Here is a 54,941-nt window from a genome sequence, read left to right on the forward strand (position 1 = left end):
GTCGAGTCGCCGCGGCCGCTGGTCCTTCGGGCCGACGCCGTCCTCCCAGTCGTAGTTCGAGACGAAGTTCCCGCCCGGGTAGCGGATCGCGGTCACGCCGAGCTCCCGCACCAACTCCAGCACGTCCTCCCGGAACCCGTCCGCATCGGCGCGCGGATGCCCCGGCTCGTAGATCCCGGTGTAGACGCACCGCCCCATGTGCTCGACGAACGAACCGAACAGCCGCCGGTCAAGCGCGCCGACGACGAAGGCGGGGTCCACCACGAGCCGAGCCACAGGGCCTCCCCAGAGTCGTTTACAACGTTTAACGTGGTTGTCTACAACGATTGACAATCGCTGTAAAGAGTTCGCGGTGGCAGACTCGGGCGACAGGCCGGTGACTGGAGGTTCTCGGGATGGCGACCAGGCTGAGTGATGTGGCCGCACGGGCCGGCGTTTCGGTGAAGACCGTCTCGAACGTGATCAACGACTACCCGCACATCACCGCGCGGACCCGAGCCAAGGTCGAGGCCGCGATCGCCGCTCTCGACTACCGGCCGAACGTCAGCGCGCGCTCCCTGCGCAAGGGCCGCTCGGACTTCATCGCGCTGGCGATCCCGGAGATGGCCTCGCCGTACTTCGCCGAGCTGGGTGCCGAGATCAGCCGGGCCGCCAAGCGCCGCGGGATCACCGTGCTGATCGACCAGACCGAGGGCGAGGCCGCGGCCGAGAAGTTCGTGCTGGACGGGATGCGCGGGCAACTGATCGACGGCATCATCTTCTCCCCGATCACCACCGTGCCGGCCAAGCTGACCGTCGCCGACACCGGGAAGCCGCTGGTCCTGCTCGGCGAGCGCCCGGCCGGCGGCCAGTTCGACCGTGTCGCGGTCGACTCGGTGCAGGCGTCCTGCGACGCCACCACGCATCTGATCGCGATCGGACGACGGCGGATCGCGGCCATTGGCGTCGGCGGGACGAGCACCGGAGCGGTACGACGGAAGGGGTACCGGAAGGCGCTCAAGGCGGCCGGTCTGCCGCACGACCCCGCGCTCGAGCTCGCCGGGACCGGGTACCACCGCGAGGACGGCGCGGCATCGATGCGCGAACTATTGGCGCTACCGGAGCCACCCGACGCGGTCTTCTGCTTCAACGACCTACTGGCGCTCGGCGCACTGCGGACGCTGGCCGACGCCGGGCTGCGCGTACCGCAGGACGTCGCCGTGGTCGGCTTCGACGACATCGAGGACGGCCGCTACCACTCGCCGACGTTGACCACGGTCTCGCCGGACAAGGAGTGGCTGGCCGACAACGCGGTCGCCCTGCTCCTGGACCGCATCGCCGGAAACGGTGAGGCCACCCACCGCGACCTCACCGTCCCGTACACCCTGCAGATCCGCGAATCGACTGCCGGCTAGCGCTCCGGGATGCCGGCGAGCTGCTTGGCCAGTCCGGTCTGTGCCTTGCCGACCCGACCAGCCAGACCGAGTACGGCGTTCCGCACCGGACGGATCGCCCGTGGGACGTTGGCCAGCCGAGTCAGGCGGTGCGCGAGGCCGATGACCCGGACCGCCTCCGCACGGCTGTTCTTGGCGTAGGTATCGAGACCGGAGTCGTCACCGGCCAGTGCCGCCGACAGTGCGTCTGCCAGTACGACGGCGTCGCGGAGGCCGAGGTTCATGCCCTGACCGCCTGCCGGGCTGTGCGTGTGCGCAGCGTCGCCTGCGAGCAGCACGCGACCGGACCGGTACTCGTCCGCCACCCGCTCGTGGATCCGGAAGCGTGAACCCCAGACCAGCTCGGTCACCTTCGGGTGCCCGCCGCGCGGACCGCGGTCGTCCACCAGGTCCTGCGCGAACGCGATGTCCGGGTGCTCCGGCGCATCGTGCACCTCAGCGACCAGGCGGAAGCTCCCGTCCGGCAACGGCGCAACGACGAGCAGTCCGGCCGCAGCGAAGTACAGTCCGACCTCGTCGGTCGGCAGGCCGCGGTCGACGCGGATGTCGACCAGGCTCAGCGACAGCTCCAGCGTGTTGCCCGGCATCCGCAGTCCGGCCAGCTCGCGGATCGTGCTGTTCATGCCGTCGGCGGCCACGACGTACTGCGCCTGGATCACGTCGCCGTTGTCGAGCGTGACCTCTGCACCGTCGGGGGTCTGCAGCAGCCCGGTCGCGGCGTACGGGCGGAGGACCGAACCGCCGAGCTCCTCGAGCCGATCGAGCAGCACCTGCTCGGTGACCGGCTGCGGGATCATCGTGACAAACGGGTACTGCGTCGGCAGGTCCTCGAAGCCGACCGGGATCAGCTTGCGGTCGCCGGCCCGGATCGAGAAGTCTTCCAGCTCCAGCCCGCGATCCACGAGCTGCTTGGTCACACCGAGCGGCTCCAGCACCTCCAGCGTCCTCGGGTGGATCACGCACGCCCGGGAGGTGTTGGTGCCCTCGGCCTGCTTGTCGATCACCACCACGTTGTGCCCGTGCAGCCGGAGTCCGACCGCCACCGCGAGCCCGACCGGACCCGCTCCCACCACTACGACCTCTGCATTCCGCGGAGTCATCGTCGCTCCTTCCAACCCTTTATCAACGCTTGTTGACTTTTACGGTAGAACGGCGGTTGGCAAAAGTCAACAACCGTTGGCATATGCTGGGGGTATGGCGGAGAAGAAGTCGGACCGGACCCGGGCGTCGATCCTGGCCGCGGCGCGGGAGCGGTTCGGCGCGGACGGGTACGAGCGCGCCACGATCCGGGCGATCGCGGCCGACGCGGCGATCGATCCGGCGATGGTGATGCGGTACTACGGCAGCAAGGAGAAGCTGTTCGCGGCGGCAGCGGAGTTCGACGTTCGGCTGCCGGATCTGACCGACGTACCGGTGGAGCAGGCCGGTGAGGTGCTCGTCCGCCATCTGGTCGAGCGGTGGGAGGAGGACGACACGCTCAAGGTCCTGCTGCGGAACGCGGTCACCAACGAGGCCGCGGCCGAGCGGATGCGGCAGGTGTTCAGCGCGCAGCTCGCGCCGGCGATCCAGCGGGCGTCAGTGGACCAGCCGGCCGTGCGAGCGGGGTTGATCTCGACGCAGGCACTCGGCTTCGCGCTCTGCCGCTACATCCTGGAACTACGGCCGGTCGTGGCCATGTCCGTCGACGAGGTGGTGGCCTGGCTCGGCCCGACCATCACGCGCTACTTGACGTCGCCGTCGCCCAGCCAGGTGTGAACGGCGGGGAGTGTCTCCGCCAGCGACGGCAGCTGCGGGTGCCACTTGAGCTCCCACTCCAGTGAGAGCGGGTAGTCGGTCCCGTCGAGGACCTGCAGCAGCTCCTGGATCGGGAAGTCGCCGGCGTCGATCGCCACCGGGCGGTAGTCCTGCTGCGAGTCGGCCTGCTTGAACTGCACGACGTCGACCCACGGCTTCAGCAACGCGAACGACTCGGCCAGCGTCTCGCCGTGCGACCAGGTGTGCGAGCTGTCCCAGATCGCCTTCACGTTGTGGCCGGGTGCGTCGGCGTCGAGCAGCGCGCAGAACGCGGCGACCTGCCGGGCGGTCGAGTGCGAGTCGTGCGTCTCCAGCAGGATCGGGACATCCCGAGGTGCGCGCGTGACCCGGTCGAGGGCGCGGATCTCGCCGGCGCTCGGGGATTCCGTCGTACCGGGGTCATCTCCGGGGAAGACGCGGACGCCGCGGGCGCCGAGGTCTCCGGCCAGCTCGAGATGGGCTTCGAGGGGCTGTTCCTCGACCGCGCAGAGCTTCACGTAGCTGCTGACCGCGAAGATCTCCAGGCCGGCGTCCTCGATCCGGGTCCGCAGCTCACGCCGCTCGGCCGCGGTCAGGCCGGTGTGGGTGAACTCGTCCGGCGCGGCCCGCAGTTCGAGGCCGGTGAACTTGTTGCCCTGGGCAAGCTTCAGGACGTCGTCGAGCGGAGCTCCGGGACAACCGAGAGTGGCGAAACCTAAGCGCATACAGCTATCAGATCAGACCCAGCGGCCACGGCGCGGCTGCGTGCGTGGCGGGGTCGGCTGCTCGGGGTCCTCGGTCGGCTGCTGCTGCTGCTCGTACGAGTACGGCGTCTGCTGCTGGTACTCGGTCTGCTCCGGCTCCGGCGAGTACTGCGAACCGTACGACTCCGACGCGTAGTTCGGGCTGTACGTCTCGTAGGACTCGGTGCTCGTGTACTCCGACCCGGTGTTGTTGCTGTAGGCGTCGTACTCGTAGTTGGTCGAGCTGTAGCTGTTGCTGCTGTACTCCGTGCTGTACGGCGAGTAGTCCGAGCTGTACGACGACGGCTCGTAGCTCGTGTACTCGTCGTTGTTGGACGAGTACGTCGGCTCCGGACCGTACGACGGGACCGGCGGGAGCGGCTTCGACGGGGTCAGGAAGTCGTCCTGCTCCTCCTGGTAGCTGGGAGCCGGGGCCGGCTCGTAGTACCCGGAGGACGCCGACACGTGCGACGACGGCTGCGTGTGCTCGGACTGGCCGTAGACGCTGTGGTCGGAGTACGACGAGTAGCTGGTGTGCTCGGACTCCACAGGGTGCGCGGAGTGGCTCCCGACGGCCGGCTGGATCGCCGACGGGCTGTCGACCGCGACCCGAGCGGCCCGGCGTCCGGCGCGCGCAACTGGCGCGGGCTCAGGCTCGGGTGCGGTCTGCGCCTCCACGGGGGAGGACGTGTAGTCGGTCTCGTACGAGTACGGCTCGGAGTAGCGCGCGGCCCACGGCTCCTCCGCGGCGGGCTGCTGGGGCTGCTGCGGCTGGTACGCGTACGGGTCGGGCTGGACGACGGTCATCGGCGCGGCCTCGTCGAGCCAGCTGCTCGTCGTACTCGTCGTACCCAGCACGTCGTCATTGCTGCTGTAGTCGCTCCAGGACGGCGACTCGTACGTCGTCTCCGCGGCCGGCTTCTCGTCCCGCCAGGACTCGATCGGGCTGAACTGCTCGGTCGCCGGACCGGCGTCGTTGTCCTGCCAGTTCTCGACGACCGGAGCGAACGGGCTCCACTTCGGCGGCTCCTCGACGACCGGGTCACCGGCGAACGCGGCCGGTGCGGCGGCACCGTCGCCCGGGAAGCCCTGCGGCGCGGGCTGTGCCGGCGCGGTCGGGGCGAACGGGCTCGGCGCGGGCGCCTGCGGAGCGAACGGGCTGCCGACCTGGGCCTGGGGACCGCCGGCCATCTGCAGCTGCGGCTGCGGCTCGCGGACCAGACCCATCGACGGCGACGCGGCGATCGGCTCGGAGATCGCGGGCTGCTCGTCGGTGTCGTCGTTGGCGTACGACGGAACCTGGGTCACCTCGTACGACGGGACGGCGCTCAGCTTCGGCGCCTGGTCCCACCACGGCACCCAGCTGCGGGTGGTCTGCATGTGGTTGATCTTGCGGATCACCATCGTCGCGGCCACCGCGGAGACAGCGGTCAGCACGAGCGACGCCGTACCGGCCAGGGCGATCCCGCGGAGCGAGCCGACGGTCGCTTCCATCCACATCAGGAACCGGCGTACCACCACGTCGAACGCGAGAGCGCCGATCCAGGCCACCCACCACACCGAGGTGAGGCCGGGAGTTCTGAACCGGCGCAGGTCGTCCGCGTACACAGGGGTCTTCGGGTCGCTGGCGAGCCAGACGTCGTCGACGATCTGCTTCGGATACCAGAGGTTCGGGCCGGGGCAGAACCAGCTCGCCAGCACCCAGCCGTGGCTGCGGCGGTGGTCGGCCTGGCAGAACACCTCGGAGTTCACCCGGGCCCGCCAGAGCCAGATGACGAAGACGACCGCGGCGGCGACCGAGATGACCACGTTCGGGATCGCGGTGACCTTGGCGATGGCGTCGGCGCGGTTGAGATCCGCGTCGTCGACGTTCGGCATCCCGCCGAGGTAGCGGTGGACGACGGAGTACGTGTTCCAGTCCGACCAGGTGGACAGCAGGTGAGTGACCGTCGATGCGCCGAGCAGTCCGATGGCGATCTTCCCGACCGTCCCGACCTGCTGGAACTCTTCAGCCGCGTGCGGCTGCCACTCTTCCTGATCGTCGACAGCAGTCAATAATGCCTGCGGGTGGCTCACGTCTCGCGTCCCTCGCGTCGCTGGAACTCCGTCGTCTGTTCGGCGCTTCGGCCAGGTCCTGCCCCCGCATGACCGAGCCACATTGATACCACGAAGTAGGTACGCCAAGGGAGTCGGCCCCAGCACGGAGGGTGTCGACTTAACGTGTTCTTTTCGTACGCCCATCACCATTGGTAACGAGGCATTGGACAGGGCGTGACGGTTTGGTTTACCGCGCAGGAGGTTGGTAGCCGTTGTGCGGTGTCCCGACCGCCCACCACGGCACCCATGGCCGCACGCTCTGCAGTTCGTCGATCCGCTGGATCAGGATCACCGCGAGCACGGCCGCGCCGGTGGTGAACAGCGCTGAGACGGAGGACAGTATGACGTTCGTCCGCAGGTCCCCGAGCTGCGACGCGCCGGCAAGAACACCTCTTTGCACGATGTTTCCGGTGACCAGTCCGATCACCCAGGTGATCCACCAGGCCCAGACCAGCTGCGTGCCCGGGATCTCCTTCAGCGTCGGGGTGTGCGGGTCGGTCCGCGGGTCGCTGGCCGCGACGATGTCGTCGACGACCTGCTTGGGGTACCAGAGGTTCACCACCGGGACGAGCCAGCAGCCGAGCACCCAGCCGCGGGTGAAGCGGTGCTGGCCGCGGCAGAACATCTCCGCGTTCCACCGGACCCGCCAGAGCCAGATGATGAAGACCGCCGCGGCCGCGAACAGCGCGAGCGCGGAGATGATGCCGAGCGAGCCGGAGATCAGGTCGGCCTCGTCCAGTTTGTCCGGGTCCGCGCCGTACGTCTTGAGGGTGCGGTACGAGTACCAATCCGACCATGCGGTCGCCCACGCGGTGACCGTGACCAGTCCGATCAGGATCGACGCGCTGACGCCCATCGGCCGCTCCGAACTGAACCACCGGTCCAGCGGTACTTGTGACGCCTGGCTCGGCATGGATCACACATAGCACAACACCGCGTGACCGGGCGAGAACATCACGTTGTCATCGGTCGGTGGCGCATTTCCGCCAGAAACTGTCGGTGGCCGGCGGGAGGATGGTGGCATGCGCTGGTCCGTGATCGATTCGCCCATCGGCGAGCTGACCCTCGCGGTCGACGACACCGGGCTGTGCCGGCTGCATTTCGGTGGGGCCGACCGCCCGGTCGACACCGACCCGCTGCTGACCGAGGCCGCCGAGCAACTGAAGGCGTACTTCGCCGGCGAGCTGCAGGAGTTCACGCTGCCGCTGTCCGTCCGCGGCGGCTCCGACTTCGAGCGCGCGGTCTGGACCCAGCTGACCCGAATTCCGTACGGCGAGATGCAGACGTACGGCGACGTCGCGAAGATCGTCGGTGATGTCGGCGCGGCCCGCGCGGTCGGGACGGCCTGCAACCGGAACCCGATCGCGATCGTGGTGCCCTGCCACCGGGTCGTCGGCGCCGGCGGCAAGATGGTCGGCTTCGGCGGCGGGATCCCGACCAAGCGTCATCTGCTCGAGCTCGAGGCGCGGGTCACGCTCGAGACGCTGTGGACCTGAGACCTGACGAAGATCTGACACTCGTTCGGGGCCGATCGGGGCGCGGTGGGAGTGCTGGGGCACTAACGTTTGAAGCGACTGATTTAAGGCGTCCTCCCACCTGCCTTGGAAGACATACAAATGAACAAAGACCGCACCACTGACCACCTCCACCCCGACCTCAGTGCCCTGATGGACAAGAGCGCCGAGGATTGGTCGGCCCCCGAGATCCAGGACGCTGCTCGCGCGGCGCTGAAGATGCATGCTCCGGACCGGGAGCCGATGACCTGGATCAGGCGCTTCAAGGTCGTTCCCTGGCTGCACCGCAACGACGCGGTCTGCCTGAGCTGCGGCGGCACGTACCCGTGCATCACCCATCGGTACGCCACCCAGCTGCTGTCCGCCGGCCGCTACACGATCGCGAAGACCGACGCGGAACCGCAGCCGAACTGACTGCTGACAGACGAAGGTCCCGCACCCTGCCGGGTGCGGGACCTTCGCCGTTGCGGTGGAGTCAGGACTCGGTGGGCTTGGACTCGGTCGAGCCCGTCGACTTCCTGGTGGTGGTCTTCTTCACGGCGCCGTTCGACGCGGCCTTCACCTCGTCCTTGGCCTCGTCGGCCTTGGCGTCCGGCTTCGTGTCCGGCTTGGTCTCCGGCTTCGTCTCGGCCTTCGGGGCTTCCGGCTTCGCGGCTTCCGGCTTGGTGTCGGTCTTGCCGTTGGAGTCGGTCTTGCCGTTCGACGACGTGGCCGACATGGACGTGTCGGCCGGGCGGGACGTCGTACCGGCCGGGGCGGAGCTGTAGTCGCGACCGCTGGTCGGCGTGGACTGCCAGGCCGGCTCCGGCGGGGTCAGCAGCTTCTTGACGGCTGCTGCCGCGAGCGCACCGAGGCCCAGGAACAGCACCACGTTGCGGAGCTTGTGGCTCTTCTTCGGCACCTCGAGCTCGCCCTTGAGCGCGGCCTTGGTGGCCTTGCCCCGGCGGGCGGTCTCCTCGACGACCGGCTCGGCGGCGGCCGCGAGGGTCGCCAGCGCTGCGGTCACCTTCGGCAGTACGTCGTCGTTCAGCCTGCCGCGGGCCTTCTCGGCCGCGTGCTCGGTGGCCGGGCCGACCTTGGCGAGGGCGTCGTCGAGCACCGGACCGGCCTTCTCGACCGCCTGGTGGGCAAGGTGTGCGCCCCGCTCGACGGCCTTCTCGGCGTACGGCGACACCTTCTCCCGTGCGGTGCCCACAGCCGGTCCGAGGTGATCCCGGACCTGGCCGACGGCCGGTCCGAGCTTCTCCGACGCCGACTCGGCGAGTGGCCGGACCCGGTCCTTCGCGACCTCGACCCGGCCCTTGGACTTCCTCAAACCCACGGTTCCCTCCTCGGTGCCACCCGCCCCAGCGGACAGCTCTCCCGCCCATCGGCGACATGGGCAATTTCCGGTTACGGCTCTGGACAAATCCGGCTGCATCTGCATCGTACGACGTCACAACCCGATAACCCTGTGCCCCACCCCACCTTTCCCACACATCAACCGCCCGATGGGAGCGAGGGGCGGGTTGTTTCCTCTGTTCTTGAACCGGCATGACAGGATCGAGTGTGTAATCCGCATTTTCCGACTAGGAGTGACTCCCGTGGCCGAAGAGCTCTACGCAACCCTGCAGACGAACAAGGGCGACGTCGTCATCAGGTTGTTCCCGAACCACGCGCCGGCGACGGTGAGCAACTTCGTCGGCCTGGCCGACGGCAGCAAGGAGTGGACCGACCCGCAGACCGGTCAGCCGACCAACAAGCCGTTCTACGACGGCCTCACCTTCCACCGGGTGATCGACGGGTTCATGATCCAGGGCGGCTGCCCGCTCGGCACCGGCACCGGCACGCCGGGGTACCAGTTCGACGACGAGATCCACCCGGAGCTCCAGTTCGACCGTCCGTACCTGCTCGCGATGGCCAACGCCGGCATCCAGTACGGTCACGGCACCAACGGCTCGCAGTTCTTCGTCACGGTCGTGCCGACCCCGCACCTGAACCGCAAGCACACGATCTTCGGTGAGGTCGCCGACGACGAGTCGAAGAAGGTCGTCGACGCGATCGCCACCGCCGACACCGCCCCCGGCGACCGGCCGCTCGAGCCGATCGTCATCAACAAGGTCGTCATCGAGCGCAAGAACGCCTAGTGTCCAGCAAGCGCTCCAGCTCGAGTGATAGCGGTGTCCGGGTGCGTGCATCGCGGTGCTTGGTCAGTGGCCTCGATGCGGAGCATCGTGGGCGCTGGCCAAGTGCCGCGAGGTGCGTGGCCGGGCGCCGCTAGCGCCGAGCTGGGGCGCTTGCTGGACACTCAACTTTCCCGCGGGGCCGCCGGTACGCCGTCGGCCCCGCAGCTTCCTGGGGAGGACGCACCCGCGTGACCGACACCGTCTGCTACCGGCACCCGGATCGGCCCGCCGGGGTGCGCTGCCAGCGCTGCGACCGGCCGATCTGCCCGTCCTGCATGAACAGCGCCGCCGTCGGCTTCCAGTGCCCGAACTGCTTCAACGAGGGAGTCCGCTCGGTCCCACGGACCAGGACCTCGCTCGGCGGCATCCAGCGCGCCAACCAGAGCATCGTCACGTACACGATCATGGCGCTGAACGTGCTGGTGTTCATCGCCGTACACGTCGGCAGCCCGCGGATCCTGCAGGACCTGGTGATGGTGCCGGTGCTGACGGAGAGCGAGCCGTGGCGGCTGCTCACGTCGGCGTTCACCCACGTGCAGATCTTCCACATCTTCTCGAACCTGTTCATGCTCTGGCAGCTCGGTCCGCCGCTCGAGCACATGCTGGGCCGGCTCCGCTTCACGGTCCTGTACCTGTTGTCCGCGCTCGGCGGCAGCATCGCGGTGTGGCTCCTCGCCGCTCCCGGTTCGGCAACCCTCGGCGCATCCGGTGCCGTCCTCGGCCTGGTCGGCGCCCTGCTGGTGATCAGCCGCGCCCGCGGGCTCGATATCACCTGGATCATCGCGTACGTCGCGATCACCGCCGTACTGTCCTTCGCCATCCCCAACGTCTCCTGGCAAGGCCACCTCGGCGGCTTCATCGTCGGCGCCGCACTGGCGTGGATCTTCCTCCAACTCTCCAACCACAAACGCCGCAACAAACAAGCGGCCTAGGCCACAAAATCTGTTCGGTTGGGTTAAAGGGGATGACAGGTGGGGGGAAGTACTCGTCTAATCAGGTGACGTCCCGACGGGGGACCGAAATGGTTAGGACAGTTCATGAGCCCACGTGCGGTGGACAAGCGAGCGCGGCCCGGTAACGAACGACATCCGTTCGTGCGGCCGGCGGAGTCGCAGAGTTGGATCAGTTCGCTCGAGCGTGAGCCCGGCCGGAAAGCCCCGGAACGCCGGGCCAACGAGGCGGTTGCCGTAACCCGATCGCGCTGAGCCGGGTACGAATTCGCGCCGCCGGTGGAATCATGGACGGTATGGACGCCATGTCGACCGGACCGGCGCTGTCGGCCGATCGGCTGAGCAAGCGCTTCGGCGGGCGGGTGGCGTTCGAGGACGTCTCGTTCGAGATCGGGTACGGCGAGGTGTTCGGCTTTCTCGGACCGAACGGCGCCGGCAAGACCACGACCGTACGCACCCTGGGCACGCTCCTCGCGCCGACGTCCGGCACGGCTACCGTCGCCGGACTTCCACTCACCCCGGACAACGGCGTCGAGATCCGCCGGCGCATCTCGATCATGCCGGAGTCACCCGGCCTGTACCTCCGCCTGACCGTCCTCGAGAACCTGCGCTGTTTCGCCGACCTGTACCAGGTGCCCGAGGCAACCAACCGCATCGACCAAGTGCTCGGCGCCGTACGCCTCACCGACCGGGCCAACGATCCGTGCGGCGCCCTCTCGAAGGGCCTTCGGCAGCGGGTCGCGCTGGCACGCGCCCTGCTCAACGACCCGCAAGTGCTCTTCCTCGACGAACCGACCTCCGGACTCGACCCGGTCGCGGCCCGCGGCGTACACGATCTGATCGACGAACTCCGTCAGCGCGGCGTCACGATCTTCCTCACCACCCACCGACTGGACGAAGCCGAACGCCTCTGCGACCGCGTAGCCATCCTCAACACGACCCTCCGCACCATCGGCCGCCCAGACCAGTTACGCGACGAGCTCTTCGCCCGCACCCTCACCGTCCGTACGGCGTCCCGCCTCGCCGCACCCGACCGCGTCTTCCTCGACATCGCCGGCGTCACCAACTGGCACGAAGACACGCCCTCGACGTACGTGCTGACAGTGGCGGATCCGGCGCTGGCGGCGCCGGCCGTCACCCGCGCGCTGGTCAAGGCCGACGCGGACGTGCTGTCGATCAGCCCCTCGCACCATTCGCTCGAAGACGTCTACCTCGAGCTCGTCGCGAACGACGTACCGGCATGAGCGTCAACACCAGGCTGGTCCGCGCGATCGTCACCAAGGAACTCCGCGAGTTCCGGCGGAACCGATCCATGGTCGTTGGGATGGCCATCATTCCGATCGTCTTCTCGATCCAGCCCCTGGTCGCCGTCTTCACGCTGACGTCATCGGCCTCGGAGCCACTACGTCACGAACACGTTCTGCTCTACATGCTCGGCATCCCGGCCCTCGTGCCGTCCCTGGTCGCCTCGTACTCCGTGGTCGGCGAACGCGAGCAGGGAACGCTCGAGCCGCTGCTCACCACCCCGATCCGCCGCGAGGAGCTGCTGCTCGGCAAGGCCCTCGCCACGTTCGTCCCCGCCGGCATCGTCGCGTACGCCGTCTTCGCCCTGTTCCTGATCTGCGTCGAACTCTTCGCTCAGCCCGGTGTAGCTGCGGCGCTGATCCATCCGTCCGACGTGGTCGCCCAAGTGGTCTTCACACCACTGCTGGCCGGGTGGTCGATCTGGGTCGCCATAGTGATCTCCACCCGCTCGAACGACATCCGAGTGGCTCAGCAGCTCTCCACCGTCGCCAGCCTGCCGTCCGTAGCGGTAGCTGTCCTGATCGCGCTCAACGTCATCGAGGTATCCCTGCTGACAGCCGTCATCGCCGCAGCTGTTCTGATCGTGTTGAACCGCATCGGCTGGCGCGCCGCCTCGGCCCTCTTCGATCGCGAACGCCTGATCACCGGAACGAAGGCCTAACCCCTCAGCAACAGACAGCTGTCGCCGAACTCGTGCCAGAGATAGTTCTCCTGTACGGCGGCGTCGTACGCGCGCTGCACCAACTCCGTGCCGACAACCGACTCCAGCAGAAGCAGATGCGACGCCTCAGGCGCATGCCAGCCCGTAATCAGCCCGTCGACGACGCGCGGCGGCCGGTCCGGGCTGAGGACCAGGTCGGTCCACCCCTGCGACGCGTCTACTGCCCCGTCCGCCGCCGACTCGATCGCTCTGACAGCAGTGGTACCCACGGCGATGACCCGTCCGCCGTTTGCCTTGACCCAGTTGACCAAACGGGCCGTGTGCGCAGGTACGTCGTACCGCTCAGGTTGTGGCGGCTCGTGGCTCTCCAGCGAGGAGACGCCGCAGTGCAAGAGGATCGGCGCGATCAGTACGCCCTGCGACGCCAGATGGCTCACCAGCTCGAAGCTGAACGGCCTGGCCGCGCTAGGCATCTCCGCACTGCCCGGCTCGCGCGCAAAGACAGTCTGGTACGCCGCCAGCGGCCACCGCTTGCCGACGTAGTCATAGGTGATCGGACGCCCGTGCCACTGCAGATAGCCGAGTACGTCGGGCACCGGCGGCCTAGCGATCCACAGCCGATTGCTCTCCGACTGGTACGGCGCCAGCAGCGTCAGCACGCCCTCCGGCAACTCGACCTGCTGTCCAGCAGCACCGTCGAACTTCGGTGAGCCACCGTCGCGCAGCTCGACCACCCAGGTGCCGTCGTCGAGTGCGGAGGAGAAGTGCACGGTGACCGACGTACCGTCGACGGCCGCGGGCAGTGTGCCGGAAGTGTTGACCAGCAACAGGTCTCCGGGCCGGAGGTGCTCGCCGATCCGGTCGAAGCGGCTGTGCGTGATGGTCGATCCCTCCGCGACCAGCAGCTTCACCTGGTCCCGCCGCAGGCCGCGGGCCTCCGGTGGTTCGCCGGCGTTCAGCGCGTCCGGTAGGACGAACCTCGTGTGTGGGTGCACTTTCACGGCGTCACCGCCGGCGCGAACTCGGCCGCTCGGTACCGCCCGCTCTCCGGTCGGGTGTCCAGCAACTTCAGGAACGCCGGTACGACGGTCGCCGGCTCCGGCCGATCCGAGATGTCCTCGCCCGGGAACGCAGCCTGGTGCATCGCAGTACGCAGATCGCCTGGATCGACGGCGTACACGGACAGCGTGGGGTGCTCGGCCGCCAGTACTCGCGTCGTGTGGTCCAGTGCGGCCTTGGCCGAGCCATAGCCGCCCCAGGTCTCGTAGGCCTCCACTGCGGCGTCGGAGCTGATGTTGATCAGCACTCCGGACGCTGCGGTGAGTGCGGGCAGCAATGCCTGTGTCAGCGCGATCGGTGCGAGTACGTCGACCTCGTACACGCGACGCAGTTCGTCGAGGTCGGCTGCCGCGATTGCCTGCAGCGGGCTGGGGCCGAGGTAGCTGGCGTTGTTGATGAGGAGGTCCAGCCGGCCGAGCTGGTTCGCCACGTCGACCAGGTCGAAGCGGTGCTCGGGGTCGGTGACGTCGCCGGCCAGCGGTACGACGTCGGTGCGGTCGGCGAGGGCATCGGCCGCGTCCTTCAGCGGACCGGCGCCGCGGGCGTCGATGACCAGCGTCCAGCCACGGTCGGCAAGCCCATGTGCGAGCGCGAGTCCGAGCCCGGCGGATGCCCCGGTGATCAGCGCGACAGGACGGTTCGAGGATTCAGGAGTCATGCCGACACCGTCATACTTCAAGGAAGCTTGAAGTCAAGGGTGGTGTTAGATGAGGATGCCCGGGTTGAGGACGCCGTCCGGGTCGAAGGTGTGCTTGACGGCCCGCAGGGCTTCGACCGCAAGCGATCCGATCTCCGCGTGGTACGCCGCACGGTGATCGGTGCCGACGCCGTGATGGTGGGAGATCGTGCCGCCGGCGTCGGCGATCGCCTGGTTGGCGGCGTACTTCGCGGTGCGCCATTGCTCGACCGGGTCGTCGGACTGGGCGCAGACGACGGTGAAGTAGAGGGAGGCGCCGGTCTCGTACACGTGGGAGATGTGGCAGAGGACCAGCGGCGGGGTTGCGCTCAGTGCGCCAACGAGAGCTTCGGTGACTGCGGTCTTCAGCGCGGGGATACGGGACCAGAAGGCGGCGGTCTCGAGGGTTTCCACGAGGGCGCCTTCGTCGAGGAGTGGGTCGCGGAGGTACGGCGCGCGGTAGCGGCCGGTGCGCCAGGTTTCACCGGGTCCTTCGCCGAGGTTCTCGCCGCCGGCTGCGGTCAGGACGTCTGCGGTCGCCTGGTTGTACGGGCCGTCGAAGCCGATGATCGCGAGCACTCCGCCGGATCCGCCGCCGAGTACGTCGGGGTCGGCGAGGTTCACCGCGGTTTCTATCTCGTCTGACAAGCGGAGGACTGTGGGCAGCGGACCGTCCTGCGCGAGACGTCGTACGGCGGTGAGGCCGGCGTCGAAGCTCTCGAACCGCCAGCCTTCGAAGTGGCGCTCGGTCGGTCGCGGGCGGATGCGGACGACGACCGAGGTGATGATGCCGAAGGCGCCTTCGGAGCCGAGGATCAGTTGACGGAGGTCCGGGCCTGCGGCGGACATGGGTGCTCGGCCGAGCTCGACGGTGCCGCGGGGGGTGGCGAGGGTGAGGCCGACGACCATCTGGTCGAAGCGGCCGTAGCCGGCCGAGGACTGGCCGCTGGAGCGTGCTGCTGCGTAGCCGCCGATGGAGGCGCCTTCGTACGACTGAGGGAAGTGGCCGAGGGTGTAGCCGCGGTCGGCGAGCAGGCGCTCGGCGGCGGGACCGCGTACGCCGGCTTGCAGGGTGGCTGTCCGGGATACCTCGTCGAGGTCGAGTAGTTGGTCGAGGCGACGGAGGTCGACAGTGACGAAGCGGCGGGTCGCAGCGAGGCCGCCGACGACGGAGGTGCCACCGGAGTACGGGACGACGGCCAGGTCGTGCTCGGCGCAGCCCGCGAGCAAAGCAGCCACCTCGTCGTGCGACGCGGGGTAGACGACGGCGTCAGGCATGTCTGAGGTGTCTCCGGCGCGGAACCGCAGCAGGTCGGTCGTCGAGTAGCCCCTGGTGTGCGCCCACCGAGTCTCCAGGTCAGAGGCGACGTGCTCAGCTCCTACAACCGAGCTGAGGAACGCGAGCTGCGCGCCGGTCAGCTCAGGTCGTTCAGCTGGTGCGGGGCGCGGCGCTGGGGTTGGGCGGTGGACGCCTAGGTGCTTCAGCGCCTCCAGGGCTGCGGCGGGGACCTCCACGTGGTACGCCGGGTCGCCCCAGCGGCCGGGCGTGAGTTGTGCCACCGGGAGGTCTGATTCGGTCATCGGTGGCTGCCTTTCCGCCGTCTTGCGAGGTAGCGTCCAGGGGAGGTGGAACCCCCTGGCTCCCACCTCCCCTGGACAGTTCCGGGATGCCCGAGTCGCTGATACACTCTGACATGTGATGTCTCAGCGTAGCAGCGAACCAGAGCAGGAGACCAGCGCCCGTCCCACGCCTGCGAACGCGATCGGCGAGGAGCGGATCCTGGACGCGGCGTACGAGTTGCTGCTGGCGATCGGGATGCGCCGGATGACGATGGCCGACATCGCCCGGCACGCGGAGGTCTCCCGCGCGACCCTCTACCGCCGCTGGCCGAACGTGCAGGCCGTGGTCGCCGCCCTGATGACGCGCGAGTGGACCATCGCGCTCGTCTCCGCGTTCCAGCCCGATGCCGCCGACGGCCGCGCGCGCCTGGTCGAGGGTGTGGTCGAGGTGGTCGCGAAGACCCGAGTCCACCCGTTGATGCGCAAGATCATCGAGCTCGACCCCGAGTTCCTCACGCCGTACCTGCTGGAGCGTCGCGGCAGCAGCACGGTCGCGCATCTCGCGCTGGTCGAGGAGGGCATCCGCCAGGGGCAGGCCGACGGCTCGATCCGCGAGGGCGATCCGGTCTGGCTGGCGCGGCAGATCATCCTCGTCTCGCTCGCGTCCGCGGTGTCCGGGCCGGTGATGGCGGAGAAGGACGAGTACACGAAGCTCGACGAGGAGCTGCGCGCGATGCTCACCAGGTACTTACAGCCATGATCACCGTGGGCAACGCGAGTCTCAACGGCGTCCGCCGTGCGCGTGAGCTCGCCTCGCTGAAGGCCGTGGACGTGCTCGTCATCGGCGGCGGGGTAACCGGTGCCGGCGTCGCGCTGGACGCGGCCGCCCGCGGACTCAGTGTTGCCCTGGTGGAGAAGCACGACCTGGCCTTCGGCACCAGCCGGTGGAGTTCCAAACTCGTCCACGGCGGCCTTCGGTACCTTGCGTCCGGTCATGTCGGGATCGCGTACGAGAGCGCCGTCGAGCGCGGCATCCTGATGAAGACGACCGCACCGCACCTGGTTCACCCGATCCCGCAGATCGCGCCCTGGTTGCCGCAGGCAAAGTTCGCCCAGGCCGCACTGCTGCGGTCGGCGTTCCTCGGCGGAGACGTACTCCGTACGTTCGCGCGCACCAGCGACGACTACCTGCCGCACTCCCGCCGGGTCAGCTCGGCCGAGATCCTCCGCTACGCGCCGACGCTCAAACCCGAGGGCATGCGCGGCGGCTTCCTGACCTGGGACGGCCAGTTGTACGACGACGCCCGGCTGGTCGTCGCGATCGCGCGGACCGCGGCGCAGTACGGCGCTCGCATCCTGACCAGGGTCGCCGCCACCGAGGTGACCGGGCGCGGCGCCGTCCTGGTCGACCAGCTGACCGGCGAGCAACTGACCGTGGATGCCCGGATGGTGATCAACGCCACCGGGATCTGGGCGGATCAAGTTGCCTCCGGCATCAAACTCCGACCGAGCCGCGGGACCCATCTCGTACTGCCGCAGTCCGTCTTCGGCGGCCTGTCCGCTGTCCTCACCGTCCCCGTCCCGGGCGAGCTCCGCCGCGTGGTGATGGCGATCCCCGCACCCGACGACCGGGTGTACGTCGGCCTGACCGACGAGGACGCGCCCGGCCCGGTGAACGACGTACCCCACGCGACCGAGGCCGAGATCGACTTCCTGCTCAACACGATCAGCTCCGCCGTCCAGCAGCCGGTGACCCGAGCGGATCTGCTCGGCACGTACGCCGGGCTGCGCCCCCTGCTCGACACAGGCCACCACAAGGGCGAGGACAAGACCGCCGACATCTCCCGCCGGCATGCGGTGATCACCAGCCCGGACGGTGTGGTCACGATCGTCGGCGGCAAGCTGACGACGTACCGCCGGATGGCGCAGGACGTCCTCGACAAGGCGATCGAGCAGTCGTCGATCGACGTACGCCGGCCCTGCGAGACGCACCGGATCCCGCTCGTCGGTGCGGCCGACCGGGTGCGCCTGGCCGCGGTCAAGGCGCCGGCGCGGTTCGTGCAGCGGTACGGCGTCGAGGCGCCGCAGGTGATCGCCGGTCCGCCGGAGTTCCAGCAGCCGATCGCGCCGGGGCTGCGCACGACGTACGCCGAGCTGCGATTCGCCGTCCGGCACGAGGGTGCGCTGACCGAGGACGACGTACTCGACCGGCGGACGCGGATCGGGTTGTCGGCCGCGGATCGGGAGCTGGCGTTGCCCGCAGTACGGGAGACTTTCGCCGCGGTCTGAGTCGGGTGTGGGTTAACTTGGCTGCGGGGAGGTGCAAGGGGTGACACAGCCGAATCCAGGGCCGCAGCAGGGACCGTGGCCGTATCCGGTCCCGTACCAGCCGCTGCCCTACCAGCCGCCGCCGATCATGCCGCGGTACCGGCCGTTGCGGAAGGTCGCGATCGTCAGCATCGTGCTGATGGGGCTGACCTCGCTCGCGGCGGTGATCCAGTCGGTCGTGCTCTGGCGTTCGTACGACGAGGTCAAGCGTCTCGTGTACGGGCTGCTCTCCGAGGAGGAGATCGACCGCGGCGTCGAGTCGATCTCCGGCACCGGCCCGCTGCTGAACCTGGTCAGCTACCTGCTGATGGGGACCGGGATCGCGTTCCTGATCTGGCTGTGGCAGGCGCGTGAGAACACCGACTTCCTGCACTCGCCGTTCGCACCACGTCCGGCGATCCCCGTTGACCCGATGCGCGGTCCGCACCGGCGGGCGAGCGGCTGGGTCGTCGGTGCCTGGTTCTGCCCGATCGTGCAGTTCTGGTACCCGTTCCAGATCGTCCAGGACATCACCCGGGCCAGCGAGCCTCCTGAAGCGCCGCGGTCCGGCCGGGTGCGCACGTTGCTGTACAGCTGGTGGGCGACGTGGACAGCGTTCTGGGTGATCCTCGTCGGCGGCGGCCTGGTCGCGATGATCGGGTTCATCGTCTGGTTCATCCGCCTGGTCCAGGTGTCGGAGAGCAGCGACGCGAGCAGCCCGTACGTCGACATCTACGACATGCAGGACTTCATGGTCCGGGTCGCACTGGGCGTCGACATCGGCTTCACGATCGCGACGGTTCTGCTGATCGTCGCCGCCGTCGCCGCGTCACTCCTGATGCTGCAGGTCACCGACTGGCAGCACACCCGCGTCACACCGCCCCCGATCCAGGACCTGCCACGGCCGATCGAGCCTCCGCAGTACGCCCCGCGGTACCACCGGCCCGGCCCGAACTTCCCGACCTACGGCCCCTGAAGCAGTACGACGCTCGCATCGTCGTACCGCTTGCCACTCGCCGTGGACGCGCTGTCGTGCCGCCGCACCCGCTCGATCAACCGCCGCGGGCCTTCGGTGGTGAGTACGTCGAACAGCTCGTCCCACGAGTGCCCGTACCGCTCGGTGTAGCGCGACGCCCCGTCGGTCAGCAGCGCGATCGCCTCGACGGCGGATCGATACGTGATCCCGGTGACCGCCTCGTACGCCGCTTTGGGCTCGGTGCTCGCGACCCAGAAGCCGCCGGGCTGGTTCCGCAGCCGCCGTACCGTCTCGAGGGTTCGGTCGGGGAGAAGGTCGATGCGGTCGTCGCTGTGGACGGTGATCCGGCCCTCGGGTGATCGCGTGACGATGGGCGAGTCGGCCAGGACCAGATGCTCGATGCGGTCGGAGTCGAACCGGACCATCGCGACTGTGGACGAAGGGCTGTCGGGATTGCTGACGTCGCAGGTGTCAGCGTGAGAGGCGCGGACCGCGGTGATCGCATCGGCGAGGAGGTCAGTGAGCGGAGCGGACGAGTGGGTGAGGAGCGGAGTCGCGAGCTCGGTCGCGAGCCGCATGACGAGCCAGGCGACCGTGTGCCGGCAGCCGGAGTCGACGTACACCCGCGGAGCGGTGGCGCCGTCGAGGACGACCGCGAAATCGGGTCCGGTGAGGACGAGATCCTCGTTGACCGCAGGTGGTCGCCGATCCGGCGCGGCCTCACTGATCGAGCGGATCTCCACGGACCTATTGTCCAGACGCCCAACTGTCCGCGAGGGACTGGTCCAGGGCGATCTTCGGCGACCACCCGAGCTGCTCGCCGATAAGCGTGGTGTCGGCCTGCTGCCACGTCGCGCCGAGCGCGGTTTCCTGGTCGGCGTCGTCCACGATCGTCGCCGGCTGGCCGCTCAGCTCGAACAGCTGTCCGGCAACGTCGCGGGCCAGCGTCGCCCGGCCGGTCCCGACGTTCAGCACCGGCGGCAGCGTCGCATCGGCGAGCGCGACCGCCAGCACCGCCTCGGCCACGTCCCGTACGTCGACGAAGTCCCGCCACACATCGAGCGACCCGACCTCGATCAGGTGTCGCGAGCGGAGGTCCTCGATCACCCGGCCGGTGAGCGTGCTCTCCGGCGCCCCCGGACCGATCACGTCGAAGATCCGCAGTACGACGGCATCCGCGCCGCCGCGCTGGGCTCGCATGACGAGCTCCGAGCCGGCCAGCTTGGTCAGCCCGTACGGACCGAGCGGCTGGGGCGGGGTCTGCTCGTCGACGCTCGTGCCGTGCGGCGCACCGCCGTACTCCGCCGCGGAGCCGAGCTGGACGAACCGGGCGTGGCCGGCGTGGTCCCGGACCGAGGCGAGAAGCGCCTCGACCGCGATCACGTTCGCCCGGACCAGCTCGGCCGGCTCGCCCAGGGTCGCGCCGACGGCGTTGATGATCACGGTCGGCTTGTACATCCCGATCTGGGTGTCCAGCGCGTACGGATGCATCGAGGTCAGGTCGCACCGCCGGTACGGCTCGCTCCGGGTCCGACTGAGGCCGCGGTACTCGACTCCGCGGTCATCGAGCAGCGCGCAGATCCTGGCACCGAGGAAGCCCCCGGCGCCGAACACCATCACCCGCTCTGTTCCGGTCACTCCTCCATCGTGCGGTCCGTACTTGTCGGTCCGCCCTCCGTTCTCCGTCGTCAGCATCACAGTGTCGGTACGGCGTGACAGGCTGGGGCCTCTGATCGAGCGAGGGAGAGCCATGGCTGACCGACGCCGGGGTGTGCCGACCGAGTCGACGATCCGGGACTGGGACGACGCGGACCCGTCCGGGCAGACCTACCAGCGGGTGCTGTTCATCGACTCCGACCTGACCGAGGTGGACAACCACGGCGGGGTGTTCGAGGAGTGCACGTTCCGCGGGGTCCGCTTCAACGCCTCGACGCACACCGACGCCGCGTTCGTGAACTGCACGTTCGTCCGGTGCTCGCTGTTCGACACGACGTTCACCCGCTGCAAGATGGTCGGCAGCTTCTTCGACGACTGCACGTACAACCTGCTGAAGGTGAACGGCGGGGACTGGTCGTTCACCGCGCTGCCGGGTGCGGACCTGAAGGGGACCGAGTTCACCGGGGCGAAGTTCCGCGAGGCGGAGCTGACCGGGATCCGGGCTGCGAAGGCGTCGCTTCGGGATCTCGACCTGTCCGGCGCTTCGTTGCAGCGGGCCGACCTGACCGGCGCCGACCTGCGCGGATCCGATCTGTCGACGCTCGATCCACTGACCGTGACGCTGCGGGACGCGCGGATCGACATGACCCAGGCGATGGTCGTCGCCGCCTCCCTGGGACTGGACGTGCGGCCGTGACCTGTGGATATCCCCAGGTAATCACGCGGTCATCCCCCGTCCTATCCACAACCTGTGGATAACTATCCGGATAACTGTGTATTCGTTCTGTGATATCTCACCGGCGTACCCGGCCGGTTCGCCGGGACGAGGGTCCCGCGCCGATGCCGCGCCGGCCGCCGAGGTCGTCGTACGACGAGCAGCGCCGCGTGCTCGACGACGTACGGCGGGGTCACGACCAGGTAGCGGCTCCGGGTCAGGCTCTGCAGACCCGCGGCGAGGCTGACCCCGCAGACGGCGCCGATCGAGTTCGCGATCAGGTCGTGCAGCTGGCACGAGCGGCCGAGCTGTGGGATCAGCGCCTGCACTGCCTCGACCGCGGCCGACATCCCGACCCCGGCGGCGATGCCGTCGCCCGGACGGCCGCTGGCCAGCGTGAGCATGCCCGCGGCCGGGACGAACAGCAGGATGTTCAGCAGCCCCTGGAGCGAGGTCAGTCCGCCGGTGGTGGTCAGGTGCGTGCCGCACTCGCCGATCTGGCTGAGGCGGTGCGGAGTCGGGCTGAGCGTCGCCGCGATGATCAGCGCGAACGCGGCCGGCATGCAGAAGGCCGCCAGCCTCGGCAGCAGGTCGCCCGGGCGCCGCAGAGCGGAAAGGGCGATCGGCAGGGTCATGCCGGTGAGCACGAGCCAGGTGTCCAACAAGTGTGGGATACCGCGATAAGTCTCGAGCACGCGTCCGGACCCTCCCGTGGTCGACGGCCTGCCTCGAACCTTCTCCTCGTCGATGTCGTTGCCTGACTCGACAATCTGCCGACCGGTCACACCGCCGCCAGAGGTGTCCGGACATCTGCACGCAGCCGCAAACTCCCCGTGACAGTCCGTGCACAAACTGTCACGGAAGAAAGGTGCTCGGGGCAACGATCGTGTGCCTGCCGGGGTCGGCTGGGTACCTGGGGCTCGCACCCGAGCCGGAAGGAGCAGCCGTGCCCGACCCACCGCTCCGCGCGATGACCTGGAACATCTGCGTCCACTCCGCGAGGTCCTGATCGACGCCTGGGTGGCGGGCGGCGGTGCGGCGGACACGGTGACGCTGCCTTCGACCCATCCGTCGGCGCCTCTCGAGGCCGGGCCGGAGCTGGTCGATCAGCGGATCGACCACATCTTCTACCGGCCCGGCCACGAGGATCAGCTCGTCAACGTCGAGTCGGCCGTGATCGCGGGGGATGCCGTGGACGGTACGTTCCCCTCCGACCACCGGGCCGTCGTGTGTGACTTCCGCTGGCGGAACCGCGGAGCCTGATCAACCGATCGGTGGAGTCGGTTGGGGCCGGCTGGGCGATGTGTGCACCGGGGCCGGAACGGGAGAGTCGGGGTATCGAGATCGACCCCGAAACGGAGACCGAAATGACCACCCCGGTGAACGTCGAACACCCGCGGAGCGCGGCCGCGTTGCGGAGCGTGCAACTGCTGGTGGCGAGCTACCTCGCGGTCAGCGTGCTGACGCTGATCGCCATCATTGCCCTGCGCAACCACACGTCGATGGTGAACGACGCGGTCTGGACCCGCGGCACGATCGTGGTCGCCAGCGCCGTGCTGACCTTCCTGTTCGCCCGCAGCGCGGCGCGGGGCTCCCGGCGCGGATACCTCCGGCTGCGGATCGTGTCGGCGGTGATGCTGGTCGCGATCGTCGTGATCATCTCGCTGCCGGGCGTCTTCCCGCTCTGGATGAAGGGTGAGCAGGCCGTCTGCGGACTGCTGCTGCTCGGCGTCGCGCTGCTGGTGAACGGCAAGCACCTCCGCTCGGTGTTCACTAACTGACATGAGCGAGCAAGCCTGGCCGGTGCGGTTGACGGTGGTGCCGTACGTGCTTCTCGCGTGCATGACCGCCGTCACCATCCTGATCAAGCGCGAACAGCCCGGGTCGCTGACCGTCGACCTGGTGCTGTGCGCGCTGATCGCGTTGTGGACACTGCTGATGTTCACGCTCCGCCCGGCCTGGCGGACCAGGACCCGTCCGATGGCGATCTTCATCGCCGGATTCATCCTGCTGCTCGCGGTACTCGTGGTCCGCGATCCGTGGTTCGGGTTCCTCACGCCGGCCGGGTACTTCTACACCTTCATCCTGCTGTCGTGGCCCGTTGAGCTGATCGGGATCGGAGCCGTCGCGGTCATCGCGGGCTGGGCGCAGTCGTACGACATTCCCAAGACCGACGTGCTCGGCCTGCTCGGCTGTGCTGCTGTCATCGGGGTGAACGTGGCCGGGATGTGTTTCGCGGCATGGCTCGGCCGGCGCGGCGAAGTACTGAGCCAGCAGCGACAGGACGCGGTCGACGCGCTCACCCAGACCAACCGCCGGCTCGAGGCCACGCTCGCCGAGAACGCGAACCTTCACGAGCAGCTCCTGACCCAGGCCCGCGAGGCAGGGATCATCGACGAGCGGCAGCGGATGGCTCGCGAGATTCATGACACGCTCGCGCAGGGGCTGACCGGGATCGTCACCCAGCTCCAGGCGGCCGAGCACTCCGACGACTGGCGGCGGCATGTGACGAGCGCGGTCGGGCTGGCCCGCGAAAGCCTGACCGAGGCGCGGCGCTCGGTCCACGCGCTGCGTCCACAGCCGCTGCAGTCGGCGACACTGAGCGAGGCGATCGCGGACGTCGTACGGCGGTGGTCGGCGCTGCACGGCATCGACGTACAGCTGACCACGACCGGCACGCCGCGGGTGATGACACCGGAGGCGGAGTCGACGTTGCTCCGCGCGACGCAGGAGGCGCTCGTGAACGTGGCGAAGTACGCACAGGCAACCCGGGTGGGGGTGACGCTGTCGTACATGGAGAAGGAGGTCGCGCTGGACGTCCGCGACGACGGGGTCGGGTTCGATCCGGCCCGCAGTGTTGCGTCAGAGGCGGGTGGGTTCGGACTGGTCGCGATGCGGCAGCGGGTCGAGGCGTTGAACGGGACGTTGTCGGTCGAGTCGGAGCCGGGTCTGGGTACGGCGATCTCCGCGACGGTGCCGGGGGCGTCGGCATGATCCGGCTGCTGATCGCGGACGACCACCCGGTGGTGCGGGACGGGCTGAGCGGGATGTTCGCGGCCGAGCCCGGGTTCGAGGTGGTCGGTCAGGCGGGCGACGGAGCGGAGGCGATCGAGCTGGCCGAGACGCTGCGGCCGGACGTGATCCTGATGGACCTGCAGATGCCCGGCGTGAACGGACTCGCGGCGATCAGTGAGCTCACCGAGCGCGGGGTGACGGCTCGGGTGCTCGTGCTGACGACGTACGACACCGACGGGTACGTCGTACCCGCGATCGAGGCCGGGGCTACCGGCTACTTGTTGAAGGATGCGCCGCGGGATGAATTGCTGCGAGCGGTGCGAGCGGCGGCCGACGGGACGTCCGTGCTCGCGCCGTCGGTAGCGAACACGTTGATGAACCACGTCCGTACGCCGCCGACGCCCGACATCGTCAGCCCGCGTGAGCTCGAGGTCATCGAACTGGTGGCCGCCGGCAACACGAACCGTGAGATCGCCGCCCATCTGTTCATCAGTGAGGCGACGGTCAAGACGCATCTGCTGAACATCTACGCCAAGCTCGGCGTACCGGACCGGGCGTCTGCTGTTGCCGAGGCGTTCCGACGCGGCTTGCTGAACAGCTAGGGCCGGTACCGGACCACCGCGTCGGCGCTGAGGTCGTCGCCGTTCGCGCGCAGGCCGTCGACCACTCCGTCGATGTCCGCGGCCGGGCGGTTCTGGCTGAGTTTGAACTTCGCCTCGATCCGGTGGATCGCGAGTTCGACGCCGACGATCGCCCGCAGTTGCCCCTGCACGTACTTATCCGGCGCATCGTCGACCGACCACGGTTCGGGCCGGCCGAGCTCGTGCCGATCCGACAACCGGCGTACGACGTCCTCGACCCACGCCGCGTCGTCGTGCACGGTCAGCTCGCCGTACACATGTGCGGTGACGTAGTTCCACGTCGGTACGACGCGACCGTGCTCCTGCTTCGACGCGTACCAGGCCGGTGAGACGTACGCGTTCGGGCCGCGCATGATCACCAGCGCGTCACCGATCGTCTCGCGCTGCCAGTGATCGTTGTTGCGGGCAACGTGTCCGAGCAGCACGTTGCGCGGGCGGTCGTAGATGAACGGCAGCATCGTCGCGACCAGGCCGTCCGGCGTCATCGTGATCAGATCGGCGGCGCCGTGGTTGGCCAGCAGTTCCTGTACGGCGTCGTCGTCCGGGGCAAAGTGCTTGGGAACATACACAGCACAAGTCTCCCGACCGCCCCGGCCGAGCGACAGGGCCAATCAGGCCTCGTCAGATGACGATCTCATCGATCCAATCAGCCGGCGCCTGCTGGTGGAGGCGCCAGTAGTGCTGTGCGATCTCGTCGGGATCCCACCCGGTGCCCGGTCCGACACCACCGCTGACCGTCACGCTTGCAGCGTGGACGCCGGCGGCGCCGTACTGCTGGTGCAGGAGTGCAACGAGCGTGCGGATACCCGCCTTGCCCAGCGACAGGCTCGCGTAGTCAGGCTTCGACAGCGGCATCCCGCCGGTGATCAGGAACGACCCGCTGCCCCGCTCGGCCATCGCGGGCGCGAGGTGCGCGGCGGTGGTGATCGCCCCGACCACGTTCACCGCCCACGCCTCACGGTGCTGCTCCGCGGTCAGGTCACCGACCCGGTCAGCCTGGATCAGCGCTGCGTTGTAGACCACAACCTCCGGTACGCCGAACGCCTCGACGACCCGGTCCAGAGCGGACCGCAGGCCGACCTCGTCGGTCACGTCAGCGGTCACCGGCAGTACGTCGGCACTCCCGAGCTGCTCCGCGGCCGCCTTCACCGTCGCCTCCGACCGCGCGACCAGCCCGGCACTCATCCCCTCCCGCACGAACCGGCGCGCTACCGCGAGACCGATCCCGGGTCCGACCCCCACCACCACGACTCCAGCCATACGACCGAGGATAAAGGTGACGCGTCACCGACGTGGCAGGAGGGTGCCTGCTCGTTTCACGGTGGTGGTCAGCGGCACGGTCTCGATGTGCGTGATGCCGGGGAGCGTGCCGATCCGCTCGGAGAGGTAGTCGTACAGCGCATCGGGATCCGCGCAGACGACGAATCCGAACAGGTTGGTCGCTCCGGTGACGGCTGCGGCGTACGCGATCTCCGGATGCTGCGTGAGCGCGTCCGCGACGGTGGTGAGTGCCGAGGGCGCGACCGACATCCACAGGATCGCCTCGGTCGCGTAGCCGAACAGCATCGGGTCGGCCTCGACGTCGAGGTACATCGCGCCGGCGCGGAGCAGCTCGCCCAGCCGTCGCCGTACGGTCGACTCCGGCATCCCGGTCGCGGCGGCGAGCGCGGGGTATGCCGCACGCGCGTCCTTGGCCAGCTCGGCCATCAGCCGCTGATCCTGGGCAGTCAGCTCGAGCGGTACGTCGTACTCCGGGGCCGGCATGCGCAGCCGATCAACCTGCTCCTCGGTGAGTGCCGTTGTACGTCCCGACCAGCCTGCTGTGCCGGCGACCGCTCGGAGCATGCACTGCGCGGTGACCGAGGTGATCCGCGGGCCCCGCGGAAGCTTCTGCAGCAGCGGGGCGCGCTGGCTCTGGGTGTGCGTGATGCAGGTGACCTCAAGGCCTCCGGACGTGAGGTACACCCACGACGTGTCGTCCCGGCGCGCCATCGCCGCGGCAACCGCGACCGCAGAGTCGGGCGCGCACTGGATCCGGACCAGCCAGTCGACCCAACCCAGCCGCGGACTCGACGGTACGGCGACCACGCGGACCGCACCTGTTTCGCGCAGCCGGTGATAGCGGCGCGCGATCGTGCGGTCGGAGGCGCCGAGCACTGCCGCGATCCGGCTGAACGACGCCCGCCCGTCCACCTGCAACGCGTGTACGAGCTGCTCGTCCAACCGATCGAAATCCACCATGATCGCCTCCATCATGTCGGAATCCGCCAGATCTGGCGATGCTTCTGACGCGGTGGCGTGCGCTTGGGACTGTCGGAGCGTGAACACAACCATCAGCCAAGGACAACTCCGCGGCCGCCGGGCCGACGGGATCGATGCGTACCTCGGGATCCCGTACGCGACCGCCAACCGGTTCGAGCCGCCACAACCAGCGCCACCGTGGACCGGCATGCGGGACGCGACCCAGGTCGGACCGGCCGCACCGCAACCAAGATCCCGGCTCGCCGACGTGATCGGCGACCGATCGCTCGAGCAGTCCGAGGACTGCCTCAACCTCAACGTCTGGAGCCCGAGCGAGCCGGCCGGCACGCCACGCCCGGTCCTCGTCTTCCTGCACGGCGGCGGTTTCAGCACCGGCTCCGGCGGCCTCGCCTGGTACGACGGTGCACGGCTGGCGCGGCGCGGTGACTTCGTCGTCGTCACGATCAACTACCGCCTCGGCGCCCTCGGGTACCTCCGGCTGGAACACGACAACCTCGGCCTGCTCGACCAGCTCCAGGCGCTGCGCTGGGTGCAGGAGAACATCGCTGCCTTCGGTGGCGACCCGGCCGCCGTCACAGTCGCCGGCCAGTCCGGCGGCGCGCTCTCGATCGTCGCCATGCGCAAACCTGACGGGCTGTTCCAGCGCGCGATCCTGGAGAGCCCGCCGCTCGGGTTGCGTCCGCAGACTCAGGACGTGGCCGCTGCGATGGCCGCGGAGTTCGTCGAGATCCTCGGATCGGACCCGTACACAGCGGCCGTCGACGACATCCTCGCCGCCCAACTCGAGCTCGCCGTACGGCACCCGGGACCGATCCCGCCGTTCCACCTCGTCGGAGACGAACTCACCGCCTTGCCGGACGTGGACGTCCTCATCGGTTGGTGTCGCGACGAGGCCAAGGCGTACGGCGCGGGACCCGAGGTGACCGAGTCGTTGTTCAGTACGCCGATCAAGTCGTACGCCGAGCAGCTCGAATCGGCGTGGGTCTATCGCTTCGACTGGAGCGCACCGGGCAACCCGCTCGGGGCGTGTCACAACCTCGAGCTGCCGTTCGTGTTCGGCAACCTCGACGCCTGCCGGGACGCGGCGATGCTGACCGGCGCCGCTGACGACGGGCTGACCGCGATGGTCGACGTCGTGCAGACGGCGTGGACCGCCTTCGTCCGCGACGGGAATCCGGGCTGGCCGGCGTCCGACCTGCACGTTCTGGACTTGCCATGACCGTCTATCTCAACGCGAACGTCGTCACCGTCGACGGCGACTTCTCGATCGCCGAGGCCTTCGCGGTTTCCGACGGACGGTTCCTTGCCGTCGGCACCAATGAGGAGGTCGCCCGGCTCGACGGTCCGGTCGTGGATCTCGGCGGGCGGACGGTGCTCCCCGGCTTCATCGATGCCCACGCGCACACCGTGCACCTCGCACTGGACGGCCTGGCCGACCCGAACCTGGCCGGCCTGACCTCGGTCGCCGCGATCACCGAACGGATCGGTGCAGTGGCGGCCGACGCCGAGCCTGGAGCCTGGATCGTCACGTCGTCGATCGGTGAGCCACCGGACTACTTCGGACTACCGGAAGGACTCGCCGAGGGACGTTGGCCGACCCGCGCGGACCTGGACGCGGTCGCGCCCGCCAATCCGGTGCACATCCCGACCCCGCCGTTCTGGACGCACCCGGCGATCCTGAACACCCGCGCCCTCGAGCTCCTCGGCGTCACCCGCGACACTCCGGATCAGACCGGGATCCGGATCGAGCGCGACGAGTCCGGCGAACCGACCGGCGTGATCCACGGCCTGATCTTTTACAACGCCCGCAATCCGCTCGTCCAGCGGCTGTTCTCGTTGCTTCCAGCAACGAGTCGTGAAGACCGGCGAGACGCGATCGCGGCCGCGCTGGAGCGGAACCTGGCCAACGGTCTCACCACGATCTACGAGGGCCACGGCAACAACCCGTCCGTTCTCGACGCCTCGGACCGACCGGCCTGCCGGGTCGTCGGCACCTACGAGGTTCCGATCGGCCGGGTCAACGTCGCGGACTGGTTGACGACGGTCGGCGATGCGGCCGGTGAGGGCACCGGCGACGACCACCTGCGGATCCGCGGCGTGACGGTCTCCCTCGACGCGCCGATGCACTTCGGCGGCGCGATGATGAGTGAGCCGTTCCTCGATCCGCATGGCGAGCTCGGCAACGGTTCGTCGGTGTTGTCCACAGCCGAGTTGGCCGAGCTCGCGCGGCTCGCCGTACGGAATGACCTACGGCTGAACGTCCTTGCCACGGGCGACGCGGCGTGCGAGATCGCGGTCAGCGCGCTCGAGGCGGTGCATCGGGAGACGCCGCTGACTTCGCGCGCTTGGGTCGTGCAGCACTTCCACCATGTGACTCAGGAGCAGATCGCGCGGCTCGCGGCGATGGGCGTTGTCGCGCAGGTCTGTGCGGGCGTGGACTACGGCCGCGGCGAGACGTACGTGAACCGGCTTCCGGGCGATCAGTGGGAGCACGTCACGCCGGTGCGGTGGTGGCTCGACGCCGGCGTACCGACTGCACTGGCGAGCGACGGTGCCCATCCGCCGCTGTTCCATCTGTGGGCTGCGTTGACCCGCACCGATGGTCGCAGCGGGCGCAGTCTGCTGACTCCGGCGAAGACCATCTCTCGTGCGGACGCGATCCGTGGCTGGACCGCGGACGCGGCGATTGTGCTGGGCGTAGGCGATCGGCTCGGGTCGATCGAGCCTGGGAAGCTCGCGGACTTCGTCGTACTGGACCGGGACATCCTGACCTGCCCGGTGGAGGAGATCCGCGATGCCGTCGCGCTGAGGACGGTTCTAGCCGGCCGGGATCCAGACGCGCATGGGGTGGAGTCCTCGGTTGGCCCAGGCGTAGTACGGGATGAGAGTCAGGTCGGCTGAGTGGAGAACTGTGATGCCACCGAGTAGGTCGGTGCGCTTCGCGGTGATCTCTGCAGTCGGGTCCAGGCGCAGGTCCTCCAGCACCACGTCGGGCTGCTGGTCCGGTTGCTCGAGCGCGTAGACGAGCGGACCGCGCGCTATGGCGACGCAGCCGCGGGTGGAGTCGACTCGGTCGTCAGAGACGAGCAGCCGTGGCGGCATCGGTAGCTGGAGAACCACCTGGTCGCCAGGCTGGAAGACGCGACGTACGCGGGCGTAGTCGCCTGCAGTGACCGGCTTGTCGTCGACGGTCGCATCGGACGCCCACTCGGGGATGCGCAGCGCCAACTCGACCTCACCGGCCGGCGCTTCTCTGACAGTCGCCGTGACGCGTCCGTCCCACGGGTAGTCGGTGTCGACGTCGACCGCGAACGATCCGGCCCGGAGCGTGCTCCCGGCGTACTGGTGGATCTGCAGGCCGTCCGCCGTACCGGTGGCGAGGTACGCCGGGAGGCTGGCGAGTGTGCGCATCACATTGGCCGGACAGCACGCACAGTTGAACCAGGGCCGTCGCCCGTACGCCGGTGCGCGCTGCACGTCGCCACGCGCACCTGTCCGTCGGTGCAGCGTGTTGACGTAGAAGTAGTCCGCGTCCTCGAGCGACACGGCCGGCAGGATCGCGTTGTAGAGCAGCAGTTCGATCTGATCGGCGTACGACGAGTCACCGGTTGCCAGCAGCAGTCGCCAGGCCCACTGCAGTACGCCGATCGCGGCGCACGTCTCGGCGTACGCACGGTCCGGTGGGAGCTCGTAGTCGTCGCCGAAGGCTTCACCGTCCCAACGTGACCCGACTGCACCTGTCACGTGCTGCTTGCGCTGCCGCATGTTGTCGTACTGCCGGCGTACCGCGTCCAGCAGTTCCAGGTCGTTGGTCTCGATCGCCACGTCGGTCGCACCGGTGGCGAAGTACACCGCGCGTACGGCGTGGCCCTCGAGCGTGTCGGCGTCGCGGACGGGGACGCGGTCGGAGTAGTGCGCCGGGTCGCCGTAGTGGGAAGGGTCGAAGCCTGGCTTGGTTGCCCTGCCGTGGCCGCGGGCGTCGACGAAGTACTTCGCCAGGTCCAGGTACCGGCGGTTGCCGGTTTCGCGGTAGAGCTCGACCAGTGCGGATTCGATGACCGGATGGCCTTCGAGCTGGGTCCGTCCTGACGGCCCGAAGGTGTCTGCGAGGTGGTCGGCAAACTTGATGGCCACCTGCAGGAGTGTGGTGTCACCGGTGGCTCGGGTTGCTGCGACAGCGGCTTGGAAGAGGTGGCCGGCGCAGTAGAGCTCGTGGCTGTTCCAGAGGTGGGTGTACGGCTCCTCGCCGCGGACCTGGATGGCCGAGTTCAGGTAGCCGTCGTCCCGCTGGGCGGCGCTGATCGTCCCGATCAGGTCAGCCAACGGTTGCGAGCCGTCCCAGGCGACGGCCTCCAGCCATTTGTAGACGTCGGAGTCGCGGAAGCTGGCACCTTGCGCATCACCGCTCGCCTCGCCGGCGGCGATCCGCAGGTTGCCGAGGTTCCCGGCCGCCTCGAGCCGCTCGCGACCGAGCGGGATCGCGGCACGGTTGGCGGCCATCCGATCAGCCCAGAAGCCGGTCGTCACCTGGGCCTCGGACACCGGGCGCAACGTCACGACCGCGGCCGCGGTCGGTACCGCAGGGGATGGCTGCATGCCGGGACGCTAACCGCGCCCCGAGCCCGGACACCAGATGCTAATGGGGATTAGCTGCTAATACCCAGCTAATCAATGCCACCTCTTGACACCTGCTCGAAACGCTGGCGAAACTTCCGGAACCGCAGTGGTAGGGCGTATTAGCAGGAAGGCAACCGAGTTGAGCCGCACACCGGCGAAGAGACCCACGCAGGCCGATATCGCCCGGCTCGCCGGGGTCAGCCAGGCGACGGTCTCGCTGGTGCTCAACGAGCGCGACGCGAGTATCCGGATCAGCCCGGCGACCCGCGAGCGGGTGCTGACCGTGATGCGCGAGTGGGGGTACGTCGCGAACGCGTCGGCCCGCTCACTGGCCGGCGGCCGGAACAAGATCATCGGCGTCTACACGTTCGAGCCGGTGTTCCCGACCAGCGGCGTGGACTTCTACTTCCCGTTCCTGCTCGGCATGGAGCAGGAGGCGGCCGACCTCGGCTATGACCTGCTGCTGTTCACCAGCGCCGGCGGCGAGCGGCAGATCTTCCGCGACGGATCGACCCGGCTCTGGCACGCGGACGGCGCGCTGCTGCTCGGCCGCGATCCCAACGTCGAGGAGATCGAGCGGCTGCGCGACTCCGGCTACCCGTTCGTGTACGTCGGCCACCGCGAGGTGTCCGGTCCGCCGGTGTCGTACGTCGCGGCCGACTACGCCGGTGCGACCCAGCAGCTCACCGAGCGACTGTTCCAGCTCGGTCACCAGCGCGTGGCGTACGCACGGATCGGCAACGGCGGCGCGCAGCCGAGTCGTGATCGCGAAGGCGGGTTCCGGCAGGCAACGCCGTACCAGCACCTTGCCGGGCCGGTGTGGACGCTCGACTCGGTTGCTGAAGTCGACGGCCTGGTGGAGGAGCTCCAGCGCGGCGGCATCACCGCCGTACTCGCGGAGCAGCAGTTGCTGGCTGAAGAGCTGCTGGTGTGTGCGACTCGGCGCGGTCTGGCCATCCCCGATGACCTGAGTGTCGTCGAGCTGGGTGATTCGACCGGTGCGCGGCACGACGGCACTCCGTGGACCGGACTGATCGTGCCACGCGAGCAGATGGGCCGTCAGGCGATGGGCTTGCTGGTGCAACTGCTGGAGGCACCTGACTCCGGTGCGCTCAGCGAAAGCGTCCGGTGCGGGTTCGCGCCCGGTGCGACGGTCGGACCTCCCAAGGAGCTTCCATGATTCGCGTTGTGGTCAAGCGACTGCTGATCGGCGTCCTGGTGATGTGGGGCGCGGCGTCGCTGATCTTCCTCATCGTTCGGGTCGCGCCGGGCGACCCGGTCTCGATCCTGCTCGGTCCGGACGCGACACAGGACCAGATCACCGAGCTGAGCGCTTCGCTCGGTCTGCATCGCCCGCTGGCCGTGCAGTACGTCGACTACCTCGGTCACGCCGTACGGCTCGACTTCGGTGACTCGTACCGGCTCGGGCACCCTGCGATGTCCGAAGTACTCGAGCGGCTGCCTGCCACCGCGGAACTCATGCTGGCGTCCACTCTGATCGCAGTGGTGCTCGGTCTGACGCTCGGACTGCTGGCGGGCGGTCGCCCGGGCAGCGTGGTCGACCGAGTGGTCTCTGCGGCGGCGATCGCGCTGCAGTCGTTCCCGACGTTCTGGATCGGGATCATGTTGATCCTGGTCTTCGCGCTGGCGCTGCGGCTGCTACCGAGCTCCGGCTCGGGTACTCCGCAGCACCTGATCCTCCCGGCGATCACGATGGCGCTTCCGTTCACGGCGATCGTCGCGCGACTGACCCGGACCAGCGTGGCCGAGACGCTGCGCGAGCCGTACATCCAGACCGCGAAGTCCAAAGGGCTCACCGATCGCCAGGTGCTGCTCGGGCATGCACTGCGCAACTCGCTGCTGCCGGTCGTCACGATCGTCGGGCTGCACATGGGCGGTCTGATGGGCGGCGCGGTAATCGTCGAGAACGTCTTCTCCTGGCCGGGCCTCGGTTCGCTCGTCGTCGACTCGGTCACGAACCGCGACTACGAGGTGGTGCAGGCGGCGACGTTCGTGATCGCCGGCATCGTGATGCTGTTCAACCTGGCCGCCGATCTCGTCTACTCCCAGCTCGATCCGCGCATCCGGTTGGAGGGCAGCTGATGGCCACGCTCGCGGTGACCCGCCCACTCGCCGTACGCCGGGTCGGCGGCTGGCTCGGCAAGATCCCGTACGCCGTACTCACGATCTACGCATTGGTCGCGGCCATCGGCCCGCTGGTGATCGACTACAACCCGATCCGCACCTCGCTCGACGACCGGCTGCTCAAGCCCGGATCGCACCTGTCCAACGGCGGCACCGCCTGGCTCGGCACGGACGGCCTCGGCCGCGACGTCCTCGCCCAGGTCGTGTACGGCGCCCGCACGTCGATCCTGATCGGCATCGCAACCGTCGCAGTGTCCTGCGTCGTCGGCGTCACGATCGGCACCGTCGCCGGGTACTTCCGCGGCTGGCTCGACACGTTCCTTGCCCGGGGCATCGACATCCTGCTGGCGTTCCCGGCGATCCTGCTCACGATCGTGATCGCCGGCGCGTTCGAGCGGAGCGTGCCGGTGGTCGTGATCGCGCTGGCCGCGACGGCCTGGATCTCGTTCGCCCGGGTGACCCGCAGCGTCTCGCTCTCGCTGCGGGAGCGCGCGTGGGTCGACGCCGCCCGCGTGCTCGGCGTCCGTCGTACGTCGATCCTGCTGCGGCACGTCGTACCGTTCACGATCGGTCCGGTGGTCGCACTGGCCACGCTCGAGTTCGCGCTCGTGGTGCTCGCCGAGGCCGGACTGAGCTTCCTCGGCATCGGGCTGCCGCCGTCGGCGGTGTCCTGGGGACAAACCATTGCCAACGGCAAGCAGTACCTCGACAGCGCGTGGTGGATCTCGGCCCTGCCGGGGATCGCCCTGTCGCTGCTGATCGTCAACATCGGCATCCTCGGTGACCAGCTCACCGCCCGTTACGGACGCGGACATCTCAACTGATGACGCGTCGGAAGGCAGGAGAAACCTCATGATCCCTCTGACCCGACGGGCGGCTTTGACACTCGGGGTCGCCGCCACGATGGCCCTCACGGCGTGCTCCAGCGCCACCACCGGCGGCAGTTCGAGCTCCGGCGGCGGTGAGGTCGTGATCGCCGGCACCTACCCGGTCGACAGCATCGACCCGGGCGGCCCACAGGGCGGCGGCACCGGACCGCAGATGGTCGAGCAGCAGATCTTCAGCCGGCTGGTCCGGACCAAGACGGACGGCTCGGTCGAGGGGGACCTGGCGACCTCCTGGAAATCCGACGCCACCGCTCGCACCTGGACTTTTACCTTGCGGAACGGCGTGAAGTTCAGCGACGGGACCGCGTTGAAGGCTGCCGATGTGGTCGACTCCTTCAAGCGGTTCACCGACCTCAAGGGGACGAACGCGGCGAACTTCCCCGGCTACACGATGACGGCGCCGTCCGACGACACCGTCGTACTCACGGCCTCCAAGCCGGATGCTGCGATCCCGCGCAAGCTCGCGGTGTTCTTCGTGCTGCCTTCGGGTGTCGGCGCGAACGACACCGCGTTCTTCGACAAGCCGGTCGGAACCGGACCGTTCAAGCTGGACAAGTTCAGCCCGAACGAGATCGTCCTGGTGCCGAACGCGCAGTACTACGGTGGCGCGCCGAAGGTCACCAAGGTGACGATCAAGAAGATGCCCGAGCTCGCCGCCCGGCTGACCGCGCTGCGCACCGGCGAGGCGGACGTCGTCTGGGGGATCCCGGACGATCAGCTGTCCGAGGTGCAGAAGGACTCGACGCTGAACGTCGAGATCGTGCAGAGCTCGGCCGTCTACACGATGTGGTTCAACTCGTCGACGCCGGCTTTGAAGGACGCTGCCGTCCGGCGGGCCTTGTGGGAGGCGGTCGACTTCCCGACCATCATCAAGAAGCTGTACCCGCAGACCGGCTCGCTCTCGGACTCGGTCGTCTCGAAGCAGACCCTCGGGTACGTCGCGCAGACACCGGTCAAGTACGACCCGGTGGCGGCGAAGGCCGCGCTGACCGCGGCCGGCTTCGACTTCGGCACGAAGCTGCGGCTGCAGTTCGCGAACGCGGAGTTCCAGCAGTTCAACCAGGCGGTCGTTTCGGATCTGCAGAAGATCGGCGTCCAGGTCGACCTGCTGCAGAAGGAGCAGGCGGTCTTCACCAAGGACCTGCTGTCGCTGAACTGGGACATCAACTTCCAGCAGCTGTCGAACCCGATGCTCGACGCCGCGAACACCGTCGGCCGGCTCTACCCCTGCGCGGCCAAGCGCAACGGCTACTGCAACCCGGCGCTGGACAAGCTGATCAACCAGGCCGCGGCCAGCACCGACGAGCAGGAGCGGGTCAAGCTGTACGGCGAGGCCGAGAAGATCATCTGGGACGACGCGGTCGGCATGTTCCCGATGGCGGTCAAGTACGCCTACGCCTGGAACAAGCGCCTCAGCGGCTTCACCCCCGACCCCAACGGGCTCCCCGACTTCTCGAAACTCCAGGTCAACTCTTGAGCCCGGCCAAGGCCCCCTTGCGGGCGAGGGTGGGGAGCGAGGCTGTGGCGTCGCAGCCTCTTCTGCGGACGTCGAAGCTCGCCGTCGACCTGCCGGGGCGGGCAGGCATGGTGAGGGTCGTCGACGAGGTGTCCTTCGATGTCCCGTCGGCGACCACCGTCGGCCTGATCGGCGAGTCCGGCTCGGGCAAGACCATGACGGCGAACGCTCTCATCGGTCTACTGCCCGACGGCGCCACCGTCTCCGGATCGCTCGCCTGGCGCGGAGAGGAGTTGCTGACGGCAACTTCTTCCCGGCGCCGGGAGCTGCGCGGGCACGAGATCGCGATGATCTTCCAGGACCCGCTCGCCGCGCTCAACCCGACCCAGACCATCGGCCGTCAGGTCGGCGAGATCCTGCGCCGATCCGGCCAGTCCCGGTCGGCGGTCCGCGAGCGCGTGATCGAGTTGCTCGACCGCGCGGGGATCCCTTCGCCGGCCGAGAAGCTTGGCAGCTTCCCGCACGAGTTCTCCGGCGGGATGCGACAGCGCGCGGTTATTGCGATGGCGCTCGCCGGCAGCCCGTCGCTTCTGCTCGCCGACGAGCCGACGACTGCGCTGGACGTGACGGTACAGGCGCGCATCCTGCGCCTGCTCCGCTCGATCCAGGAGGACGCGGGTCTGTCGATGCTGCTGGTCAGCCACGATCTGCGAGTGATGGCACACGTCGCCCACCAGGTCGTCGTCATGTACGCCGGGCGCGTGGCCGAGCGCGGCGCGACGTCCGACGTACTGCGTCGACCCGCGCATCCTTATACGCGGGCGTTGGTCGACAGCGTTCCCGCCGTACGGACGAAGACTGCTCTGGCGCATCCGTTGCCGGGGACTCCGGCGACGCCTGCGAATCGGCCGGCTGGGTGTGCGTTCCATCCGCGGTGCCCGCTGGCGCGGGAGCGGTGCCGGAGTGAGCAGCCATCGCTGCGTGAGGTTGCACCGGGGCGTTGGACCGCGTGCCACTTCGCTGAGGAGGTGCTTCATGCTTGAGGTCCGCGATCTGCGGGTCACGTTCGGGCCGCGCCGGAAGCCGTTCGTCGCGGTGGACGGGGTCAGCCTTACCGTCGGCGCCAACGAGACCGTCGGTCTGGTGGGGGAGTCCGGGTCGGGCAAGACCACGGTCGCGCGGTCGATCGTCGGTCTGGTCCGGCCGCAGTCCGGCTCTCTGACGTACGACGGACGCGCGTTGCCGCCTGGCACTCGACGGCCGGCCGAACTGCAACGAGCGATCCAGATGGTGTTCCAGGATCCGCGCTCGTCGCTCAATCCGCGGATGACGGTTGCCTCGATCATCGGCGAGGCGTGGCGTACTCATCCGTCGGCGGCTATGGATCTTGACCAATTACTCGCGGACGTCGGGCTTGATCGGTCCGTGGCTGGGCAGCGGGCAAGCCAGCTCTCGGGTGGTCAATGTCAGCGCGTGAGCCTGGCCCGTGCGCTGGCTGTGAAGCCGCGGTTGCTGGTCTGCGATGAAGCGGTTTCTGCGCTGGATGTGTCGGTCCAGGCGCAGATCATCCGCCTGCTCGACGATCTCCGGCAGCGGCACAACCTGTCGATGCTGTTCATCTCTCACGATCTCGGTGTGGTGCATCAGATCGCGGATCGGATCGCCGTGATGCGTCGCGGCGTACTCGTCGAGGAGGGGGCGGCGACCGACGTACTGAGTTCACCGCAGCACGAGTACACGCAGAGTCTGCTGGATGCGGCGCTCGAGCTAAACAGCTGAACGGAGCTCGGCGGCCTGGTCGTAGTCGCGGCGCCAGTCGCCGGTTGGTGGGAGGATGATGCGCTCGACGCCGGCGGCCTCGTAGGCGGCGAGTTGTTCGGCCGGGTTGCCGTTGAGTGGGGGAGCGACGACGGTCGCCTTCAGTTGCTTGCCGTCGGCAAGTTCGTTGATGCGGTCGAGGTTGGTGCGGACCTCGTCCGGGGTCGCGGCGATCGTCGCCCAGCCGTCGCCGTACTTGGCCGCGCGGCGATGCGCTCGCGGACCGTTGCCTGCGACAAAGATCGGCGGTACCGGCGAGCCGGGGGAGAGCGTCACCTCGAGGTCCCCGACAGGTGTGGGCTTTCCGGCGATCAGGTCTCGTAGTACGGCGAGTGCGTCATCGGTCAGCCGCCCGCGGTCGGAGTACTCCACGCCGGCCGCCCGCCAGCCGATGTCACCGTGCGCCGGATTCCCCGTGCCGACTCCGAGAACGAGCCGGTTGTTCGACACGAGTTGCAGCGTGTTGATCTGTTTCGCCGCCCACGCCGCCGGCCGCAACGCCAGCAGCATCACGTTGTACCCGACCGTGATCCGCTCGGTCACCGCGGCCGCGGTCGCGAGTACGACGGAGCTGTCGAGCAGCGGCGCACTCGCCACCAGATGATCCGTCGACCACACCGAGTCCAGCCCGACGCTCTCGGCGTACCGCGCGCTCTCCCGGACGTCGCCGAGAATCGGGCGCTCGGGATCCGGCGTCGACGTCGGAAGGATGACTCCGATCTCAAGGCTCATACTTCGGGCCAACTCCCGCCCGGACGACCCTATTCCTTGGTCAGTGAATGGACCGCGGGCCCGAGCAGCTCGACGACCTTGTCCGGATCGGCCTCGGCCAGGTGGTCCAGTTTGAGCAGATGGCGACCGAGCACGACCCCGATCAGTACGGCGCTCAGCACATCGGCACGGAGCTCGCCGTCGGTGCCATGAATCGCCTTGCTGATGTTGCTGCCGCGGACGTGTGCGTTCCCGCGAACCTCGTCGGCGGCCTCAGGGTGGGTCAGCATCGAGCGAAGTACGGCGAGGGAGGCGACCGGCTCCTCGATCAACGACTCCCGGAGCCGCTCCAACAATTGCTCGGCGACCTGATCCGGGGTGCCCTCGACGATCGGCCGGCTCTCGGTCTCGGCCGCGCGGGCGAACAGCAGCTGTTTGTTGCCGAAGTAGTGCATCACCAGGCCCGGATCGACCTGCGCGGCGGCGGCCACGGCGCGGATCGTGGTCCGGTCGTACCCGGTCTCGGCGAACAGCCGGCGTGCCTCGGTCAGGATCCGCTGCTGCGTCTCGATGCGCTGACGGTCGCGGGTGGTCTCGTTCACCGAATTCATTCTACAGGTGTTGAATGTCTGGCGATTTCGTTCTACGGTCGTTGAATGACCCCTGAGGAAGTACTTGAACTGCGCCGCCAGTACCTGATCGATCGTGACTTCGAGTCGTTCGCCGATCTCTTCGCGGAGGACGGCGTCATCGAGATGCCGTTCGCGCTCCAAGGCGTGCCCGACCGCCTCGTCGGCCGCGCGGCGATCCGCGAGTTCTCGCTCAAGGCCGGCACCCGTGCTGTCGAGATCACAGACCTCCGCACGGTCCAGCTGCACCGGACCACCGACCCTGAGGTCGTGATCCTCGAACTCGTCACCGAGGCGCGGCACACGACCACCGACGTACCGTTCCAAGCCACCTGCATCCAGGTCTTCCGGATCCAGAACGGCAAGATCAAACTCTTCCGCGACTACGTCGGCGCCCACTCCGTCCCCGATCTGACCTGATCCCCGGCCCCACCGATTGCGCCCGACGACCTTGTCGGGTGAGCTGGTCGGGTGAGTCTGACGATCCAGAACGTCGTGTTCGCCTGCCCGGGGAACACGCCGGAGAGCTACGACCGCGGGGCGCGGCCGGTCGCGAACTTCTACGCCGAGCTGCTGGCGATGGAGATCCTCCGGGCGGACTGGTTCGTCGTCGGCAACGAGTCGGGGGTGCGCCTTGCCTTCGGTGACGGGCCGATCGACTACCAGCCGCCCGGGTGGCCCGACGGCGCGCAGCAGATACATCTCGACATCGCCGCACCTTCACCGCTTGGAGCCCAACTGCTGCAGGACAACGGCGAGTGGCGGGTGTACGCCGATCCGATCGGGCATCCGTTCTGCCTGGTGCCGTCGGACCGCGCGTACGTCCGCCGCATCGTCATCGACTGCCCCGACCCGCAAGCCCTCGCCTCGTTCTACAGCTCGCTGCTGGATCGGCCGGAGCGCTCGCTCGATACTGCGTCGCGGGTCGTCCTCGCCGGCACTCCGGAGCTCGCCTTCCAGCGCAGTACGTCGCCGGCGCCACGCTGGCCCGACCCGGCGTACCCGCAACAAGTGCACCTCGACCTGTCGACCACCGACGTACCGGCTGCCCGTGCTCACGCTCTGACCGTCGGCGCTGAGCCTCTGCAGACGGGCCCGCATCACCACGTCTTTGCGGATCCGGCCGGTCATCCCTTCTGCATTTAGAGTCCCGTGGGTGAGCAGACGACTGGCGGCGTACGCGGTGTGCATCGAGGACGGACGGGTGCTGCTGGCGCGCTACGTCTCGCCGTACGGCGACGGCACCTGGTGGACGCTGCCCGGCGGAGGTGTCGAACCGTGTGAGGACCCGTTCGACGCCGTCACCCGCGAGGTCGCCGAGGAGACCGGCTATTCATCCGTCGTCGAGCGCCTCCTCGGCGTCGACTCCCGCATCATCCCGGCCGCCGAACGCCATCATCCCGGCCCCGAGGACCACCAGAACATCGGCATCTTCTACGCCGTCCGCGTCACCGCCGGCACCACCCGCCCCGAACCCAACGGCGAAACCGCCGAATCCGTCTGGACGCCGCTGACCACCGTCGCGAGTTTGCCGCGCGCCGCCCTCGTGGACACCGGCATCACCCTCGCTCAGTCGCAACCCCCGACCGGCCACGTCCCACCATCAGCTACCACGGACGTCATCCATCCCTGATCGCCTGTCGATCTACGCCGACCTCGGACATCGGTCAGGTATGAACGACATCGTGATCGAGAAGATCATCCGACCTGAGCGCACCCTGTCCGGCACCTGGCTCGAAGTGATCGCCTCGAACCTCGACTACCACCGAGCCACCTTCCTGTGGAAATGCGAGGGCCTGACGGAGACCCAACTCCGCCACCGCCCGCTCCCCTCCACAGACCTGACCCTGCTCTCCCTCATGCGCCACCTACAGGGCGTCGAACGCTACTGGCTCCAACACCGCCTGGCCGACACCACCCCGCAGTACCCCACCTACCGAACCAACCCCGACACCGACTGGTTCGACGAATCCGACCCCACGCCCGCCAAGGACGTGTACGCCGACTACCTGTCCGCCTGCGCCGACTCCAGAGCCCTCTTCCCACCGCGCGACCTGACCCGCCCCATCCCCAACCCCGAATTCGGCAACACCGACCCCCACTTCATCCTCACCCACGTAATAGAGGAATACGCCCGCCACACAGGCCACGCCGACCTCCTCCGAGAATCCCTGGACGGCACCACCGGCGAATAGGTTGAGCACGTGATCCGCCTGACCGCCGACGATCTCACTCTCACCGACTCCCAAGCGCTGAAGATCCGATACCACCTGCTCGAGTTCATCCCCGCCACTCGCTGCACCATCCACCGCGGCCCGGGCCCGGTCATCGAAGTCCCGGACCACGACCCAGCCGAACTGGCCCCAGGCGTCCTCGACCGCATCGAGCAGATAGCGGACTGCTCCTTCAAGGTCGAATCCGCACCGGCGGGTCGGCGAGAGGTGGAATAGTTGCTGGTCGTGTATGAGCTTCCGGTAGAGAACACCGACGGGTCGGTGCTGCTCAGCTTCGAGCGGATCCGTGAAGACCAGTTCGGCAGTCTGGATCCCTCGGTGCCGTTGACTGCGTCCCTCGTCGTGCTTTGGTGCGGTGACGAGTGCCTGATGGTCTTCAACCGGTTCCGGAACGCCTGGGAGCTGCCCGGCGGCATGATCGATCCAGGTGAGTCCCCGCGCGAAGCCGCAGTACGCGAACTCGCAGAGGAGACCGACCAACGCGCGGACTCCCTCGACTTCGCCGGAGTGGCCAAGATCCAGATGGCACCCGACAACCGCATCGAGTACCTCGCGACGTACCGCGGCCGGCTCGCCGCACCACGACCTTTCACGCCGAACAAAGAGATGTCCGCCGCCACCTGGTGGAACCCGGGCGAGCCTCTGCCCGACCTGTTCCCGGTAGACGCTGCCCTCGCATCCCTCTGCCCTTAGCGGTGTCGATTCGCGAGTGCCTCGTTCGACCTAGTGGTGATCAAACAGCTCACGCATCCCACGAAGGAGAATCATGGCCGAACCGCGGAAGGTTGTCGCCGGCTACTTCCTGTCGCTCGACGGAGTAGCCGAGGCTCCGGACAAGTTCCTCACCGGCTGGGACGACGAGACCGACGCCAGCGGCGCCAGGCTCATCGAGACCCAGGACGTCGTCATCCTCGGCCGCCGCACGTACGACGAATGGTCCGGCTTCTGGCCCACCAGCGAGATCGAGCCCTTCGCGTCCTTCATCAACGCCACCCCCAAGTACGTCGCCACGTCGAAGCCACTCGAAGCCGACTGGTCCAACTCCCACGCGATCGAAGGCGACCTGTCCGACTTCGTCCACACCCTCAAATCCCAACCCGGCGGCGACATCGGCATCCACGGCAGCATCTCAATCACCCAATCCCTCCTGGCCGCCAACCTCGTCGACGAACTCCGCCTAGTCATCGCCCCCACCATCGTCACCACCGGCCAACGCCTCCTCACCAACCTCCCACCCACCCACCTAGAAACCATCCGCTCCACCCCCACCCCCGCCGGCCACCTCCTCGTCGACTACCGCGTAGTCCACTAGTGCACCCCCTCGAGACCTACACAGCCGCCAACAACTGGCCCCACGCCGCCGCAGCGACCGCATCCCGCCTAATCCTGCGAACGCTGCAAGACACCGTCACCAGCTTCGAGACCGACATCCCAGCAACTTCCCCAGACTGGCCCCCAACCGCCGCCTCCGCCGCCGAAGTCCTCCGCGGTGTTGCACGTCGGAAGAGCCGCGGCGACTACGCACAAACCGGAATCATCAAGAACCCCAGCAACGAGGTTTGGTCGGCCTTCGTCGAGTTCGCCGCTTGGGCGTACGACGCAACCGTCTGGAATTCCACCGGCGACGCCATCGTCTCCCTCGCCGACGAGGCCCACTCAATCGTCATCCGCATCACCCACCACCAGCACACCGCAATCACCGCCGGCCTGGCCGCGGCCGGGCATAAAAGGGCGCGCCTCGAGAGACTCAACCAGTGATGATGCTGCGATGCCTGAAAAACACTCACGCCCAGTACCTGGCGGCCGAGCCTTCTACCTGACCGAACGCCTCTGGGAGTTGTCAGCCGGCCTTCCCATCGAGCCAGTACCAATCGACTCCATCAAGGCATTCGACGAGGACTGCTGGTTCGGCGGCGCCCCCGTCACCTGCCGAATGGTCGCCCACCACGCCGCCCTCATCCAAAAAGCCGATCTCACCTACCCAGTAATCCTCTCCACCGACGGCCACCTAATGGACGGCGGCCACAGAATCTCCAAGGCCTGGATCAACGGCCAACCAACAATCAACGCCGTCCGCTTCAAAACCGACCCAGCCCCCGACTACTTCGAATGGGACCCCACCACCTGAGCCCGCACCGCCCAGTCCGAGCCCAGTCCCACACATCGCCCCGGACGCTGACAGCTGCCAACCCATGCCCGCGCATCGGCTTCGTTCGCAGTCGCGGCCAGCACGATCCGCTCGTCCGGCGAAGCGGAGCTCGACCGGGTCCGCTTCGTCAAAGACCGGTCGCCGCTGGGGCACTCGAGGGCACGAACCATCTGATCCGCCGATCAGTGCAAGTGCGTATCGGACCTAGGGAAGTCGGATGCGGTCGTTTGCAGTGACCGTGAGCGGGCTTGTATCGCCCCGACGAACAAGCTTCAGCGGCTCCGGTCCGACGGCCTCAACCTCAAGCAGTTGGCTGACCAACGCCATCGCGCCGTCTGGGATGCCCAAGACAGTGCACGTTGGAAAGGCATTCAGCCACGGATCCAGGTCGTAGTTTCCGAAGTGTGGAGCGACCAGCGTGGACGGCAGCCAACCCCAAAGCGACTGCACCTTGCGGGCGTCTCGCGAACCGTTAATCATGCCGACTCCGAGAACGAGGGCGCCGGCGCTGCATCCTGCGATAACGGCACCCTCGTCGTGTGCCGCTCGCAGTGCGGCCAGGGCCGGGGTTCCAACGGTTGCCTCGTGAATTCGAAGTGGTGATCCACCGGTGATGAGCACCAGATCCGCCTCGGCGAGCCGCTGGACGACCGCAGAACGATATGCGTCCTCGCGCGTGTGCAGACCGGAGTCGACGAGTCGGACGTCAATGCCTTTGGTACAAAAGTGCTGCTCGAGGCCGTGGAGGTCACCCGGCTCGTCCAACGGCGTCTGTAACACGACCGCCGAGATCGGCCTCCTGTGGCCTGGATGGCTTCTCTGTACCTGTTGCAGGATGACCAACTCGTGGGGCGACGGCGACGTGCTGTAGAGAAAGGCCGATCCCGCCATGGACGCCGACCCTACCGGCTCACGAAAGCTGGCCACCCGCCGAGCGCTCTGGACCTGGGTCGCGGGTGCCGGACGATCGAGCGGCCAAGGAGGCCAATCCGCGATCAGAACGGCGACTCATGACAAATCGGAGCGCGCATCGACGAGGAAACGTCATGCTGCTAGGCGTCCGCGCCTAGGGTGTCGGAATGGTTGCCCCGATTCCGATTGCAGTTGCTGCGCTTGTGCGGGACGGGCAGGTGCTGCTGGCGCATCGGCATCCGTCGCGTCGGTGGTATCCGGACTGTTGGGACCTCGTTGGCGGACACGTCGAGGCGGATGAGTTGCCTCAGCAGGCCGTCGTTCGAGAGTGCCTCGAAGAACTCGGGGTGCAGGTCCACGACCCCGTGCCGTTCCCGATCAAGATCAGTGACCCGACGCTCGAAATGCACGCATTCCTCGTCACCCGCTGGGACGGCGAACCCACCAACGCCGAACCCGAGGAGCACGACGACCTCCGCTGGTTCCGACCCAGCGACCTCGCGGATCTGAAGCTGGCCCAACCGGTAGCCCTGCCAAGCATCCTGAGCGCCATCCAGGTCGCAACCGCTCAGCCGATGTGACCCGCCGGGCTGGTGTCCTCGTCCGGTGATGCGCGGCTTTCGTCCGCCAAGTGATCTGCGACAGTCCGGCGCACGGATCGCGGCACGAGCGTGCATTCCGTTCGTCAGGCTCGGCTGGGGTCGAGGAGTGACCGGAGGATGGCTTCCATCTCGTCGAGGCTGTCTTGCCGGCCGTCGAAGCCGGTCATGTGGTCGCGTCCTGCCTTGTCATGGAACGCCAGTCTCCAAGTGAACGTCGTCACTCCGTCAAGTTCCTGCAGCTCCATCGTTTCGACTGCCTCGACATCCGGCCAGCAGTTGAAATGCCACGTCTCCACAGTTCGGACCGGCGGCTCGACCTCCAGGTAGGTCCCGCTGAACGAGAAGACGGTTCCGTCTCCGGTCACGAAGGAGGAGTGGTAGTTCCCACCAACCCGCAGGTCGATCGAGCACTCCGTCATCCGGTCCGGGGGTGTCGCGCCCCATTTGCCCACGTGCTCGGGCTTCGTCAACACGTCGAAGACGAGAGCGATCGGAGCGTCGAACTCTCGAGTGATGACAACCTCGAGTTCGTTCGGGAATGTGATGACTGCAGAACCATGCCGATCAGGTGTCACGGTCGTCCCCTTGTCGTTGCAGCTCTTCGAGGTAGTCCTCGATCCGATCCAGTCGGTCGTTGATCGCCCGCTCGTACTTGGCCACCCAGTCCTGCACGGGCTGAAGCTGCTCCGGGGCCAGGCGGTAGAGCCGGCGCCGACCCTCGGCGCGGCACTCGACGAGCCCCACCTCACCGAGCACCCGGAGGTGCCTCGAAACCTGGGGCTGAGACATCGAGACGGCACCGACAATCGCCCCGACCGCCTTCTCGCCCGTGAGCAGCACATCGAGGATCGCGCGGCGGTGAACGTCACCGAGGGCGTTGAACACATCCGACGTTGTCGAGGCTCGTGCCACCACACGAACGTATCTCCATATGGATATATGTCAAGGGTGCGGACGCAAAGCGCCACTCGATGGACGCCCGCTCATCGGCAGATCCGTGCCGGGGCGAGTGGGCACGCGAAGTGGCCGCGCCGAGGATCAGCCCGACGAGGAAAGCGGACGCGTAGCACGCGGGGGTTGACCGCAGTACGTAAGAAGCCGGCACCGGCTTGTGGTGGAGACGAGGGGACCTGAACCACTAACCCCTGCCTTGCAAAGGCGGTTGTGCCGCCTCCGCCCATCTGAGCGGCAGATGACTGAGCTCGGGCTCGACCGGTTGCACCCCGTGAATGACCGGTCGAGCCCGTCGGCATGCTCTCGTTAGGGCACGCAGAGGGCACGACTCACCCCTTCACGCGACACACAGGGGCCCGTGTTAGTCATCTGAGCACATGGCTTACACCCGTGGCATGATGCATACAGAGATCCCCGAGGAGACAGAGTGAGCTATCCGACACCTCTTGCCGCCGCTCTGAGTGGTGCCTCCGTGCCGCAGCTCAACTATTGGCGCAGGAAGATTCCTGGCAAGGGAGTTCTCTTCGCGCCAGAGTATGGCTCGCGACCCCGAGCTTTGTACTCCTACCGCGACATCGTTGTGTTGCGGATGTTCGCGCGACTGCGCGGCGATCTCTCACTTCAGAAGGTGCGTAAGGTTGTCGCGGTGTTAGACGAGATGCATCCCGGAACGCATCTCTCGGCGCACAAGGTCAAGGCACTTCCAGGTGGAGCTACGGCTGTGTGGGTAAATCCGGACGGTGACTATGTCGACGTTCTCAAGCACCCCGGACAGGGCACGCTGAAGATCGTGATGGATGACGTGTTCAACGCCTTCACCACAAGCGACGGGCGACACGTCCCCAACCTCGGGAAGCCCGTAACCGGCGTGAGAATCGATCCCGAAGTGCGTGGTGGGTATCCGGTCATCGAGGGGACTCGGATTCCGTTCCACATCGTGGCTGGGTTGTGCGCCGACGGGGTACCCGCGAATGAGATCGCCGAGCTATACCCGTCAGTGTCTGCACTTGACGTCGAGGGCGCTGTGGAGTTGACCCGGCTAGTTGCCGGTACGCACAAGCGCAGCTCAACGGCCGCGTAAGGCAACGAGAGGCATGAGGCTGCTCCTCGATGAGGACGTGCCAGTACCCCTGCTGGACTTGATCCGTCACCTGCTCCGACGCCCGGAGCCGGGCCACGAAGTTGAGCATGTGGGGTCTCTCGGCTGGAGGGGGAAGAAGGACCGGCCGCTCTACCGGGACGCCGCCGAGCGCAAGTTCAATGCGATCCTCACGAATGACATGAGTCAGCTCAACGACCCTGATGAGTGCAAGGCCCTTCAAAGGTCCCGCCTCCACTACATCAGCTATGACCTTGACAACGGTCTCGATGGACTGGCCCTGGCCTCCGCAGCGATCTGTGCAGCCATTCGGCCGGTCATGGCCGAGCTTGACACCGTATCGACACAGCGGATAGTCCACATCCAGCGCGTGGCCAAGGCTCGTCGTCGTTACGACATCTCCAACCCGGCTACCAATCCGCCGACCGAGTACTGGCCATAAACCAGCATCCACACCTGCCCCGTCCCCCTGATAGCTGACAACGAAGGTCAGCGCTGCGCGGGTCAAGAGTCGGCTTGCCGATCCCGTAGCTACGCCGTAGGCGATCTTGATGCGGGTCGTGGTGGCCGTACGATCGAGCGCCCAGGGGGACGAGGCTACCCACGGTCGGACGCCGGGACGGCGGCTACAGGCGGTTGGGATCGAGTGGGTGGAGAGGCGTTCTGCTACTGGTCACCGGCGAGGACGGCGCCCTGGCGCCGCCCGCAGTCCGGGGCCGCGCCCAAGGCGCGCCGTTGATCCATAAGAGCCAAAATCGGCAGAGCCCCGCAGAGGTGTCTGGATCGGGTTAGCTTGGCTCCACGTCCGCATCGCCCAGTACCGCTCGCAACTCCCGCACCAGCAAGTCGATCGCGCGTGCATCTTGCTCCGGAGAAAGAGGCCCAAGGTCGCGAGACATGCGGGGCTCGTCGCCGATCGCCTCCTCAAGTAGTGCCGACGGCCAGGAGATCGATCCCGTCTTGCGGCGCTCTGATACTCGCGATTGCAGGCGCTGATTGATGCTCTCTGCTTGGGCCATGTCGAATCCGATCACCAGCGCGATCGCGCGTTCGTACGTCGGTCGCCCCACCCACATTCCAAGTCTGGTCTGCAGGACTTCGATAACGAACGGCCAGGTCAGCGGTCGCGTGTGAACCTGTGGTGCGTCTCCCATGCACCGGTTCTACACCGTTCAGCTCGCGCGGATCGCCTCGGTGAGTTCGTCGATCTGGGCGATGACAGCATCGGCTCCAGCGGCGGTCAGGTCGTCGGCCTTGCCGGGCTTGTTGGCGTAGCCGATGCTGGCGGCTCCGATCGATCGAGCGGCGTGTAGAACCCGGCTTCTGGACAGGGCCGAGTTCGCAGAGCGCTTCCGGGATCTGTCCGACCGACCGACGAGCGATGTCGCGATCGGCTCGCGTACTGCGGGTCGTCCCGCTGCGCAGCCGCCATCGCCACCCCAGCCTCACTCGCAGGCGCCGGCCAAGTAGTCGCACGGGGCGGCAGCGCCGGGTTCGGCGATAGGTGGAAGGATGCACCGGTGATAAGCCGGGGCGGGTGGGAGCGCGCGAAGTGGCTGCGCCGAGGAGCAGCGCGACGAGGAAAGCGGGCGCGCAGCACGCGAGGGTTGAGCACGGCCCACGACGGCGTGGTCCGCCCATACGAACACGCTGGCCTAGCAGTCACCGCGCGATAAGCGCGCAACCGCGGGCGGTAGCCCGCCACGTCCGGCGATAGCCGGAAGGGATGCACCGGCGATAAGCCGGGGGGTGGGTGGGCAGCGCGCGTAGCGGCTGCGCCGAGGAGCAGCGCGACGAGGAAAGCGGCCGCGTAGCGTGCTGGGGCTGACCGCAGTACGCAAAGAAGCCGGCAACCGGGTTGTGGTGGAGACGAGGGGACTTGAACCCCTAACCCCTGCCTTGCAAAGGCAGTGCTCTGCCAGTTGAGCTACGCCCCCGTGAGGGTGGTCAGCGACCCGGGGTTACCGAGTCGACGGCCTCGGCCCAGAGGTCCTTGTCGGCACGGGACTGCTGGGTCTTCTTGTAGGCGAAGTATCCACCGATGCCGGCCAGCAGCACCAGCAGGAGCTTCTTCAGCACTGGGACTCCTCGGAATCGGGGGCTTCACAAATGTGAGGGTGGGCCTAACTGGACTTGAACCAGTGACCTCTGCCTTATCAGGGCAGCGCTCTAACCGTCTGAGCTATAGGCCCGCGTACTGCGGTGTCGAACCCGGGAGAGATTACCGCACCAAGTGCCCTACTCCCAAACCGGTTCCGGCCGGGCCCGACCAGGGCCCGGCACGAGAATCAGTCCTCCGACGCCAGCGTGACTTCGAGGCCGCCGAGCAGCGTGGCGGCGATGTTGTAGAGGAAGGATCCGAGCGTGGCGAGCGCCGTGATGATGAGTACGTCGGCGCAGGCCAGCAGCGTCGTGAAGCCCATCACCTTGCCGGTGTTGATGTAGTTCTCGACCCGGAACGGCTCGGCCGTCGGCGTACCCAGCACCTCTTGCACGGTGCTGTTGATGTTGTCGAAAACACCCGCCGCACCGATCGCGGACCAGATGATGAAGACCGCGACCCAGGTCACGATCCCGAAGGCGATCGACAGCAGGAACGCCGTCTTCATCACCGACCACGGATCGATCCGGGACATCCGGAGCCGCGCCTTGCGGGTCTGCGGCCGGCTCGAGGTCTTGGCGTCCTTCTCGGCGAGCCGCGCCTGCCTGGCCTCTTCCCGGTCGGTCTTGTCCGGCTTGGCCGCGGTCACGGCAGCCGCCTTGTCGAGCACCGCCTGACGCGCCGCGCTCACCCGGTCACCGAACGACTCGGTCTTCGCGGCCGGGCTTTCGTACGGCGAGCTCGGCGCGGGGGGCGTCGTACCCGGGGGAGACCAAGGCTCCGGCCGGCCCGGGGTGCTGGGAGAAGGCTGGGGACGGACCGGTGCGCCTGCGCCGGGAGCGGCCGGCCGCGGCTGCGGCCGGTACTCCGAGGACGGCCGCTGACCGTTCGCAGGCCTCGGCTGGCCGCCCGGCACACCGTTGGAACGACCGTTGGAGGCCGGGTTGGCCGGGGCAGCAGACGGCTTCCCACCCGGCGCGGGGCGCTGGGACTTGGAGCTGTCGGCCGCACCTTCAGGCCATGTCGGCCTCGCGCGGTTGGTCATCAGTCACCCTCCTGGCCGGCTTCGTCGTCTTCGACGGTAGCCGCGCCGTCCACGTCCGTCGAACGTTCGTCATCATTCTGGACGCTCTCAGAGGTGGATTCGGTTGTCGGAACGTCCACATTCTGGGCACCAATTGTCTCAGTACCCTCTTCGACGCCCTCCGACTCCTCCAGGGCCAGGCTCAGGTCGGTGTTCCGGGCGATCGCGACCACCGCGTCGGACTCGCCGACCCCGGCGAACCGCACGCCCATCGTGTCGCGGCCCTTGACCGGCACGCTGTCGACCCGGCTGCGGACGACCTGGCCGCTGGCCTTGATCGCCAGCACCTGGTCCTCGTCGACGACGATGATCGCGCCGACCAGCGAACCACGCTCGTCGTTCAGCTTCACGGCCTTGATCCCGAGCCCGCCGCGGCCCTGCTGGCGGTACTCCGAAACCCGCGACCGCTTCGCGTACCCGGCGTCGGTCACGGTGAAGACGAACTGCGTGTCCTCCTCCGAACCGGCCCGGATCACCGACATCGACAGCAGCTCGTCGCCGGAGCGGAACTTCATGCCGGTCACACCGGAGGTGGCCCGGCCCATCGGCCGCAGCTGCTCGTCGTTCGCGGTGAAGCGGATCGACTGGCCCTTGCGGGACACGAGCAGCAGGTCGTCCTCGGCGGTGGCCAGGTCGGCGCCGATCAGCTCGTCGTCCTCCTCGCGGAAGTTGACCGCGATGATGCCGCTCTGCCGGGCCGAGTCGTAGTCGCGCAGCGCGGTCTTCTTGACCAGACCCCGCTTGGTCGCGAGCACGAGGTACTCCGACTGGTCGTAGTCGCGCAGCGTCAGAACCTGCGCGATCTCCTCGTCCGGCTGGAACGAGAGCAGCCCGGCGACGTGCGAGCCCTTCGCGTCCCGGGCGGACTCGGGCAGCTGCCACACCTTGGCCCGGTACACCCGGCCCTTGGTGGTGAAGAACAGCATCCAGTGGTGGTTCGTGGTGGCGAAGAAGTGGCTGATCTCGTCCTCGGCCCGCAGTTGCGCGCCCCGGACACCCTTGCCGCCGCGGTTCTGCGTCCGGTACAGGTCGGTCTTGGTCCGCTTCGCGTAACCGCCGCGGGTGATCGTGACGACCACGTCCTCGTCCGGCACCAGGTCCTGCACGGACAGGTCGCCGTCGGCCGCGATGATCTCGGTACGCCGCTCGTCGCCGTACCGCTCGACGATCTCGCTGAGCTCGTCCTTGACGATCGTGCGCTGCCGCTCGGGGCTGGCCAGGATGTCCTCGAGGTCGGCGATGATCGCCTCGAGCTCCTGCAACCGCTCGATGATCTTCTGCCGCTCCAGGGCGGCCAGCCGGCGCAGCTGCATGTCGAGGATGGCCTGCGCCTGGATCTCGTCGATGTCGAGCAGCTGGATCAGGCCGGTGCGCGCCTCTTCGACGTCGGGGCTGCGCCGGATCAGCGCGATCACCTCGTCGAGGGCGTCGAGCGCCTTCACGTACCCGCGGTAGATGTGCGCGTTCTTCTCGGCCTCGCGCAGACGGAAGCGGGTCCGCCGCTGGATGACCTCGATCTGGTGGTCGATCCAGTGCTTGATGAACAGGTCCACACTCAGCGTCCGCGGTACGCCGTCGACGAGCGCGAGCATGTTGCAGCCGAAGGTGTCCTGCAGCTGCGTGTGCTTGTAGAGGTTGTTCAGTACGACGCGGGGCTGCGCGTCACGCTTCAGTACGACGACCAGCCGCTGCCCGGTCCGCGACGAGCTGTCGTCGCGGATGTCGGCGATGCCGTTCATCTTGCCGGTGTTGACCAGCTCGGCGATCTTCAGTGCCAGGTTGTCCGGGTTCACCATGTACGGCAGCTCGGTGACGACCAGGCTGGTCCGGCCCTTGGCGTCTTCCTCGATGTCCACGACCGCGCGCATCGTGACCGAACCACGGCCGGTGCGGTACGCGTCGTCGATGCCCTTGTACCCGACGATCAGCGCGCCGTTCGGGAAGTCGGGGCCCTTGATGTTCTGCAGGCAGGCGTCGAGCAGCTCCTCGCGGGTCGCGTCCGGGTGCTCGAGCGCCCAGTCGACCGCGGCCGCGACCTCACGCAGGTTGTGCGGCGGGATGTTGGTCGCCATCCCGACCGCGATCCCGGACGAGCCGTTGACCAGCAGGTTCGGGAAGCGGGCCGGCAGGATCACCGGCTCCTGCGACTTGCCGTCGTAGTTCGGCCGGAAGTCGACCGTGTCCTGGTCGATGTCGCGGACCATCTCCATCGCCAGCGGCGCCATCCGGCACTCGGTGTACCGCATCGCGGCCGCCGGGTCGTTGCCCGGGGAACCGAAGTTGCCCTGGCCCTGGATCAGCGGCGCGCGCATCACCCACGGCTGCGCGAGCCGGACCAGGGTGTCGTAGATCGCCGAGTCGCCGTGCGGGTGGTACTGACCCATGACATCACCGACGACGCGGGAGCACTTGTTGAAGCCGCGGTCCGGCCGGTAGCCGCCGTCGTACATCGCGTAGAGGATGCGGCGGTGCACCGGCTTGAGGCCGTCGCGAACCTCGGGCAGCGCGCGGCCGACGATGACGGCCATCGCATAGTCGAGGTACGACTGCTGCATCTCGGTCTGCAGGTCGAGCGGCTCGACCCGGTCGTGGCCCGGCGAGGTGGGGGTCTCGGTCATGAAAAAGTCCCGTTCAGATCAGTACGTCGGTAAGCAGCAGCGAGATCAGATATCGAGGAAGCGAACGTCCTTGGCGTTGCGCTGGATGAAACTGCGCCGCGCCTCGATGTCGTCGCCCATCAGCGTCTGGAACGTCTCGTCGGCGCGGATCGCGTCGTCGAGGGTGATCTGCAGCAGCACCCGGTTGGCCGGGTCCATCGTGGTGTCCCACAGCTCGTTCGCGTTCATCTCGCCCAGACCCTTGTAGCGCTGGATCGGGTTCTCCTTGGGCAGCTTCTTGCCGGCCTCGTAGCCGGCCTCGAGCAGGCCGTCGCGCTCGCGGTCGGTGTAGGCGAGCTCGTCCGGCTGGTTGCTCCAGCGGATCTTGTACAGCGGCGGCTGCGCGGCGTACACGTGACCGCGCTCGATCAGCGGCCGCATGAACCGGAACAGCAGCGTGAGCAGCAGGGTCCGGATGTGCTGGCCGTCGACGTCGGCGTCGGCCATGATCACGATCTTGTGGTACCGGAGCTTCTCTTCGTCGAAGTCCTCGTGGATGCCGGTGCCCAGCGCGGAGATGATCGCCTGGACCTCGTTGTTCTGCAGGACCTTGTCGATCCGGGCCTTCTCGACGTTCAGGATCTTGCCGCGGATCGGCAGGATGGCCTGGAACTTCGGGTCCCGGCCGCCCTTCGCGGAGCCACCCGCCGAGTCACCCTCGACGATGTAGACCTCGCACTCCTCGGGGTTGGTCGACTGGCAGTCGGCCAGCTTGCCCGGCAGACCGCCGCCGCCGAGCAGACCCTTGCGGTTGCGGGCCAGGTCGCGCGCCTTGCGCGCCGCGATCCGGGCGCTCGCCGCGGCGGACGCCTTGCGGATGATCTCGCGACCCTCCGCCGGGTTCTGCTCGAACCAGGCGCCGAGCTTGTCGTTGACAACGCGCTGGACGAAGCCCTTCACCTCGGTGTTGCCGAGCTTGGTCTTGGTCTGGCCCTCGAACTGCGGCTCGGCGAGCTTGACCGAGATGATCGCGGTCAGGCCCTCCCGGATGTCGTCACCGGTGAGCCTGTCCTCTTTCTTCTTGATCATGCCCTGGTCCTCGCCGAACGAGTTGACCAGTGAGGTCAGCGCGGCCCGGAAGCCTTCCTCGTGCGTACCGCCCTCGTGGGTGTTGATCGCGTTCGCGAACGTGTGCACCGACTCCTGGAACGAGCCGCTCCACTGCAGCGCGACCTCGAGGCTCATCGTGTCGTCGGCGGTGGCCGCCTCGAACGAGATGACGTCGCGGTGCACGGTCTCGCGGATGCCGGTCAGGTACTTGACGTAGTCGACCAGGCCGTCCTCGTACCGGAAGGACTGCTCGAGCGGCTTGCCGTCCTCGTCGAAGTGGTCCGGACGCTCGTCCCGGATCACCAGCTCGAGGCCCTTGTTCAGGAAG

62 protein-coding genes and 2 tRNA genes (2 of these 64 cut by a window edge) are annotated in these 54,941 nt (G+C 67.9%); 36 read left to right on the forward strand and 28 right to left on the reverse strand.

Annotated elements, in window-relative coordinates; translation table 11 throughout:
- Positions 1–276, reverse strand: the 5' portion of a protein-coding gene (gene arfA / locus FDA38_RS21225; protein ID WP_137255846.1) for an arabinosylfuranosidase ArfA. 1,212 nt of this gene lie to the left of the window's left edge; only the first 276 of its 1,488 coding nucleotides appear in the window; it begins with the start codon at positions 274–276; the stop codon falls past the left edge of the window.
- A gap of 119 nt (positions 277–395) precedes the next feature.
- Here arfA and FDA38_RS21230 point away from each other — a divergent pair, with 119 nt between their 5' ends.
- Positions 396–1,394, forward strand: a complete 999-nt coding sequence (locus FDA38_RS21230) for a LacI family DNA-binding transcriptional regulator (protein WP_137255847.1) — start codon at positions 396–398, stop codon at positions 1,392–1,394.
- Here the strand turns inward: FDA38_RS21230 and FDA38_RS21235 are convergent.
- Positions 1,391–2,533 carry an FAD-dependent oxidoreductase gene (locus FDA38_RS21235; RefSeq protein ID WP_137255848.1) on the reverse strand — a complete coding sequence of 381 codons (1,143 nt, stop codon included), beginning with the start codon at positions 2,531–2,533 and terminating at the stop codon, positions 1,391–1,393. The genes FDA38_RS21230 and FDA38_RS21235 overlap by 4 nt on opposite strands.
- Positions 2,534–2,627: 94 nt before the next feature.
- Here FDA38_RS21235 and FDA38_RS21240 point away from each other — a divergent pair, with 94 nt between their 5' ends.
- The gene (locus FDA38_RS21240; RefSeq protein ID WP_137255849.1) at positions 2,628–3,188 is read left to right on the forward strand and encodes a TetR/AcrR family transcriptional regulator; all 561 of its coding nucleotides are present in this window, start codon (positions 2,628–2,630) and stop codon (positions 3,186–3,188) included.
- Here the strand turns inward: FDA38_RS21240 and FDA38_RS21245 are convergent.
- From FDA38_RS21245 to FDA38_RS21255, 3 genes are all read right to left on the reverse strand, one after another.
- Positions 3,155–3,931, reverse strand: coding sequence for a sugar phosphate isomerase/epimerase family protein (locus tag FDA38_RS21245; protein ID WP_137255850.1), 777 nt, complete (start codon positions 3,929–3,931; stop codon positions 3,155–3,157). The two genes, FDA38_RS21240 and FDA38_RS21245, sit on opposite strands and share 34 nt — an antisense overlap.
- A gap of 12 nt (positions 3,932–3,943) precedes the next feature.
- On the reverse strand, positions 3,944–6,025 hold the full coding sequence (locus FDA38_RS21250) for a DUF4328 domain-containing protein (RefSeq protein WP_137255851.1): 2,082 nt from the start codon (positions 6,023–6,025) through the stop codon (positions 3,944–3,946).
- Positions 6,026–6,233: 208 nt separating this feature from the next.
- Positions 6,234–6,959 (reverse strand): DUF4328 domain-containing protein, encoded by a 726-nt coding sequence (locus tag FDA38_RS21255; RefSeq protein WP_137255852.1) that lies wholly within the window; start codon positions 6,957–6,959, stop codon positions 6,234–6,236.
- Between the two features lie 109 nt (positions 6,960–7,068).
- Here FDA38_RS21255 and FDA38_RS21260 point away from each other — a divergent pair, with 109 nt between their 5' ends.
- Together FDA38_RS21260 and FDA38_RS21265 are read left to right on the forward strand one after the other, a co-directional pair.
- Complete coding sequence (locus FDA38_RS21260; RefSeq protein ID WP_137255853.1) at positions 7,069–7,542, forward strand: methylated-DNA--[protein]-cysteine S-methyltransferase; 474 nt, start codon at positions 7,069–7,071, stop codon at positions 7,540–7,542.
- Between the two features lie 120 nt (positions 7,543–7,662).
- Positions 7,663–7,974, forward strand: a complete 312-nt coding sequence (locus tag FDA38_RS21265) for a hypothetical protein (protein WP_137255854.1) — start codon at positions 7,663–7,665, stop codon at positions 7,972–7,974.
- Positions 7,975–8,035: 61 nt separating this feature from the next.
- Here FDA38_RS21265 and FDA38_RS21270 read toward each other — a convergent pair whose 3' ends face one another.
- The gene (locus FDA38_RS21270; protein WP_137255855.1) at positions 8,036–8,881 is read right to left on the reverse strand and encodes a hypothetical protein; all 846 of its coding nucleotides are present in this window, start codon (positions 8,879–8,881) and stop codon (positions 8,036–8,038) included.
- Positions 8,882–9,143: 262 nt separating this feature from the next.
- Between FDA38_RS21270 and FDA38_RS21275 the strand changes: the two genes are divergently transcribed.
- The 4 genes from FDA38_RS21275 to FDA38_RS21290 all read left to right on the forward strand — a co-directional run bounded on the left by FDA38_RS21275 (position 9,144) and on the right by FDA38_RS21290 (position 12,641).
- Positions 9,144–9,686, forward strand: a complete 543-nt coding sequence (locus tag FDA38_RS21275) for a peptidylprolyl isomerase (RefSeq protein ID WP_134106408.1) — start codon at positions 9,144–9,146, stop codon at positions 9,684–9,686.
- A gap of 227 nt (positions 9,687–9,913) precedes the next feature.
- Positions 9,914–10,657, forward strand: a complete 744-nt coding sequence (locus FDA38_RS21280) for a rhomboid family intramembrane serine protease (protein ID WP_137255857.1) — start codon at positions 9,914–9,916, stop codon at positions 10,655–10,657.
- Between the two features lie 314 nt (positions 10,658–10,971).
- A complete protein-coding gene (locus FDA38_RS21285; protein ID WP_202877774.1) occupies positions 10,972–11,919 on the forward strand; it encodes an ABC transporter ATP-binding protein in 948 nt (315 codons plus the stop codon).
- The gene (locus FDA38_RS21290) at positions 11,916–12,641 is read left to right on the forward strand and encodes an ABC transporter permease (RefSeq protein WP_137255858.1); all 726 of its coding nucleotides are present in this window, start codon (positions 11,916–11,918) and stop codon (positions 12,639–12,641) included. Before FDA38_RS21285 ends, FDA38_RS21290 begins: the two co-directional genes overlap by 4 nt.
- On the opposite strand, the gene FDA38_RS21295 is transcribed toward FDA38_RS21290, so the two are convergent.
- Genes FDA38_RS21295 through FDA38_RS21305 form a run of 3 tightly spaced genes read right to left on the reverse strand, consistent with a single transcriptional unit; the run spans position 12,638 to position 15,957 of the window.
- Positions 12,638–13,642 carry an S-adenosylmethionine:tRNA ribosyltransferase-isomerase gene (locus FDA38_RS21295; RefSeq protein ID WP_137255859.1) on the reverse strand — a complete coding sequence of 335 codons (1,005 nt, stop codon included), beginning with the start codon at positions 13,640–13,642 and terminating at the stop codon, positions 12,638–12,640. The two genes, FDA38_RS21290 and FDA38_RS21295, sit on opposite strands and share 4 nt — an antisense overlap.
- Positions 13,639–14,358 (reverse strand): SDR family NAD(P)-dependent oxidoreductase, encoded by a 720-nt coding sequence (locus FDA38_RS21300; RefSeq protein WP_137255860.1) that lies wholly within the window; start codon positions 14,356–14,358, stop codon positions 13,639–13,641. Before FDA38_RS21300 ends, FDA38_RS21295 begins: the two co-directional genes overlap by 4 nt.
- Before the next feature lie 45 nt (positions 14,359–14,403).
- On the reverse strand, positions 14,404–15,957 hold the full coding sequence (locus FDA38_RS21305) for an FAD-binding oxidoreductase (protein WP_137255861.1): 1,554 nt from the start codon (positions 15,955–15,957) through the stop codon (positions 14,404–14,406).
- A gap of 118 nt (positions 15,958–16,075) precedes the next feature.
- On the opposite strand from FDA38_RS21305, the gene FDA38_RS21310 reads away from it, so the two are divergent.
- The 3 genes from FDA38_RS21310 to FDA38_RS21320 are packed head-to-tail and all read left to right on the forward strand — an operon-like array spanning position 16,076 to position 19,219.
- Entirely contained in the window at positions 16,076–16,696 is a 621-nt protein-coding gene (locus FDA38_RS21310) for a TetR/AcrR family transcriptional regulator (protein ID WP_137255862.1), read from the forward strand.
- Positions 16,693–18,225, forward strand: a complete 1,533-nt coding sequence (locus tag FDA38_RS21315; RefSeq protein WP_137255863.1) for a glycerol-3-phosphate dehydrogenase/oxidase — start codon at positions 16,693–16,695, stop codon at positions 18,223–18,225. Before FDA38_RS21310 ends, FDA38_RS21315 begins: the two co-directional genes overlap by 4 nt.
- A gap of 40 nt (positions 18,226–18,265) precedes the next feature.
- Positions 18,266–19,219: a DUF4328 domain-containing protein gene (locus FDA38_RS21320; RefSeq protein ID WP_137255864.1), complete on the forward strand. Its 954-nt coding sequence runs from the start codon at positions 18,266–18,268 to the stop codon at positions 19,217–19,219.
- Here FDA38_RS21320 and FDA38_RS21325 read toward each other — a convergent pair.
- Both FDA38_RS21325 and FDA38_RS21330 read right to left on the reverse strand, forming a co-directional pair.
- Complete coding sequence (locus tag FDA38_RS21325; protein ID WP_170989820.1) at positions 19,207–19,962, reverse strand: protein phosphatase 2C domain-containing protein; 756 nt, start codon at positions 19,960–19,962, stop codon at positions 19,207–19,209. The two genes, FDA38_RS21320 and FDA38_RS21325, sit on opposite strands and share 13 nt — an antisense overlap.
- A 4-nt stretch (positions 19,963–19,966) precedes the next feature.
- Complete coding sequence (locus FDA38_RS21330) at positions 19,967–20,857, reverse strand: NAD-dependent epimerase/dehydratase family protein (protein ID WP_233714836.1); 891 nt, start codon at positions 20,855–20,857, stop codon at positions 19,967–19,969.
- A gap of 112 nt (positions 20,858–20,969) precedes the next feature.
- On the opposite strand from FDA38_RS21330, the gene FDA38_RS21335 reads away from it, so the two are divergent.
- Positions 20,970–21,572 (forward strand): pentapeptide repeat-containing protein, encoded by a 603-nt coding sequence (locus tag FDA38_RS21335; protein ID WP_137255865.1) that lies wholly within the window; start codon positions 20,970–20,972, stop codon positions 21,570–21,572.
- A 62-nt stretch (positions 21,573–21,634) separates the two neighbouring features.
- Here the strand turns inward: FDA38_RS21335 and FDA38_RS21340 are convergent, their stop codons facing one another.
- A complete protein-coding gene (locus FDA38_RS21340; RefSeq protein WP_137255866.1) occupies positions 21,635–22,285 on the reverse strand; it encodes a VanZ family protein in 651 nt (216 codons plus the stop codon).
- Positions 22,286–22,637: 352 nt separating this feature from the next.
- Between FDA38_RS21340 and FDA38_RS21345 the strand changes: the two genes are divergently transcribed.
- The 4 genes from FDA38_RS21345 to FDA38_RS21360 all read left to right on the forward strand — a co-directional run bounded on the left by FDA38_RS21345 (position 22,638) and on the right by FDA38_RS21360 (position 25,207).
- Complete coding sequence (locus FDA38_RS21345) at positions 22,638–22,853, forward strand: hypothetical protein (protein ID WP_137255867.1); 216 nt, start codon at positions 22,638–22,640, stop codon at positions 22,851–22,853.
- A 104-nt stretch (positions 22,854–22,957) separates the two neighbouring features.
- Positions 22,958–23,371 (forward strand): hypothetical protein, encoded by a 414-nt coding sequence (locus FDA38_RS21350; protein ID WP_137255868.1) that lies wholly within the window; start codon positions 22,958–22,960, stop codon positions 23,369–23,371.
- A 1-nt stretch (position 23,372) separates the two neighbouring features.
- Entirely contained in the window at positions 23,373–24,584 is a 1,212-nt protein-coding gene (locus tag FDA38_RS21355; RefSeq protein ID WP_137255869.1) for a sensor histidine kinase, read from the forward strand.
- Entirely contained in the window at positions 24,581–25,207 is a 627-nt protein-coding gene (locus FDA38_RS21360) for a response regulator (RefSeq protein WP_137255870.1), read from the forward strand. Before FDA38_RS21355 ends, FDA38_RS21360 begins: the two co-directional genes overlap by 4 nt.
- Here the strand turns inward: FDA38_RS21360 and FDA38_RS21365 are convergent.
- The 3 genes from FDA38_RS21365 to FDA38_RS21375 are packed head-to-tail and all read right to left on the reverse strand — an operon-like array spanning position 25,204 to position 27,487.
- Positions 25,204–25,815 carry an FMN-binding negative transcriptional regulator gene (locus FDA38_RS21365; protein WP_137255871.1) on the reverse strand — a complete coding sequence of 204 codons (612 nt, stop codon included), beginning with the start codon at positions 25,813–25,815 and terminating at the stop codon, positions 25,204–25,206. The two genes, FDA38_RS21360 and FDA38_RS21365, sit on opposite strands and share 4 nt — an antisense overlap.
- Before the next feature lie 52 nt (positions 25,816–25,867).
- Positions 25,868–26,506: an SDR family oxidoreductase gene (locus FDA38_RS21370; protein WP_170989821.1), complete on the reverse strand. Its 639-nt coding sequence runs from the start codon at positions 26,504–26,506 to the stop codon at positions 25,868–25,870.
- 24 nt (positions 26,507–26,530) lie between these two features.
- Positions 26,531–27,487, reverse strand: coding sequence for an Lrp/AsnC family transcriptional regulator (locus tag FDA38_RS21375; protein WP_202877775.1), 957 nt, complete (start codon positions 27,485–27,487; stop codon positions 26,531–26,533).
- 79 nt (positions 27,488–27,566) lie between these two features.
- On the opposite strand from FDA38_RS21375, the gene FDA38_RS42685 reads away from it, so the two are divergent.
- The gene (locus FDA38_RS42685) at positions 27,567–28,727 is read left to right on the forward strand and encodes a carboxylesterase/lipase family protein (protein ID WP_202877776.1); all 1,161 of its coding nucleotides are present in this window, start codon (positions 27,567–27,569) and stop codon (positions 28,725–28,727) included.
- Positions 28,724–30,409, forward strand: coding sequence for an amidohydrolase (locus tag FDA38_RS21385; RefSeq protein WP_137255873.1), 1,686 nt, complete (start codon positions 28,724–28,726; stop codon positions 30,407–30,409). The genes FDA38_RS42685 and FDA38_RS21385 overlap by 4 nt, the downstream gene beginning before the upstream one ends.
- On the opposite strand, the gene FDA38_RS21390 is transcribed toward FDA38_RS21385, so the two are convergent.
- Positions 30,326–32,104 carry a glycoside hydrolase family 127 protein gene (locus tag FDA38_RS21390; RefSeq protein ID WP_137255874.1) on the reverse strand — a complete coding sequence of 593 codons (1,779 nt, stop codon included), beginning with the start codon at positions 32,102–32,104 and terminating at the stop codon, positions 30,326–30,328. The genes FDA38_RS21385 and FDA38_RS21390 overlap by 84 nt on opposite strands.
- A 160-nt stretch (positions 32,105–32,264) precedes the next feature.
- On the opposite strand from FDA38_RS21390, the gene FDA38_RS21395 reads away from it, so the two are divergent.
- Genes FDA38_RS21395 through FDA38_RS21420 form a run of 6 tightly spaced genes read left to right on the forward strand, consistent with a single transcriptional unit; the run spans position 32,265 to position 38,392 of the window.
- Positions 32,265–33,305: a LacI family DNA-binding transcriptional regulator gene (locus tag FDA38_RS21395; RefSeq protein WP_170989822.1), complete on the forward strand. Its 1,041-nt coding sequence runs from the start codon at positions 32,265–32,267 to the stop codon at positions 33,303–33,305.
- A complete protein-coding gene (locus FDA38_RS21400; protein ID WP_137255876.1) occupies positions 33,302–34,228 on the forward strand; it encodes an ABC transporter permease in 927 nt (308 codons plus the stop codon). The genes FDA38_RS21395 and FDA38_RS21400 overlap by 4 nt, the downstream gene beginning before the upstream one ends.
- On the forward strand, positions 34,228–35,094 hold the full coding sequence (locus tag FDA38_RS21405) for an ABC transporter permease (protein ID WP_137255877.1): 867 nt from the start codon (positions 34,228–34,230) through the stop codon (positions 35,092–35,094). Before FDA38_RS21400 ends, FDA38_RS21405 begins: the two co-directional genes overlap by 1 nt.
- 28 nt (positions 35,095–35,122) lie before the next feature.
- Positions 35,123–36,634, forward strand: coding sequence for an ABC transporter substrate-binding protein (locus FDA38_RS21410; RefSeq protein WP_137255878.1), 1,512 nt, complete (start codon positions 35,123–35,125; stop codon positions 36,632–36,634).
- Between the two features lie 44 nt (positions 36,635–36,678).
- A complete protein-coding gene (locus FDA38_RS21415) occupies positions 36,679–37,656 on the forward strand; it encodes an ABC transporter ATP-binding protein (RefSeq protein WP_202877777.1) in 978 nt (325 codons plus the stop codon).
- Positions 37,649–38,392, forward strand: a complete 744-nt coding sequence (locus FDA38_RS21420) for an ABC transporter ATP-binding protein (RefSeq protein ID WP_137255879.1) — start codon at positions 37,649–37,651, stop codon at positions 38,390–38,392. The genes FDA38_RS21415 and FDA38_RS21420 overlap by 8 nt, the downstream gene beginning before the upstream one ends.
- On the opposite strand, the gene FDA38_RS21425 is transcribed toward FDA38_RS21420, so the two are convergent.
- Together FDA38_RS21425 and FDA38_RS21430 are read right to left on the reverse strand one after the other, a co-directional pair.
- Positions 38,381–39,163 (reverse strand): LLM class flavin-dependent oxidoreductase, encoded by a 783-nt coding sequence (locus FDA38_RS21425; protein ID WP_137255880.1) that lies wholly within the window; start codon positions 39,161–39,163, stop codon positions 38,381–38,383. The two genes, FDA38_RS21420 and FDA38_RS21425, sit on opposite strands and share 12 nt — an antisense overlap.
- 29 nt (positions 39,164–39,192) lie before the next feature.
- Positions 39,193–39,744, reverse strand: a complete 552-nt coding sequence (locus FDA38_RS21430; protein WP_202877778.1) for a TetR/AcrR family transcriptional regulator — start codon at positions 39,742–39,744, stop codon at positions 39,193–39,195.
- A 54-nt stretch (positions 39,745–39,798) separates the two neighbouring features.
- On the opposite strand from FDA38_RS21430, the gene FDA38_RS21435 reads away from it, so the two are divergent.
- From FDA38_RS21435 to FDA38_RS21475, 9 genes are all read left to right on the forward strand, one after another.
- Positions 39,799–40,191 carry a nuclear transport factor 2 family protein gene (locus FDA38_RS21435; RefSeq protein ID WP_137255882.1) on the forward strand — a complete coding sequence of 131 codons (393 nt, stop codon included), beginning with the start codon at positions 39,799–39,801 and terminating at the stop codon, positions 40,189–40,191.
- Between the two features lie 51 nt (positions 40,192–40,242).
- Positions 40,243–40,917 carry a VOC family protein gene (locus FDA38_RS42305; RefSeq protein ID WP_170989823.1) on the forward strand — a complete coding sequence of 225 codons (675 nt, stop codon included), beginning with the start codon at positions 40,243–40,245 and terminating at the stop codon, positions 40,915–40,917.
- A 10-nt stretch (positions 40,918–40,927) separates the two neighbouring features.
- Entirely contained in the window at positions 40,928–41,404 is a 477-nt protein-coding gene (locus FDA38_RS21445) for an NUDIX hydrolase (RefSeq protein ID WP_137255883.1), read from the forward strand.
- 40 nt (positions 41,405–41,444) lie between these two features.
- Positions 41,445–41,966 (forward strand): DinB family protein, encoded by a 522-nt coding sequence (locus FDA38_RS21450; protein ID WP_137255884.1) that lies wholly within the window; start codon positions 41,445–41,447, stop codon positions 41,964–41,966.
- A 9-nt stretch (positions 41,967–41,975) separates the two neighbouring features.
- The gene (locus FDA38_RS21455; protein ID WP_137255885.1) at positions 41,976–42,221 is read left to right on the forward strand and encodes a hypothetical protein; all 246 of its coding nucleotides are present in this window, start codon (positions 41,976–41,978) and stop codon (positions 42,219–42,221) included.
- Positions 42,222–42,230: 9 nt separating this feature from the next.
- Positions 42,231–42,698, forward strand: coding sequence for an NUDIX hydrolase (locus FDA38_RS21460; RefSeq protein ID WP_233714931.1), 468 nt, complete (start codon positions 42,231–42,233; stop codon positions 42,696–42,698).
- A gap of 73 nt (positions 42,699–42,771) precedes the next feature.
- Positions 42,772–43,317 carry a dihydrofolate reductase family protein gene (locus FDA38_RS21465; protein ID WP_137255886.1) on the forward strand — a complete coding sequence of 182 codons (546 nt, stop codon included), beginning with the start codon at positions 42,772–42,774 and terminating at the stop codon, positions 43,315–43,317.
- Complete coding sequence (locus FDA38_RS21470) at positions 43,317–43,763, forward strand: hypothetical protein (RefSeq protein ID WP_137255887.1); 447 nt, start codon at positions 43,317–43,319, stop codon at positions 43,761–43,763. The genes FDA38_RS21465 and FDA38_RS21470 overlap by 1 nt, the downstream gene beginning before the upstream one ends.
- Positions 43,764–43,773: 10 nt before the next feature.
- Positions 43,774–44,133 (forward strand): hypothetical protein, encoded by a 360-nt coding sequence (locus FDA38_RS21475; RefSeq protein ID WP_137255888.1) that lies wholly within the window; start codon positions 43,774–43,776, stop codon positions 44,131–44,133.
- Between the two features lie 225 nt (positions 44,134–44,358).
- Here FDA38_RS21475 and FDA38_RS21480 read toward each other — a convergent pair whose 3' ends face one another.
- Complete coding sequence (locus FDA38_RS21480) at positions 44,359–45,045, reverse strand: Type 1 glutamine amidotransferase-like domain-containing protein (protein WP_137255889.1); 687 nt, start codon at positions 45,043–45,045, stop codon at positions 44,359–44,361.
- A gap of 188 nt (positions 45,046–45,233) precedes the next feature.
- Here FDA38_RS21480 and FDA38_RS21485 point away from each other — a divergent pair, with 188 nt between their 5' ends.
- Positions 45,234–45,647: an NUDIX domain-containing protein gene (locus FDA38_RS21485; protein ID WP_137255890.1), complete on the forward strand. Its 414-nt coding sequence runs from the start codon at positions 45,234–45,236 to the stop codon at positions 45,645–45,647.
- 104 nt (positions 45,648–45,751) lie between these two features.
- Here FDA38_RS21485 and FDA38_RS21490 read toward each other — a convergent pair whose 3' ends face one another.
- Both FDA38_RS21490 and FDA38_RS21495 read right to left on the reverse strand, forming a co-directional pair.
- Entirely contained in the window at positions 45,752–46,243 is a 492-nt protein-coding gene (locus FDA38_RS21490) for an SRPBCC domain-containing protein (RefSeq protein WP_170989824.1), read from the reverse strand.
- Complete coding sequence (locus FDA38_RS21495) at positions 46,233–46,580, reverse strand: ArsR/SmtB family transcription factor (protein ID WP_137255892.1); 348 nt, start codon at positions 46,578–46,580, stop codon at positions 46,233–46,235. The genes FDA38_RS21490 and FDA38_RS21495 overlap by 11 nt, the downstream gene beginning before the upstream one ends.
- 469 nt (positions 46,581–47,049) lie before the next feature.
- Between FDA38_RS21495 and FDA38_RS21500 the strand changes: the two genes are divergently transcribed.
- Positions 47,050–47,703 carry a DUF433 domain-containing protein gene (locus FDA38_RS21500; protein WP_137255893.1) on the forward strand — a complete coding sequence of 218 codons (654 nt, stop codon included), beginning with the start codon at positions 47,050–47,052 and terminating at the stop codon, positions 47,701–47,703.
- Between the two features lie 13 nt (positions 47,704–47,716).
- Positions 47,717–48,163 carry a DUF5615 family PIN-like protein gene (locus tag FDA38_RS21505; RefSeq protein ID WP_137255894.1) on the forward strand — a complete coding sequence of 149 codons (447 nt, stop codon included), beginning with the start codon at positions 47,717–47,719 and terminating at the stop codon, positions 48,161–48,163.
- A gap of 346 nt (positions 48,164–48,509) precedes the next feature.
- Here FDA38_RS21505 and FDA38_RS21510 read toward each other — a convergent pair whose 3' ends face one another.
- The 7 genes from FDA38_RS21510 to gyrB all read right to left on the reverse strand — a co-directional run.
- Complete coding sequence (locus FDA38_RS21510) at positions 48,510–48,875, reverse strand: hypothetical protein (protein ID WP_137255895.1); 366 nt, start codon at positions 48,873–48,875, stop codon at positions 48,510–48,512.
- A 707-nt stretch (positions 48,876–49,582) separates the two neighbouring features.
- Positions 49,583–49,658, reverse strand: a tRNA-Ala gene (locus FDA38_RS21515).
- A 10-nt stretch (positions 49,659–49,668) separates the two neighbouring features.
- Positions 49,669–49,800, reverse strand: a complete 132-nt coding sequence (locus FDA38_RS43140; protein WP_233714837.1) for a DLW-39 family protein — start codon at positions 49,798–49,800, stop codon at positions 49,669–49,671.
- Positions 49,801–49,839: 39 nt separating this feature from the next.
- Positions 49,840–49,913, reverse strand: a tRNA-Ile gene (locus tag FDA38_RS21520).
- A gap of 96 nt (positions 49,914–50,009) precedes the next feature.
- The gene (locus tag FDA38_RS43145; protein ID WP_170989825.1) at positions 50,010–50,513 is read right to left on the reverse strand and encodes a DUF3566 domain-containing protein; all 504 of its coding nucleotides are present in this window, start codon (positions 50,511–50,513) and stop codon (positions 50,010–50,012) included.
- Between the two features lie 353 nt (positions 50,514–50,866).
- On the reverse strand, positions 50,867–53,461 hold the full coding sequence (gene gyrA / locus FDA38_RS21530; RefSeq protein ID WP_380090967.1) for a DNA gyrase subunit A: 2,595 nt from the start codon (positions 53,459–53,461) through the stop codon (positions 50,867–50,869).
- A 108-nt stretch (positions 53,462–53,569) separates the two neighbouring features.
- On the reverse strand, positions 53,570–54,941 hold the 3' portion of the coding sequence (gyrB, locus tag FDA38_RS21535; RefSeq protein WP_137255898.1) for a DNA topoisomerase (ATP-hydrolyzing) subunit B. It continues 689 nt past the right edge of the window; the window shows 1,372 of its 2,061 coding nt (coding positions 690–2,061); its start codon lies beyond the right edge, outside the window; its stop codon occupies positions 53,570–53,572.

It is taken from the genome of Kribbella jiaozuonensis (assembly GCF_005233875.1).
Taxonomy (GTDB): Bacteria; Actinomycetota; Actinomycetes; order Propionibacteriales; family Kribbellaceae; genus Kribbella; species Kribbella jiaozuonensis.

Excerpts from the sequence above, each read along its gene's own strand:
- FDA38_RS21450 (WP_137255884.1), top strand. The coding sequence starts at position 41,445 with ATGAACGACATCGTGATCGAGAAGATCATCCGACCTGAGCGCACCCTG.
- FDA38_RS21360 (WP_137255870.1), top strand. The coding sequence starts at position 24,581 with ATGATCCGGCTGCTGATCGCGGACGACCACCCGGTGGTGCGGGACGGG.
- FDA38_RS21410 (WP_137255878.1), top strand. The coding sequence starts at position 35,123 with ATGATCCCTCTGACCCGACGGGCGGCTTTGACACTCGGGGTCGCCGCC.
- FDA38_RS21265 (WP_137255854.1), top strand. The coding sequence starts at position 7,663 with ATGAACAAAGACCGCACCACTGACCACCTCCACCCCGACCTCAGTGCC.
- FDA38_RS21240 (WP_137255849.1), top strand. The coding sequence starts at position 2,628 with ATGGCGGAGAAGAAGTCGGACCGGACCCGGGCGTCGATCCTGGCCGCG.
- FDA38_RS21260 (WP_137255853.1), top strand. The coding sequence starts at position 7,069 with ATGCGCTGGTCCGTGATCGATTCGCCCATCGGCGAGCTGACCCTCGCG.
- FDA38_RS21505 (WP_137255894.1), top strand. The coding sequence starts at position 47,717 with ATGAGGCTGCTCCTCGATGAGGACGTGCCAGTACCCCTGCTGGACTTG.
- FDA38_RS21290 (WP_137255858.1), top strand. The coding sequence starts at position 11,916 with ATGAGCGTCAACACCAGGCTGGTCCGCGCGATCGTCACCAAGGAACTC.
- FDA38_RS21255 (WP_137255852.1), bottom strand. The coding sequence starts at position 6,959 with ATGCCGAGCCAGGCGTCACAAGTACCGCTGGACCGGTGGTTCAGTTCG.
- FDA38_RS21230 (WP_137255847.1), top strand. The coding sequence starts at position 396 with ATGGCGACCAGGCTGAGTGATGTGGCCGCACGGGCCGGCGTTTCGGTG.
- FDA38_RS21465 (WP_137255886.1), top strand. The coding sequence starts at position 42,772 with ATGGCCGAACCGCGGAAGGTTGTCGCCGGCTACTTCCTGTCGCTCGAC.
- FDA38_RS21315 (WP_137255863.1), top strand. The coding sequence starts at position 16,693 with ATGATCACCGTGGGCAACGCGAGTCTCAACGGCGTCCGCCGTGCGCGT.
- FDA38_RS21400 (WP_137255876.1), top strand. The coding sequence starts at position 33,302 with ATGATTCGCGTTGTGGTCAAGCGACTGCTGATCGGCGTCCTGGTGATG.
- FDA38_RS21485 (WP_137255890.1), top strand. The coding sequence starts at position 45,234 with ATGGTTGCCCCGATTCCGATTGCAGTTGCTGCGCTTGTGCGGGACGGG.
- FDA38_RS21245 (WP_137255850.1), bottom strand. The coding sequence starts at position 3,931 with ATGCGCTTAGGTTTCGCCACTCTCGGTTGTCCCGGAGCTCCGCTCGAC.
- FDA38_RS21235 (WP_137255848.1), bottom strand. The coding sequence starts at position 2,533 with ATGACTCCGCGGAATGCAGAGGTCGTAGTGGTGGGAGCGGGTCCGGTC.
- FDA38_RS21370 (WP_170989821.1), bottom strand. The coding sequence starts at position 26,506 with ATGGCTGGAGTCGTGGTGGTGGGGGTCGGACCCGGGATCGGTCTCGCG.
- FDA38_RS21405 (WP_137255877.1), top strand. The coding sequence starts at position 34,228 with ATGGCCACGCTCGCGGTGACCCGCCCACTCGCCGTACGCCGGGTCGGC.
- FDA38_RS21385 (WP_137255873.1), top strand. The coding sequence starts at position 28,724 with ATGACCGTCTATCTCAACGCGAACGTCGTCACCGTCGACGGCGACTTC.
- FDA38_RS21300 (WP_137255860.1), bottom strand. The coding sequence starts at position 14,358 with ATGACTCCTGAATCCTCGAACCGTCCTGTCGCGCTGATCACCGGGGCA.
- FDA38_RS21390 (WP_137255874.1), bottom strand. The coding sequence starts at position 32,104 with ATGCAGCCATCCCCTGCGGTACCGACCGCGGCCGCGGTCGTGACGTTG.
- FDA38_RS21425 (WP_137255880.1), bottom strand. The coding sequence starts at position 39,163 with ATGAGCCTTGAGATCGGAGTCATCCTTCCGACGTCGACGCCGGATCCC.
- FDA38_RS21475 (WP_137255888.1), top strand. The coding sequence starts at position 43,774 with ATGCCTGAAAAACACTCACGCCCAGTACCTGGCGGCCGAGCCTTCTAC.
- FDA38_RS21355 (WP_137255869.1), top strand. The coding sequence starts at position 23,373 with ATGAGCGAGCAAGCCTGGCCGGTGCGGTTGACGGTGGTGCCGTACGTG.
- FDA38_RS21375 (WP_202877775.1), bottom strand. The coding sequence starts at position 27,487 with ATGGTGGATTTCGATCGGTTGGACGAGCAGCTCGTACACGCGTTGCAG.
- FDA38_RS21435 (WP_137255882.1), top strand. The coding sequence starts at position 39,799 with ATGACCCCTGAGGAAGTACTTGAACTGCGCCGCCAGTACCTGATCGAT.
- FDA38_RS21480 (WP_137255889.1), bottom strand. The coding sequence starts at position 45,045 with ATGGCGGGATCGGCCTTTCTCTACAGCACGTCGCCGTCGCCCCACGAG.
- FDA38_RS21310 (WP_137255862.1), top strand. The coding sequence starts at position 16,076 with ATGTCTCAGCGTAGCAGCGAACCAGAGCAGGAGACCAGCGCCCGTCCC.
- FDA38_RS21420 (WP_137255879.1), top strand. The coding sequence starts at position 37,649 with ATGCTTGAGGTCCGCGATCTGCGGGTCACGTTCGGGCCGCGCCGGAAG.
- FDA38_RS21510 (WP_137255895.1), bottom strand. The coding sequence starts at position 48,875 with ATGGGAGACGCACCACAGGTTCACACGCGACCGCTGACCTGGCCGTTC.
- FDA38_RS21285 (WP_202877774.1), top strand. The coding sequence starts at position 10,972 with ATGGACGCCATGTCGACCGGACCGGCGCTGTCGGCCGATCGGCTGAGC.
- FDA38_RS21305 (WP_137255861.1), bottom strand. The coding sequence starts at position 15,957 with ATGACCGAATCAGACCTCCCGGTGGCACAACTCACGCCCGGCCGCTGG.
- FDA38_RS21350 (WP_137255868.1), top strand. The coding sequence starts at position 22,958 with ATGACCACCCCGGTGAACGTCGAACACCCGCGGAGCGCGGCCGCGTTG.
- FDA38_RS21335 (WP_137255865.1), top strand. The coding sequence starts at position 20,970 with ATGGCTGACCGACGCCGGGGTGTGCCGACCGAGTCGACGATCCGGGAC.
- gyrA (WP_380090967.1), bottom strand. The coding sequence starts at position 53,461 with ATGCAGCAGTCGTACCTCGACTATGCGATGGCCGTCATCGTCGGCCGC.